The following is a 57,671-nucleotide window of genomic DNA, read 5'->3' as shown; positions in this document are numbered from 1 at the left end:
GATCGGGTCAATCTTGCTGTGGCGGGTCCTGTTTCGCTGGAATGCCCTGTCGGCTTTGTGAGTACTCATCCGGTCATCCCGACAGGTTGAAGTTGCCGGACTGTCCATAGACGGACAGCGAGATCATCAGGCACACGAACGCCGTGACGATCATCGACGAACGCACCGACCGACCGACCGCTTCCCCGACGCCCGCCGGACCGCCCGTAGCGGTGAAGCCGTAGTACGTGTGCACGACCATCACCCCGGCTGCCATGGTCAGCGCTGCCAGGAACGACCAGAACAGGTCGGTGGGGCGCAAAAAGGTGGCGAAGTAATGCTCGTAGACGCCTCGCGACTGCCCGTACACATAGATCGTGAGGAACTTCGCCGCGACGAACGACATCAGCACGGCGACGGCGTAGAGCGGGATGACGACCAGGATTCCGGCGATGATCCGGGTGGACGCCAGGTAGGTGACCGCGCGGATGCCCATGACTTCCAGCGCGTCGATCTCCTCGTTGATGCGCATCGCGCCCAGCTGTGCGGTCGCGCCCGCACCGATCGTGGCGGCCAACGCCAGACCGGCGGTGCAGGGTGCGATCATCCGGACGTTCAGAAACGCCGATAAAAACCCGGTCAGCGCTTCGACGCCGATGTTGGACAGCGTGTCGTAGCCCTGCACCGCGACGAGCGCTCCGGTGGTCAGCGTGAGAAAACCGATGATGCCCACCGTGCCGCCGATGACGGCCAATGCGCCTGTACCCATGCCCATCTCGGCGATCAGCCGCAGCAGTTCTCCGGGGTATCGCCGTATGGCGTCGACGGTGGCGGTCAGCGATTGCCCGTAGAACGCGGTCTGTTCACCCAGCTTGCGGGTGGAATCGGTGAGCCGGGGGCCCAGGGTGACGAACCACGACGGTTCGCGTGCGGCATCGGTCATTTGGCCGTCACCTTCACGCCGAGCGCGGTGGTCAGGATGTTGATGAAGAACAAGGCCATGAAGGAGAAGACCACGGTCTCGTTCACCGCGTTGCCGACGCCGGTCGGGCCACCGCCCACCGCCAAGCCCTTGTAGCAGGCGATCAGCCCGGCGGAGAGCCCGAACAGGGTCGCCTTGATAAGGGAGATCACCACCTGTGGCAGCCCGGTGACCAACGTCATGCCCGCGACGAACGCACCGGGCGTCACGTGCTGGACGAAGACCACGAAGATGTAGCTGCCGGTCAACCCGGTCACCGCCACCACCGAGTACAGCAGGACCGCGACGAAAGTGGCCGCGATGATACGCGGAACCACCAGTGCCTGAATAGGATTGACGCCGATCACCTTCATCGCGTCGATCTCCTCGCGGATGGTGCGGGCGCCGAGATCCGCGCACATGGCCGTCGAGCCGGCACCCGAGACGACCATCGCCGTGACAACCGGTCCGACCTGGGTCACCGAGGCCAATCCGGCACCGGCACCAGAGAGATCACCGGCGCCGATCTCGACGAGCAGGATGTTGAGAACGAACACGATCAGCACCGTGTAGGGAATCGACAACATGATGGTCGGAAAAATGGAAACCCGTGCGACAAACCAAATCTGTTCGAGAACTTCGCGCCACGCCCACGGCCCGCGCACCGCCGCGACCAATGCCTCGGCGCTGAGCAGAAAGAATTGGCCCAGCGCGTTCATGGGCTTCGCGAGGGTCGACGCGTTCACGCTGCTTGCCCAACTCACTGGCGGTCCTTGGTTCAACCCGACCCCCAATTCCGTAACAGCGTTTATGCGTTCGTAATTCGCTGCTCCAAAGCAAACGGCACCGTTTACCTGCGCCACGCTGTTTCAGCGCATAGATGAAGGAATGTACGGGCAAAGCGATGCCCGACGTCAGGTTTGCGATCAACAAGAAGAAATGTGGGTATTGCCCACGGAGGCACAGTTGATATTTCTATCGCCCACGGACATCCGGCAGACCACTGACCTGCCAGGTGCGTTGCGGCCGGGCAGACGACGCCGCCGCAGGGCGGCGGTGGGCCGACGGGCCGGCGCCCCCTTTTTTCGGTGGCGCACGCAGTCCGGGGCGCCGTCCGTCGGAAAGGTCCGAAACCGACACGGGCGCAGCACTTCTCAACGCGACACGGTATGCGTCGCTTGCGCGGGCTTCCGTCCGCTCCGAAACCAGATGAGCACCCACGGCCACCGTCCCGTTCGGCTGTCGTCGCCGAACGCCACAGTTCGGATTTGTCCGTTTTCATGCAAGGGTTTGCTTCAGCCTGACCGTAATCACGCTAGCCCGAATAAGAGATGACGGTTCTGGATACACTCTGCCGGTGACAAGTAGCCCGTCGTCATATCTGGTGTTGGCGTCACAGCGCAGCGGCAGCACGCTGCTGGTTGAGTCGCTGCGCGCCACCGGCGTGGCCGGGGAGCCGCAGGAGTTCTTCCAGTATCTCCCGTCCACCAGCCAGTCTCCGCAGCCACGGGAGTGGTTTGCCGGCGTCGAGGACGAGTCGATCCTGAGCCTGCTTGATCCGCTGGACGCCGGGACGCCGGACCTGGCGCCGCCGGAGATCTGGCGCGCCTACATCCGCACGGTCGGACGGACACCGAACGGGGTGTGGGGCGGCAAACTGATGTGGAACCAGACGCCGCTGCTGCTGGACCGCGCGAAGAACCTGCCGGATCGCAGCGGTGACGGCCTGCTGGCGGCGATCACCGACGTGGTGGGCGAGCAGCCGCTGCTGATTCACGTCTACCGGCCCGATGTGGTTTCCCAGGCGGTGTCGTTCTGGCGGGCGGTGCAGACGCGGGTCTGGCGGGGCAGGCCCGATCCGGCCCGCGACGCGCGCGCCACCTATCACGCCGGAGCAATCGCCCACGTCGTCACCATGTTGCGCGCGCAGGAAGAGGGCTGGCGAAACTGGTTCGCCGAAGAAGACATCAAGCCGATGGACATCTCGTATCCGGTGTTGTGGCGCAACCTGACTCAGGTGGTGGGATCCATTCTCGAGGCGTTGGGGCTGGACCCAAAACTGGCGCCCGACCCGGTCCTGGAACGCCAGGCCGACCAGCGCTCCGACGAGTGGGTGGACCGCTACCGCGCCGACGCCGAGAAGTACGGCCTGCCAACCTGATCGACCGCCAGACCTAAATTCAGCGCGAGCCAATCAGTTGGCTGTGACGCCCGATAACGCCACCATTCGGGTCGACGGGTGCGGCCGACAGTTGCCGCCACAGGCGCTTGAGGAGCGGTCATCGTGGGTGAAGGCGTGCCAACTGACGGAAAGGACCCGGACACTCCGTACGGGCCGGACTGGGCGGCCCGGCTCGGTTCGGTGTCGGTGGACTGGTGGGCGACCGCGGTGGCGGGTGTGATCGTCGCATTGGCCGTGGCTGACGTGCTCCCGAAGATTCCGTGGTGACCGGCGTGAGCACGGTGCGCGTGGAACCCGACGAAACGTCGGCCGAAGCCACCTTCATTAGCACCCGCCCGCTCGACTATGCGCCCGGCATCCTGCTCCTGGTCGGCGTGGGGGTGCTGGGCAAGTACGCCCAGATCTGGTGGAACACACTGGCCAAACACGAGCACTGGACCGTGCCCGACATCGAATATGTGTTGTGGGCGATCGTGATCGGGTTGCTCATCACCAACACCATCGGCCTGCATCCGATCTTTCGTCCCGGTGTGCTGACCTACGAATTCTGGCTCAAGGCCGGGATCGTGGCGCTTGGTTCGCGATTCGTGCTGGGCGATGTCGCCAAACTCGGCGGGATCAGCCTGGTGCAGATTCTGGTGGACATGACCATCGCCGGAACGATCATCATCGTGGTGGCACGGGCGTTCGGGTTATCGGGCAAGCTCGGTTCGCTGTTGGCGATAGGCACGTCCATCTGCGGGGTGTCGGCCATCGTGGCGGCCAAGGGCGCGATCCGGGCCCGCAACTCCGACGTCAGTTACGCGATCGCGGCGATCCTGGCGCTGGGAGCGGTGTCATTGTTCGTGTTGCCGCCACTAGGGCACGCGATAGGTCTCAGCGACCACGAATTCGGTTTGTGGGCAGGGCTTTCCGTGGACAACACCGCCGAGACCACCGCCACCGGATATCTGTACTCCGACCATGCCGGCAAGATCGCGGTGCTGGTGAAGTCGACCCGCAACGCGCTGATCGGGTTCGTGGTGCTGGGCTTCGCGCTGTTTTGGGCGGGACGGGGGGAAGCCGACGAAATCGCGCGGGGCGCCAGGGCGAAGGCCGCGTTCATCTGGAACAAATTCCCGAAATTCGTGCTCGGCTTCCTGGTGGTCTCGGCGATCGCCACCGCGGGCTGGCTGACCAAGGGTCAAACCGCGAACCTCGCCAACGTCTCGAAATGGGCGTTTCTGCTGACCTTCGCCGGGGTGGGACTCAACACCGATATCCGTCAGATCGCGCGCACCGGGTGGCGTCCGCTGGTGGTCGCGGTCATCGGGCTCACGGTCGTCGCCATCGTCTCGCTCGGCATCGTGCTGTTGACGTCACGCGTATTCGGTTGGGGCGCAGGGACCTAAGGGCTCAGCGCCCCCGACTTCCGCTCGCCACCCCGGCTCGCCGGTCACTCAGCCGACGTTGGCACCGCCCTCGGCGATGCGGCGCACCGCCTTCAGGAACACATCGATCTCCTCGATCGTGTTGTAGAAGGCGAACGACGGGCGAACCGTTGCTTCAAGGCCCAATCGCCGTAGGGCCGGCTGGGCGCAGTGGTGACCGGCGCGCACCGCGATGCCCTCGGCGTTGAGCGCCTTGCCCACCTCGAGCGGCTCGTGGCCGGCCAGCACGAACGACAGCACGCTGGCCTTCTCCTCGGCGGTCCCCACCAGGCGCACACCGGGAATGTCGGCCAGTCGCGGCGTCGCGTACTCGAGCAGGCTGCGCTCGTAGGCGGCGATCCGCTCGACGCCTAACCGTCGCACATAGCGCAGCGCTTCGGTCAGCCCGACCGCGTCGGCGATGTTGCCCGTGCCGGCCTCGAACTTGGTCGGCGGCCCCTGGTAGAGCGACCGGTCCAGCGTGACGTCGGCAATCATATGGCCGCCGCCCTGCCACGGTGGTGTCTCGGTCAGCGCCTCCTCGGTGCCGTAGAGTGCACCGATCCCGGTGGGGCCGTAGATCTTGTGTCCGGAGAACACGAAAAAGTCTGCGCCGAGTTCGGCGACGTTGATCGGTATGTGCTGAATCGACTGAGCGCCATCGATCAGCACCTTGGCGCCGTAGCGATGGCCCAGCTCGACGACCTGGTCCACCGGTACCACCGTGCCCAACGCATTGGACACCTGGCTCGCGGCGACCAGTTTGGTCCGCGGCCCCAGTAGGTCCTCGAACTCGTTCAGTAGCAGGTTGCCCGCGTCATCTATTGGAGCCACCTTCAGGATCGCGCCGGTCTTCTGCGAAATAAGCTGCCACGGAACGATATTGGCGTGGTGCTCCAGGTGGGTGATGACAATCTCGTCACCAGGCTGCAGATGCTTGCCACCCCAGGCATGAGCCACCAGGTTGATCGCCTCGGTGGTGCCACGCACAAACACGATGTTTTCCGAGCTTGGCGCGCCGATGAATTCGGCTACCGTGTCGCGGGCCTCCTCGTAGGCGTCGGTGGCCCGGGCCGCCAGCTCGTGCGCGGCGCGGTGGATATTGGAGTTCTCATGGGCGTAGAAGTGCGACAACCGATCGATCACAACTTGCGGCTTTTGCGTGGTCGCGGCGTTGTCGAACCAGATGAGCGGTTTTCCGTTGACGATCTCCTTCAGGATCGGGAAGTCCGCCCGGATCGCGTTGACGTCGAAAACCTCGTGCTCGTCTGAAAGCTGCGGACTGGTAGCGGCTTTGGTGAGGAAGTAGTAGTCCCCATCGTCACCGGCGGGTGCGTTCGGCACCGACGCGGGCGTGTCGGACCAGCCCAGGTCGGCCACGGTGGGGGCACCGGGCAGCCACGACGGCGTTCTAGCCGAACTGGGCAAGCCTGCGGGCACGCCCGGTGTCGTCCTGGCCAGCACACCGGGCACCGTGGGCACGATGCCGCTCGGCACCGCGAACGCACCGGGGTCTGCGCCGAACCAAGGCGCCGCAGCGGCAGTCGTCGTGTCGGGCGCTCCCCCACGCGGGCTCACCGGCACGGTCTGCGGTGGGGCTTCGGGTTCGGCGGAAGTCGGCGCCGGCAGGTAGATGTCGGAGACAGCGAGTCGCGGGACCGGCGACGGGTACAGGTCGGCAGCCCCCGCGGCCGCCTGGCCGGTTGACGTCGCCGCCGTGGTATCCGGCACGCCGCCTCGCGGAGCCACCGGCGCCGACTGTGGCGGAGTGTCGGGACCCGGCCTGATGCTGGCCGCATACAGCTGGGTGGCCAGCGCCGCCAGCTCCGCGGAGCTGATAGGCAGGTCGCTTTCGGCGTCTACCGCTCGGTACTCACTTGTACTCATGGAACTGGTCCACAGCGACGTCGTCGAGCACGGCGAGCGCGTCATCGGTGAGGACAGCCAGGGACGTGTACAGGGTGACCAGGTAAGTCGCGATCGCTGACTGGTTGATGCCGGTGAAGCGCACCGACAGTCCCGGCGCCTGCTCCCCGACCAGGCCCGGCTGGAACAGGCCGACGACACCCTGACGCTCCTCGCCGGTGCGCACCAGGATGAACTTGGTCTTGCCGTCCTCCACCGGCACCTTGTCCGACGGGATCAACGGAATGCCACGCCAGGTGATGAACTGCGCACCGAACAGGCTCACCACTGGCGGCGGGACGCCCCGATATGTGGCTTCCCGGCCGAATGCGGCGATGCCCAAGGGGTGGGTGAGGAAGAAACTGGGCGTCTTCCACACCTTGGTGATCAGCGCGTCGAGATCGTCGGGTGCCGGCGCACCGGCGAGCGTCTGGATGGTCTGCTCCGGCGTGACCTGCGCTAGCAAACCGTACTCGGGGCTGTTGACCAGCTCGAATTCTTGGCGTTCCTTGATCGTCTCGATGGTCAGCCGCAGCTGTTGGGCAATCTGGTCATGCGGGCTCGAGTACAGGTCGGAGACCCGGGTATGGATGTCGACCAGGGTCGAGATGCTCCGCAGCGTGTACTCGCGCGGACTGGTCTCGTAGTCGACATAGGTCTCCGGCAACGGTTCGTCGGTCCCGGCGCCCGCCTCGGCCTTGATCGCCACCTGCTCGGGGTTGACCACGCGGTTCACCCGGTAGATGCCCGCCTCCACCGGAACCCAGCCCAGCAGGTGCAGCAGCCAGCGCGGCGTGATCGTCGAGAGCTGGGGGACGGTCTTGGTCGCATTGGCTAGTTGTCTGGCAGCGAGATCGCCAAGTGTCTGAGACTCGTTTTGAGCCGACGTCATCGGGGTCCTTTCGTACTTGGTCGAATACAGCGGCCGGGGCCGAGCGGATCTATCGTCCCCCACCAGAAGCGGGTCCGCGCGCCGAGCCTAGGCAACACCACGACCCGGCCAGAAGGTTTACAGCCGGACTGAGCGAAACGAGCCGAGAAGCGCCGATGCCCTATAGTGGGGACATGCAACACCCCGCACAGCTGCGCTTTGTCCCGTCGCGCTGCGTCGTCGTGGACTGTTGTTGCTGTTGTTGTTGATTTCCGCAAGCCCTCTGACGCTGTAGAAATCCCCGCGCCAGCCCATTTCGGGGCGGTATCGCCGGGTCATTGCCCGGCGTGCAGACGCGGGCCCATGGCAAGCCCCTCAGGAAGATCAACAACCCATGACCATCTTGTCCGAGCCCAACCGTGCCCTGGCGCCGGTGGCGACCCGTCGGCGTTCGATGATCCGGCCGGTCACCGCAGTCAACCGCATGACGCGTTACCGGGGCGGCACGTATTCCCACACCGTCGACCGGATCGTGTTCACCGACGGTAGCTGGGCACGCACCGACCTGATCAGGCTCAACCCGAACGTGCACGCTTACTCGCTGGACTTCACCGGCGTCGCACCGCAGCACCCGTCGCGCTACCGCGTCGACACCTGGTCTGCGCTGCCGCACCTGCGCACCACTGGTCACGAAGCCAAGGTCGACTGGATCCTGCGGCACTCGTTTCCGATGCGCTCCACCGCCGAACTGAGCCATCAGGTGCGCGAGGCCGGCTATCCGCTGGGGTCGGCCAACATCAACGAACACGAGGCGATCGCCGCGACGCAGGCCGCGATCTGGTTCTTCACCAACGGCCTGACGCTGGACACCCGGCCGCTCAACGTGCCCATCGCGGTACACCGGTCAGCTGGTCCGGTGATCACGTTCGAGTTCGACGGCGCGCCTCAGCTCGGCGGTTACTCGGTATGGGCCGCCTCGAACGGGAGTGTCAATGTGCGGTTGCAGAAATCGGCCAATCGCGTTGACTGGCATGATGTTTCCGGTTCGGAGCTGAACGTGGGGCCCGGAACCGGCCGTCATCAACGCACGTTGGGCGAGGGCAGCACTCTGTCGTCTAGCAGCCACGGCCGCGGTGGGCGCGGATACCGTTACTACCGGTTGGTCGCACACTGCGAGGCGGGCACGCCCAGGATTGAGCACGTCAGTTTCCGGCTCACCGGTACCCGCCACTACCGCAACGCCGACAAGGTGGTGCATCTGTACAACTACCTGCTCGCGCAGGCCCAAAAGGCCGTCCACCCAGCCGACGAAGACCTACTGGTCGGTCACCACGCCACCGCGGACTCCGAACTGGTCGGACCCTTTCAGGTGCTGATCCCGCTGATACTCAGCGCCAAAACTGGGCAATTGGTCGACGCGGACGGCTTCTTGCTCAACGGCGCCATCGAACCCGGCACGGACTTCTACCTACGTCGGGCATCGAACACCTCGGGAATAACGCTTACCGCGAAAACGGTTGGCGATCTGCATGGACGCGTGCTCACCGGGGTGGCGCTGGATGAAGCGTCGCAACGCTTTACCCCGGTAGCGCTAGCCATCCCCACCGAGATGAACATAGAGTTCGATATTAGCTGGCAGGCCGAGGCCTGGTCCTACGTCGTCGGAGACAATAGGTAGATGAGCATCGCGGAGAACGTCACGCAGTTGATCGGTAACACCCCGCTGGTCCGGCTGAACCGGGTCACCGACGGTGCGGTCGCCGACGTCGTCGCCAAGCTGGAATTCTTCAACCCGGGCAACAGCGTCAAGGACCGGATCGGCGTCGCGATGATCGACGCGGCCGAGCAGGCGGGCCTGATCAAACCGGACACCATCATCCTCGAGCCGACGAGCGGGAACACCGGCATCGCCCTGGCGCTGGTGGCCGCCGCCCGCGGCTACCGCTGCGTGCTCACCATGCCGGAGACCATGAGCGTCGAGCGACGAATGTTGTTGCGGGCCTTGGGCGCTGAGATCGTTCTGACGCCGGGCTCCGAGGGCATGCCCGGCGCTATCGCGAAGGCCGAGGAACTGGCCAAAAGTGACCAACGGTATTTCGTGCCACAGCAATTCGAGAACAAGGCCAACCCCGCGATCCACCGCGCCACCACCGCCGAGGAGGTGTGGCGCGACACCGAAGGCAAAGTCGATATCTTCGTCGCCGGGGTGGGCACCGGCGGCACCATCACCGGTGTGGCTCAGGTGATCAAGGAACGCAAGCCCTCAGCGCAATTCATCGCCGTGGAGCCGGCCGCGTCGCCGGTGTTGTCCGGCGGACAGAAAGGGCCGCACCCCATCCAGGGTATCGGCGCCGGGTTCGTCCCGCCGGTGCTCGCGATGGATCTGGTCGACGAGGTCATCGCCGTCGGCAACGAGGAGTCCATCACCCTGGCCCGGCGGCTGGCCGCCGAAGAGGGACTGTTGGTCGGTATCTCCTCGGGGGCCGCGGTGGTCGCCGCGCTGCAGGTGGCCCGCCGGCCCGAGAATGCCGGAAAGCTCGTCGTCGTGGTGCTGCCCGACTTCGGCGAGCGCTACCTGAGCACGCCGTTGTTCGCCGACCTGGCCGATTAGCCATGCTCGAAGCCATCCGACGCGACATACGAGCGGCCAGGGAACGCGACCCGGCCGTTCCGACCACGCTGCAGGTGATCTTCGCCTACCCGGGCGTGCATGCCATCTGGGGCCACCGCATCAACCACTGGCTGTGGCAGCGCGGCGCACGGCTGGCCGCGCGCATCACCGCCGAGATCACCCGAATCCTGACCGGCGTCGAAATCCATCCCGGCGCGGTGCTGGGTCCCGGTCTTTTCATCGACCACGCGACCGGCGTGGTGATCGGAGAGACCGCCGAGGTGGGCGAGGACGTGACCCTCTACCACGGCGTCACCCTCGGCGGCAGCGGCCGGGACACCGGAAAGCGCCATCCCACCATCGGGGATCGGGTGACCATCGGCGCCGGGGCGAAGATCTTGGGCGCGATCAAAATCGGCGACGACAGCCGCATCGGCGCCAACGCGGTGGTGGTCAAAGAGGTCCCGTCGAGCTCGGTGGTCGTCGGGGTGCCCGGGCAGGTCATCAGCCGCAGCCGACCAGGCAGTCCGGACGACTCGATGATGCCCGACCTGGTTGGCGTCAGCCTGCAGTCGCTGCTGACCCGGGTGACCAAACTGGAGGCCCGCGCGGACGGTGCCCAGACCAATCACATCATCAGGCCGCCGGAAGCCGGTGTCTGGCACGGCGAGGACTTCTCCATCTGAGCGATGAAACATCGTGGCGCCCAGCTGAACACGCTCTGATCGCCGGGTATTCGCCACGCTGCATCGAACCGTGAATCGGCCGCCACCACCGCGATGAGCTCGGCGAACTAATACTCACGCTGAACTTAACCCGGCCCTGGAATGCATTGCCGCCCGCAGCGTTGCACAGTGGGTTATGACCACGACGCGCGACGGTGACACCCTCGAGGACCGCTGATGACCGAGCTGCATGTGGCCGTGGGTCTGGACGGCTACGGCTGGCACCCCCAGGCGTGGCGATACGCGTTCGCGCACAACGCGACCGGTGGCGGGCAACTCAGCGGTCGCTATTGGGCCGCGCTGGCGGCCATCGCAGAGCGCGGGCTGCTGGACTTCCTGACCGTCGACGACAGCCTGGACGCCCAGCCCGGGCGTCACGCCGAAATCTCCCCGCGGCGCCTGGCGGGACGTGCCGATGCCACGCTGGTGGCAGCCCGGATCGCGCCGGCCACCCGGCGCATCGGGCTGATTCCCGTTGCGACGGTCACACACACCGAGCCGTTCCACATCTCGAAAGCGATTGCGACGCTTGACCATATCTCGCATGGCCGGGCGGGCTGGCAGGTACGGGTGAGCCCGACCGCGCACGAATCGGCATTATTCGGCCGTCGGCCCGCCCCCGAAGGCGCCGAACTGTTCGATGAGGCCGCCGACGCCGTGGAGGTGGTGCGCCGCCTCTGGGACAGCTGGGAGGACGACGCCGTCATCCGCGATGTCGCAACCGGTCGCTACATCGACCGCGACAAGCTGCACTACATCGATTTCGTCGGCGACCACTTCTCGGTCAAGGGGCCCTCGATCACTCCGCGGCCACCCCAGGGCCAGCCGGTGGTAGCAGCGCTGGCACACGCGCCGCGGGCCTACGAATTCGCCGCCGCCAATGCCGACCTCGTGTTCATCACCCCGCACGATGAAGGTTCGCTGCGCGCGATCCTGCGCGACGTCGGCCAGGCGCAACGCACCGCGGCCCGGGAGATCCAAGTCTATGCGGACCTGGTGGTATCGCTGGCCGACGATCCCACGGCGCCGGCGGCGGACATCTCCTCCGATGCGCGGGTATTCATCGGCAGCGCAAGCGATTTGGCGGACCTGCTGCTCGCCTGGCAGGACGCCGGGGTAGACGGGGTACGGCTGCGGCCAGCGATCAACGCTATCGACCTGCCCGCCATCGTCGACGACCTGGTGCCGCGGCTGCAGCGCGCCGGCCGATTCCGCACCGGCTACCGCGACGGCGAGACCCTGCGCGGACGCCTGGGTCTGGCGTCCGCTCCCAACCGCTACGCGACGGCGCCGTCATGACCGTGACTCCGCTGTCGATCCTCGACCTCGCGCCGATCAGCGCCGGCAGCGACGCCGCGACGGCGTTGCGCAACACCATCGACCTGGCCCGGCACGCCGAGCACTGGGGATACAAGCGCTACTGGGTCGCCGAGCACCACTTCGTCGCGGTGGCCAGCTCGTCGCCGGTGACGCTGATCGGTCAAATCGCCGCGGCCACAGAACGAATCCATGTCGGGTCGGCCGCGGTGCAGGTCGGCCACACGACGGCGCTGGCCGTGGTGGAAAGCTTCGGCATCCTCGACGCGCTCTATCCGGGCCGCATTGACATGGGGCTGGGCCGATCCGGGCAGCGGCGCAAAGAGGCCGCCGCCTCGTCCCCGGCAGCTTCCGAACGCACCGCCACACCGTGGCGCGAGGTGGACGGGATCGTCATCCCCACGCCCTTCGACCAGACCCCGCTGATGAAAAGCGACCGTATCCGCGCTCAGGCGTCGGTGCTCGCCCAACCGGGCGCGCAGCCGCCGGACTTCGCCGAACAACTGGCCGACATCGAAGCGATGCTGGCCGGCACCTACACCGTCAATGGCCATGAGCTACATGCCGTTCCGGGCGAACACGCGCAGCTGACGCCGTGGATCTTCGGCAGCACCAAGGGCCAAAGCGCCGAAGTGGCCGGGGCCCGCGGGCTCCCGTTTGTCGCGAGTTACCACATCACCCCCGGTACGGCGCTGGACGCGATCACCGCCTACCGCAACGCGTTCCGGCCATCCGACCGGCTGGCCGCGCCGTATGTGGTGGTGTCGGCCGATGTCGTGGTCGCCGAGGACAGCGCGACCGCGCGACATCTCGCATCAGGGTACGGCCGCTGGGTGCGGTCCATCCGCAGCGGCGGCGGCGCGATTCCCTACCCGGATCCCGACTTCTGCGAGCCGTTGACCGAGGACCAGCAGGCACTGGTGGCCGACCGTACCGCAACGCAATTCGTGGGCAACCCGGACGAGGTCGCCGACCGGCTCGAGCTGCTGCGCCGGGTCACCGATGCCGACGAACTGGTGATCACCTCGGTGACGCACCGGCACGCCGACCGGCTCCGCTCGCATGAACTGATCGCCAAGCGATGGGGATTGACCGAATGAGCGTTCGAGAAGCCAACCGCCGCAAGCAGATACATCTGGGCGCACACTTCCCCGGGGTGAACAACACCACGGTGTGGTCCGATCCGACCGCTGGCAGTCAGATCGCGTTCGAATCGTTTGTGCACCTTGCCCGGACCGCCGAGCGGGGACTGTTCGACTTCTTCTTCCTGGCCGAAGGGCTGCGGTTGCGCGAGCATCTCGGCAAGATCCACGACCTCGACGTGGTCGGCAGGCCCGACACCTTCACCGTGCTGGCGGCGCTCGCCGCGGTCACCGACAGGCTCGGCCTCGTCGGCACCATCAACACGACTTTCAACGAACCTTACGAAGTGGCAAGGCAATTCGCCACCCTGGATCACCTGTCCGACGGTCGGTCGGGCTGGAACATGGTCACCTCCTCGGACGCGTTCACCGGAGAGAACTTCCGCCGCGGTGGATTTCTCGCCCACGCCGACCGCTACCGCCGGGCCGAGGAATTCATCACTGTGGCGCGGCGATTCTGGGACAGCTGGTCACCCGAGGCCGTGGTGGCCGACGTCGACGCCGGAATCTATGCCGATCCGACCCGAATCAGCATCGTCGAGCACGTCGGCCCGCAATTCAGCGTCCGCGGCGTCGCCTCGCTGCCCGCTGGGCCGCAAGGTCATCCCGTGCTACTGCAGGCCGGTGACTCCGACGACGGCCGCGACTTCGGCGCCAGGCACGCCGACGCCTTGTTCACGTTGCACGGTTCGCTCGAGGCAGGCCAGCGCTACTACGCCGACGTGAAGAGCCGCGCCGCCGCCTACGGGCGCGACCCCGATCAGCTCAAGGTGCTGCCCGGCGCGACGTTCGCGCTGGGTGATACACCCGCCGAGGCGCAGGACAACGCCCGCTATCTCCGCGAGCAGCAGGTCAGTGGCCCGACCGCGATCGCGTTCCTCGAACAGGTGTGGGGCGTGGACCTATCGGCCTACGACCCCGACGGGCCGCTGCCCGACGTCGACCCCGTCGAGAACCCGAACATCACCCGGGGACGGGTCCGGCACGGCGACCCCAAGACCGTCGCCCAAGCCTGGCGCGCCCGAGCGGAAGCCGAAAGCCTGTCGATCCGAGAGCTGATCATCGAAGTGACCAGCCGCCAGCAGTTCGTCGGGACTCCGGCGCAGGTCGCCGAAGAGATCGATCGCTACGTGCAGTCGGACGCCTGCGACGGGTTCATCCTGGTGCCGCACCTGACGCCGCACGGCCTCGATGAGTTCGTCGACAAGGTGGTGCCACTGCTGCAGGAACGCGGCAGCTTCCGCACCGAATACCGCGGCCACACCTTGCGCGAGCATCTGGGCTTGTCACCCACGCCGGGATGGGCGGGAAATCCGGCCGGCATAGCGATCGGCCAATGAGAGCCGGCAAAGCGGCGCAGTGAATTTTGCTCCCCCGCCTGGACTCGAACCAGGAACCCTTCGGTTAACAGCCGAATGCTCTGCCAATTGAGCTACAGGGGACTAACCCGATCGCGGGACGACTCTAGCGTACTGGCACGACCGCACCCAACTGCGGACCAGTGGCGATCGCCAGCGCGGCGTAGCCGGGCGCAGCGGGTCGCCGGGCGGTGAGGCAGGATGGAGCCATCGCTAGTCGGGAGGACCGTTTTGATCCGGTATGTCGTGGTGCTGGGACTGGGTTACGTGCTGGGCTCAAAGGCGGGGCGTCGCCGATACGAGCAGCTCGTCGGCACGTATCGCGCACTGACCAGCAGTCCGGTCGCCAAGTCGATGATCGAGGGGGGACGGCGCAAGGTCGCCAATCGGATCTCCCCCGACGCCGGTTTCGTCACGTTGACGGAGATCGACGGCCAGACGGCCATCATGGAGCGCGAGGTCGAGGGCTCGGCCGACGAGGCGCTGGCGCCGTCTAATCGTCGCCGCTAGCCTGCTCCAACAGGCTGCGCCGGTAGGACTCCATCGCCACCAGGTCGCCGAATAGGGCGTGATACTCGTCGCCCTGCTCGATCGGGGACATGCGCTGCAGCTTGGACTTCACCTCGGCGATCTGCCGACCCATCCACACCTCCTGCAGCCGGGCCAGCACGCCGCCGATGTAGCGGGGCAGCTTCTCCTCCTCGACCTGGATGGCCTCCACGCCCAGCTCGCTGGCCAGGCCGGCGGTCAGCGGCGAGGAGGCCTGATCACGCACCGCCTCGATCCACTGGGCGCCGGTGATCCCGCTCGACGTCCCCCCCGCGGTCTCGATGGCCGCGCGGATCGCCGCATACCCGGGATGGGTAAAGCTTTCGACCGTCAGCGTGTCAAACACCGGTCCCGCCAACGCCGGGTACTGCAGGGCCGCCTTGAGCGCCTCCCGCTGTGGCCACAGGGTGGGGTCGCGCGGGTCCGGACGGCTGGCGGCGGCCTGCGCCGCGGCCGGCGCATCGGCCGCGCCGCGACGGGAAGCCTTGGGCGTCGCACCGGCGCGGGCCTGGGTGTTGGAGCTCTTGGCCTGGCTACGCACCCGGTCGATGACCTGCGCGACGTCATCCCAGCCGACCCACCCGGCGAGTTGGCGGGCGTACTCGTCGCGCAGCGTCGGGTCTTTGATCTGACTCACCATCGGCACGCAGCGGCGCAGCGCGGCGACCCGGCCCTCGGCGCTATCCAGGTCAATCTCGGCGAGCGCCGAGCGGATGGCGAACTCGAACAGCGGCGTCCGCCGCGCCACCAGATCGCGTAGCGCGCCGTCGCCGGACTTCAGCCGCAGGTCGCAGGGATCCATACCGTCCGGCGCGACGGCCACGAACGACTGCCCCGCCAAGTTCTGCTCGCCGCCGAAGGCCTTGAGCGCGGCGGCCCGGCCGGCCGCGTCGCCGTCGAAGACGTAGATCAATTCGCCGCGAAAGAAACTGTCGTCCATCATCAGTCGGCGCAGCATCGACAGGTGCTCGTCGCCGAACGCGGTGCCGCACGACGCTACGGCGGTGGTGACCCCGCTCAGATGCATCGCCATCACGTCGGTGTAGCCCTCGACGACGACGGCCTGGTGCCCCTTGGCGATGTCGCGTTTGGCCAGGTCGATGCCAAACATCACGTTCGACTTCTTGTACAGCAGCGTCTCGGGCGTATTGATGTACTTGGCTTCCATCGGATCGTCGTCGAACAACCGCCGGGCGCCGAAACCGATCACCTCGCCGGCCGAACTCCGGATGGGCCAGAGCAATCGGCGGTGGAACCGGTCCATCGGTCCGCGCCGCCCCTGCCGGGACAGGCCGGCCGCTTCCAGCTCTTTGAACTCAAAACCCTTGCGCACCAGGTGCTTTGTCAGCGAGTCCCAGCCCGAGGGCGCGAAGCCGCAACCGAAACGACGGGCCGCCTCGGCATCGAAGTTCCGCTCGGTCAGATACTGGCGGGCCGGTGCGGCCTCGGCTGACTCGAGCGCCGCCGCGTAGAACTCCGCCGCGGCCGCGTTGGCCGCGACGAGCCGGCTGCGACTACCGCGGTCGCGCTGCACGCTGGTCGCCGGGCCCGAGTAGGTGATGGTGTGGCCGATCCGGTCGGCGAGCAGCTCGACCGCCTCGACGAAGCTGACGTGTTCGATCTTCTGGATGAACGCGTAGACGTCGCCGCCCTCACCACAGCCGAAGCAGTGAAAGTGGCCGTGGTTGGGGCGGACGTGAAACGACGGCGACTTCTCGTCGTGGAACGGGCACAGACCCTTGAGCGAATCGGCACCGGCACGCCGCAATTGGACGTAATCGCCGATGACTTCATCGATGCGCACCCGTTCGCGGATGGCCGCGATGTCGCGGTCGGGAATCCGGCCGCGACCCCGCGCACGGCCGTCGCCCTCCGCGCGTGAACCAGCCGGGCTTGACATCGGCTCAGTGTAAGGCGCGACGGCGAAAGCTAGCCGGTACCGATGACACCGCAGGCGACCCGATCCATCGCGTTCTCGGTGTCCTGCGCGCCGTGCAGCATCAGGGCGGTCTTGTTCCCGGCCAGCAGATCGTCCCGGTTGAACGAATCGGTGGTGGTGACCAGGTACGCCGAGCCGTCCTGACGGACCTCGAGCGATGTCAGGTCGCCGCTTTCCGGCTTGCCGGTGTGGCCGGGGGCCTGGTAGTGGCCGCCGGCGGACAGGAAGTTCCCGGGTGCACCTCCGGTGGGGGCCACCGAGTTCGGCTCGCACTTGCCGATCTCGTGCACGTGCAGGCCATGGATGCCTGGCGTCAGGATGCCGGGCGTCGTCGTCTTGACGGTGACGGTCGCATAGCCGCCGGTGAAGTCGAACGTGGCGGTGGCCACCGAGCGCCCATCGGGCGTCTTCAGATCCGCAGTGAGCGAGCCGGCGGCGGGTGCCGGCGTCGTCGTCTCACCGGAAGACGTCGGAGCGGCACTCTTCACCGGAGGGGTGGTGCCCGGCTGGGTGCTCGCGTGCTGCGGTGAACTGCAGGCAGTCATGGCGAGGACGGGAAGTCCCATCAAAAAGGAGGCCACAAGGGGCGAGCCGCTGAATTTCTTCATGTCGGGCAGCCTAACTCGCGGCGGGCCCGCCGATTCCCGGACCGGACGACTTCGCGCTCATCGGAGACTACGGACCGGCCTGGCGGACGTCGATCCGTTCCAGCCGGCCTTCGGTATACGAGGCGATCTGATCGACGATGACCCGCCACCGGGCGCCGTCGTCGGCCGCGGTGTTGAAGGCGGCAGCAAAGACCGGGTCGAGCGTTCGAGGCGCCCCGGCATACAGCCAGTGCGCTACCCGGTGGATGCGTTCACGCTGCCCGGCTTGGGTTTCCTGATGCCGCGGATCGGACATGATGAATTGCAGCGCCAGGATTTTCAGCAAGGCAACCTCGGCCCGCACCAGGTCGGGAACCTGCAACTCCGCCCGGTAGCGCACCAGCGGGCCGGGCCCGGCCGCCGCGCGGGTGGTGGCAATGGCGGCGGAGGCGAACCTGCCGACCAATTCACTGGTCAACCGCTTGAGCGCGACCGAAGCCGCGAGCGTGGCGTCGTACTTGCCGACAGCGGCGACCACCGGCAAGGCGGACAGCCGTCGCGCGGCCGCCATGAAGTCATCGGCGCGCACCCGGGAGAACTCGGTCTCGCCCAGCTTGGCCAGCGCGGCGGCCTCGTCATCATCGGCGAGCACCCGTAGGTCGATGCGTTGGGACACCACACCGTCCTCGACGTCGTGCACCGAATAGGCCACATCGTCGGCCCAGTCCATGACCTGCGCTTCCAGGCACATCCGGCCCTCCGGCGCGCCCGCCCGGACCCAGGTGGCCGACTCGCGGTCCTCGTCGTAAAACCCGAACTTGCGTCGCCCCTCACCGCGGGGCCACGGATACTTGGTCACCGCGTCCAGCGACGCGCGGGTCAAGTTCAGTCCCGCGCTGTTACCTTGTGCATCAAGGACTTTGGGCTCAAGGCTGGTCAGGATCCGGAAGTTCTGGGCATTGCCCTCGAAGCCGCCATAATCCGCAGCGACCTCGTCGAGCGCGCGTTCACCGTTGTGGCCGTAGGGCGGGTGACCGATGTCGTGGGCCAGTCCCGCCAGTTCGACCAAGTCGAGATCGCAGCCCAGCCCGATCGCCATCCCCCGCCCGATCTGGGCGACCTCGAGCGAGTGCGTCAGGCGGGTGCGCGGCGTATCGCCTTCGCGGGGCCCGACCACCTGCGTCTTGTCGGCCAATCGGCGCAGCGCGGCGCTGTGCAGCACCCGCGCGCGATCGCGGGCGAAGTCGCTGCGGTGCTGCCCCTCGGTGCCCGGCAGACCCGCAGTCTTCGGCGCTTCGGCCACCCGTCGCTGACGGTCGAAGTCGTCGTAAGGGTCGTGCTGATTCCTGGTCACCGACGCACAGTCTGCCAGGGAATGCCCGCCGAAGTCTGGCTCGACTCAGGCCTGCTGACGTGTGTCGCCGCCGGGACGGGCCCGCTCGCCCCGCTCCTCATCAGGCCCACTGGCCTGCAGCGTCGGGGGTCTAGATTGGCCCTATGCGTTGCGCCGCCCGCCTGATCGCCGTGATCGCGACGATTCTCACGGTCGGCTTCAGCGGCGGGTTGGTCCTGGCGCCGACCGCCGGCGCGCAACCACCATTCCGGTTGGCCGACTACATCACTGACAACACCGGAGCCCTGTCGGAGTCCGGTCGCAGCGCGGTCAGCGCGGCCCTTGACAAGCTCTACACCGACCGCCACATCCGGCTGTGGGTGGTCTACGTCGACAACTTTTCCGGGCAGAACGCGGCGGGATGGGCACAACGCACCGTGACCAACAGCGACCTGGGCGCCTACGACGCGCTGCTGGCCGTCGGCACCGCGAGCCGCGAGTATGCCTTCTTGGTGCCCTCCACGATCAAGAGCGTCAACGCGACTCAGGTCGACAAGTTGCGGCGCAACAGGATCGAGCCCGCCCTGCACAACGGAGATTGGAGCGGCGCCGCGGTGGCGGCCGCCAACGGGCTGGACGCCTCGCCCGGTTCGTCGGGCCGGGTGGCACTGCTGGCCGTATTGGCGGGCATTCTCTGCGCGTTGGCGATCCTGATGCTGGTCATGCGGTACCGCGGCCGGCGCCGTCGCGCCGCGGCGTTGGCCGCGGCACGCCGAGTAGATCCCACCGACGCCGACGCGCTGGCCGCCCTGTCGTCGCAGGCACTCGACGACCTGTCCCGCGCACTGGTGGTGGACGTCGACAACGCGTTACGCACCAGCGCCAATGAATTGGAGTTGGCGGTCTCTGAATTCGGCGAAGACCGCACCCGGCCCTTCACCGAGGCCGTGACCAAGGCCAAAGGTGCTCTAGCGCAGGCATTCACGATCCGGCAGCAACTCGATGACGACACTCCCGAGACACCGACGCAGCGGCGTGAACTGCTCACCCGGGTGATCGTCTCGGCGGCGCGTGCCGAACGCGAACTGGAGTCACAAACCGAGGCATTCGAGAAGTTGCGCGATCTGGTGATCAACGCCCCCACCCGGCTGGACTCATTGACCCAGCAGTATGTGGAGCTCACCGCCCGCATCGCGCCGGCCGAACAACGACTTGCCGCACTGCACAAGGACTTCAGCGCAGCCGCACTGACTCCGGTGTCCGGAAACGTCACGGCGGCCAAGGAGCGGCTGGCGTTCGCCGACCGCAACATCGGCACCGCCCGCGAGCTCGCCGACCACGCCGTCAGTGGACAGCAAACCGGTTTGGTCGATGCCGTCCGCGTCGCGGAGTCCGCGCTGGGCCAAGCGCGCGCATTGCTCGACGCGGTGGACAATGCGGCCGGCGACATTCAACACGCCATTGACCGGCTGCCGTCGGCCATGACCGACATCGAGGCCGACATCAAGCGCGCAGACGTACTGCTACAGAAGACACCGAACGCCAAAACCCCGCACGCCCGGGATCTGGTCGCAGCGCGCGACGCGGCGACCAGGGCCGTCGAGAGCGCACGAGCCGGCGCTTCCGACGACCCAATGGGCGAGTTCGGACAGTTGACCAAGGCCGACGCCGCCCTCAACGCGCGACTGGCCACGCTGGCCGAAGAGCAGGCCGCCGCCGAACAGTTGAACCGGTCGCTGGAGCAGGCGTTGTTCACCGCGCAGTCGCGGGTACGTGCGGTGTCGGACTACGTCGACACGCGCCGGGGCAGCATCGGTCCCGAAGCTCGCACCCGGCTGGCCGAAGCCAAACGGCATCTGCAAGCCGCCGAGGACAAACGATCGACACTCCCGACCGAGGCCATCGCCCACGCTCATGCGGCGTCGACGCTGGCCGCCACGGCGCAGTCCCTGGCCAACGACGACGTGCAAATGGCACAGCGCGCCTACATGGGCCGCGGCGGCAGTGACATGGGTGCGATGCTCGGCGGAATCATCATCGGCAACGTCCTCAGCGGAGGCATGCGGGGGGGATTCGGCGGCTGGAGCCCGACCTCGTTCGGCGGCAGCCCGGGGTCGTCCGGCGGCGGTTTCATGGGTGGCGGCGGCCGATTCTGAGCAGCGCTTAACGCCATGCGTCGCAGCGACTTTGAATAGTTCTCCGGTCTCAACCGGCTGCCGGGGAATGCGGTATCACGCCCGGCTTCCGCGGCACCGTGTCGCCTTCCCACCCGCTCCACACAGCGTCTGCAACCGCAGTCGGACGGGGAACGTCGGCCATCTCGTCGGGAGCTTCGGCGCTCACCTCTGACTTCGGTGCCCAGTGGTCATAGTCATCCGGCGGGACGACCACGCCCCACTTGAGCGGAACCGACAGGCCTCCGAGCATGCCGGACTCGCCTCGAACTGCCGACACCGTGTCATCCGGCAACGGCGAACCGAGAGGCAATAGCACCCCTGCCCCCTTCCACAGCCAGTGAAGCGTTCAGGCGCTGTGGCGAATCTAATTGCACCAACCGGTCACATCGTAAGACAAACTGAAGAAATTTGCCGGGAATTGCCAATGTCGGTTTTGATGTCGGTTTTCTGGGCACGTGCTCTGCGGCGCACGACCGGTCCAAAGGGTCCGCGGCGGCAGCCGCCGAAATGGCCCTCGGCATCGATAAGGCCGAGTGGTTCATGTCCCGGCGGCGCTCCGATGCGGCGGTTCGACGGCCGGTGAACTTCCTGCGGCACAACACTTTATCGCCGCCATGGTGACCGGTTCCGCCGCACCGAAACGGGTGCGAAAGTGGCGAGGTGCCCGGGTCGGTTGGGTGAACAAGTTGACCGGTGACTGTTTTTTACAAGACCCATCGGATGAATTGCGTGTCGCGATTCAGCGCTCGTCTGGGCATATGCCGCATGACCAAAAAGCATCGAATTGTTGCCGCTCAGCACAATATTCACGGCTGCAACAGCAGCACCGTCGCGCTATCCCGGCCGGTTGCGCGGCACTACCTTGGGACGAGACCTCACCACCTGCGCCCGGGTCCCGCGGTCCTCACCCTCGGGGTTCTTTTCACTTACCGGCATCGCCGCCATCGGCACGCCACTGCCCGACCCGGTTGCTGCGGTCGCGGCCGGGGCTCCGGAACCCACACCCGACATCGCCGGGGTGGCGATGTAAGCCGGCATCGACCCTTCCCACGCCGCGGGCACCGACATCGATCCGATGAACCGCGCGCTGCCCAGGCCGGCCGTCGCAACGCCCAAGGCGCCCAACCCTCCACCGGCCAAGGGCTGCAGGTCCGACAACGGGCTGCCCGCGCTGTGCGCCGCACTGAGGGGGGCGCTGGTGGCACCGACCAATGCCGGTGCCAGTGACGGCGGCGCGGACGCCGGTGCCGCGGCGGCGGGGCCCGCGCTCTGGGCAAGCGTCACCATGGGTGTCATCAGCGCAGTGGCCGGGTACATTCCCGCCTGCGCCACTGTCGTCAAGGTGGCCACCGGCGTCGATGACAGTAGCGAGACGGCCGGCGAGAGCGCCCCGAGCGCCGACTGCAGCTCGGAGGCGAACGTGGTGCCCAGGGAGGACAGGCCCTGGAAGAACTGCGACGCCAAGCTCAGGGGCGCTGTCACCAATCCGGCCAGACCCGCCAGGTCCGCGGAGGGTGCGCTACCCCCCAGCGCCGCGGGCGGCACGCTGACTTCCGGCAATGCCTGTGCCATCGATTGAGCCCCGGCGTGGTAGCCCAACATCGCGGCCACATCCTGCGCCCACATCTCGACGTACTCGAGCTCGGTCTGCGCGATCGCCGCCGTGTTGATGCCGAAAAAGTTCGTCGCGATCAAGACGAGCAGGCGGGCCCGATTCGCCAGCACCTCCGGCAGCGGCACCGTCGCCACCAGCGCCCCCTCGAAAGCCAGCGCCGCCATGCGGGCCTGCAAAGCCGCCACCTCCGCTTGCGCCGCGGCGATGACCAGCCATTCCACGTAGGGCGCCGCGGCCGCGGTCATCGACATCGACGACGGCCCCGTCCAGGCGCCACCGGCCAGATCGGACACCACGGTGTGAAAGGACGATGCCGAGGACGACAGTTCGACCGCAAGCCCGTCCCAGGCCGAGGCCGCCTCGAACAGAGGTGCGACTCCCGGGCCGCCGGATATCAAAGCCGAGTTGATCTCAGGAGGGAAGAACACAAACGCGGGAATCATTTGCAACCCCAACCGACCGAGTCAACGGCTCCTACCACGGACGGGCCAACATCCGTCCGCGGCCATTAGCTATCTACTTATGCCCCAGAGGGATCTTAAGGCACCCTCACCACGAAAGGCCCGACTTTTAACCAAACCTTATTTCGCAAAATCCGGTGTCAGTGCCCGCTCGTCGCCATCCGCGCGAGTAGCGCGATTAACAGCCCTTGAGGCGCACCGCCAGATAATCGGAGACGGCGTTCATCGCGACCCGCTCCTGGGACATGTCGTCACGTTGGCGCACCGTGACCGCGTTGTCCTCGAGGGAGTCGAAATCCACCGTCACGCAGAACGGCGTGCCAATCTCGTCCTGGCGCCGATAGCGTCGCCCGATGGCACCGGCGTCGTCGAAATCGATATTCCACGACTTGCGCAACTCCGCGGCCAGATCTCGCGCCTTGGGGCTCAAGTCGGCGTGGCGGGACAGCGGAAGCACGGCGGCCTTGACCGGAGACAGGCGCGGGTCCAGACGCAGCACGGTGCGTTTTTCCATCTTGCCCTTGGCGTTCGGGGCTTCGTCCTCCACGTAGGCGTCGATCAGAAACGCCATGAACGACCGCGTCAGGCCGGCGGCCGGCTCGATGACATACGGCGTGTACCGGGTGTCGGTGACCTGGTCGTAAAACGACAGGTCGACGCCCGAATGCTTTGCATGCGTAGACAAGTCGAAATCGGTACGGTTGGCCACACCTTCCAGCTCGCCCCACGGATTTCCGACGAAACCGAACTTGTACTCGATGTCGACGGTCCGATCGGAGTAGTGCGACAGCTTGTCGGCCGGGTGTTCAAATAACCGTAGGTTTCCCGGATCGATGCCTAGGTCGACATACCATTGCAGCCGGGTGTCGATCCAGTACTGATGCCATTCCTTCGCGGTCGAGGGCTCGACAAAGAATTCCATTTCCATTTGTTCGAACTCGCGGGTCCGGAAAATGAAGTTGCCTGGTGTGATCTCGTTGCGAAAACTCTTGCCGATCTGGCCGATACCGAAAGGCGGCTTCTTGCGGGCGGTCGTCACCACGTTGGCGAAGTTGACGAAGATGCCCTGCGCGGTCTCCGGGCGCAGATAGTGCAAGCCCTCCTCGGTCTCGATCGGACCCAGGTAGGTCTTGAGCATCATGTTGAACTCGCGCGGTTCGGTCCACTGGCCGGGCTCGCCGGTCTCCGGGTCGCGGATGTCGGCCAGCCCGTTGGGCGGCGGGTGTCCGTGCTTGGCTTCGTAGGCCTCGATGAGATGGTCGGCGCGATAGCGCTTGTGGGTGATCAGGGACTCGACCAGCGGGTCGTGGAACACCTCGACATGGCCGGAGGCCACCCACACCTGCCGGGGCAGGATGATCGACGAATCCAGTCCCACGACGTCGTCGCGACCGGTGACCACCGCACGCCACCACTGCCGTTTGATGTTCTCTTTGAACTCCACACCCAGCGGACCGTAATCCCACGCCGACCGGGTGCCGCCGTAGATCTCACCCGAGGGGAAGACGAAGCCGCGGCGTTTGGCCAGGTTCACTACGGTGTCGATGACGGACGCCACGGGGCGGTGCACTCCCTTTCAGGGTTTGGGCGGGCACGCGCGGCGGTCAACCGCGGTGCGCAGAGCATCAGTCATGGTAGCGATCGACGCCGCGGTCTTTGACATGCGTCATCATGCATGTGACAGTGGATGTCAGCCGACAACGGTTGTCAACGGTGGAACCTTTCCCACTACCTGGCCCTTCTCGAGGTGATGCTGCTCTTATGATGACGTCCCCGTCACCTTCTGCCTCGGTGCAGGCCGCCGACGACGGCGACCCGGAGTTGGCCGCGGTCACCCACGACCACGACGCGCTTGGCGCCGCCGGACCCCCCGGTGCGGCCACGTACCCCGTGCCGCCGCCGCGCGACATCCTCGACGCCGCGGGTGAGTTGCTGCGCGCGCTGGGCGCGCCCGTGCGGATCGCCATCGTGCTGCAGTTGCGGGAGTCGCACCGCTGCGTGCACGAGCTGGTGGATGCGCTTGGCGTGCCCCAGCCCCTGGTCAGCCAGCATCTGAAGATTCTCAAGGCGGCCGGGGTGGTCGCAGGGGAGCGATCCGGTCGCGAAGTGCTCTATCGGCTCGCCGATCACCACCTCGCGCACATCGTGGTGGACGCCGTCGCGCACGCCAGTGAGGAACCGCGCCAATGAGCGGAACCAGCGTCCGCTCCACCCGCCAGCGTGCGGCGATCTCCACCTTGCTGGAGACGCTCGACGAGTTCCGCTCGGCCCAAGAGCTGCATGACGAGCTGCGCCGCCGCGGCGAGAACATCGGCCTGACGACCGTCTACCGGACGTTGCAGTCGATGGCCGCGGCCGGCTTGATCGACACTCTGCGCACCGACACCGGTGAATCGGTCTACCGCAGGTGTTCCGAGCATCATCACCACCACCTGGTCTGCCGCAGCTGCGGCGCCACCATCGAGGTGGGCGATCACGAGGTCGAGCAATGGGCCGCGGAAGTGGCTGCCAAGCATGGCTTCTCCGATGTCAGCCACACCATCGAAATCTTCGGCACCTGTTCGGATTGCAACGGCCGGTAGCCGGTCACGCCGTCAGTGCCCGACGTATCCCGGCGCCGGTGTCCAGCACCAAGAGGATCAAGGTCCGCAAGGCATCGTCGGTCAGGCCGCCACCGGGAAAGTTGTAGCGCAACATCACGTCGGCGGTTTTCGACGCGCCCCTTCCCGAATTGCGTTGCACCGCCTTCTGATTGACCTTCTCGATCACGCTCACGCTGCCGAAATTGCTGGCCCGGGCCTCCTTGGCCACCTGCTCGCTGACCTTCTTGGTCAGCGGCAGATCCCAGGCCACGATCTGGGTGAGCGACACCAGGTCCAGGCCCTCGGCGATGTTGACCACCCGCAACGACGCGATAGTGCCGTCGTGGCGTACCGTCACCGCGCCGTCGGCCTCCGCCTCCACCGGAAGGACGTCGCCGAGGATCGAGGCGAGGCGCTCCTGCAGCGACGACACTATGCGCTCCCGAATCTGCGATTGCGCGAGGCGTATTCCTCACAGGCCGCCCATAAGTCGCGGCGGTCGTAGTCGGGCCACAGCTTGTCCTGAAAGACGTACTCGGCGTACGCCGCTTGCCACAACATGAAATTGCTGGACCGGTGCTCCCCCGAGGTCCGCAGGAACAGGTCTACGTCGGGGATGTCCGGCCGCTGCAGGTGATGCGCGACCGTCGACTCGGTGATTCGCTCCGGGTTCAGCCGACCGGCGGCGGCCAGGCGCGCGATTTCCTTTGTCGCCTCCGCGATTTCGGCGCGGCCACCATAGTTGACGCAGTAGTTGACGGTGATGACGTCGTTGTCCTTCGTCATGTCCTCCGCGATCGCCAATTCATTGATGACGCTGCGCCACAGTCGCGGCCGCGAACCCACCCATCGGATCTTGACCCCGATCGTGTTCAGGTTCACCCGGCGCATCCGGACCACGTCGCGGTTGAACCCCATCAGGAAGCGGACCTCTTCGGGGGAACGCTTCCAGTTTTCGGTGGAGAATGCGTACAGGCTGAGCCATTTGATGCCGATTTCGATTGCGCCACAGACGACGTCGATAACGACCGCCTCGCCCGCCTTGTGGCCGTCGGTACGGTTCAGCCCCCGCTGGGTGGCCCAGCGGCCGTTGCCGTCCATCACGATGGCCACATGATTGGGCAATCGATCGGCCTCGATTCTGGGTGGGGCCGCCTTGGAGATGTGCTGCGGTGGCCGGCGCGGCCCGCCGTCGGGCGACGGCGGCAGATCCGGAAAGACGACCGGCCAGGTCGACTTGTCGGGAAACACCGGATAGTCGTCGGGCGCGGGGGGCAGTTGCGGGAAATCGGCTGACGCCGTGGGTCTCTCGGCCTTTCGACCAGTGCCGCCGGCCCAGAGTTTAGCCACAGTCCCTATCCTGCCCGATCAGCGCCGCGCGCTGTTCGGCGATGGTGCGGTCGACGTGATACGTCCGTTCCACCAGCGGCAACGTCTTGAGCTGCCGCTCCAAATGCCACTGCAGGTGTGCGGCCACCAGACCGCTGACGTAGTTGCGGTGCGATTGCGGCGTCTTTTCGGCGAAGTCCCAATCGCCGTCGTGCAGCGCGGACATCAGGTCCAGCACCCCCGGCGGCGGCGTCGTCGAACCGGCCGGACGGCAGTGTGGGCAGACGCTGCCGCCGGCGCCGACGTGGAATGCCCGATGGGGACCGGGGGTGGCGCAACGGGCGCACTCACCCAGCGCCGGCGCCCATCCGGCGATGCCCATCGCGCGCAGCAGGTAGGCGTCCAGCAATAGGTCCCGGGACCGGCGCCCGTCGGCCACCGCCCGCAACGCGCTCACCGTGAGCCCGTGCAGGGCCGGGGCGGGGGCCCGCTCCTCGCCGGCGAGGCGTTCGGCGGTTTCCAACATGGCGCACCCGCAGGTGTAACGGCCGTAGTCGTTGACGATGTGGGTGGCGAACGCGTCAATGGAGACGACCTGGGTGACGATGTCGAGGTTGCGCCCGGGATGTAGTTGCGCGTCGATGTGCGCGAACGGCTCCAGCCGCGCACCGAATTTGCTGCGGGTGCGGCGCACGCCCTTGGCCACCGCGCGGACCAGTCCGTGCTCACGCGTCAGCAGGGTGACGATCCGGTCGGCTTCGCCGAGCTTGTGCTGGCGCAGCACAACAGCTCGATCTCGGTATAGCCGCATCACAATAGTTTTGCACCCCGCCGCGACATTACGGGTATCCGCGCCGTTAGTCTCGTACCCCGTGATTGGCGCTTCTGGGTCGGGTCCTGGGTCCATTTCCGGATCCAGCCACCGGCGCCTGCCCACACTGACTGACCTGCTCTATCAGCTGGCCAGCCGCGCAGTGACGTCAACCACGCTGGTGGGTCGCTCGCTGCACGCCATCCACGCCAGCCAGCCCACGCTGAACGCCTTCCGGGTGGTGCTCACCGAGTCGGCGCTGGCCGACGCGGCCGAGGCCGACCGGCGACGCGCCGCCGGGGACACCGCACCGCTGCTCGGGATCCCGATCGCCGTAAAAGACGATGTCGACGTTGCCGGCGTGCCGACCGCCTTCGGCACCGAGGGATACGTCCCCCCCGCCAGCCACGACGCCGAGGTGGTGCGCCGCCTCAAGGCGGCCGGCGCGGTGATCGTCGGCAAAACCAACACCTGCGAACTCGGGCAGTGGCCGTTCACCAGCGGGCCCGGTTTCGGGCACACCCGCAACCCCTGGTCGCGCCGGCACACCCCCGGCGGATCGTCGGGCGGCAGTGCCGCAGCGGTGGCGGCCGGACTGGTCACCGCCGCGATCGGCTCCGATGGCGCCGGCAGCATCCGCATCCCCGCGGCGTGGACGCACCTGGTGGGCATCAAGCCGCAGCGTGGACGCATCTCGACCTGGCCGCTGCCAGAGGCTTTCAACGGCATCACGGTCAACGGCGTGCTGGCCCGGACCGTGGCCGACGCGGCGCTGGTGCTCGACGCCGCATCCGGCAACGTCGACGGCGATCGGCACAAGCCGCCCCCGATCACGGCCTCCGACTACGTGGGCAAGGCGCCCGGCCCGCTGAACATCGCGCTGTCCACCCGGTTCCCGTACACCGGCTTCCGGCCGAAGCTGCACCCGGAGATCCTGGCCGCGACGAGAGCCGTCGGTAGACAACTCGAGTTGCTCGGCCACACCGTGGTGCCCGGCAACCCGGACTACGGCATGCGGCTGTCGTGGGACTTTCTCGCCCGGTCCACCGCGGGCCTGCGGGATTGGGAGGAGCGGCTGGGCGACGGCGTCGTGCTGGACCCCCGCACCCTGTCCAACCTGCGCCTGGGCGCCGTGCTCGGACAGGCGATCCTGCGCACCGCCCGCCGCCACGAAGCGGCCGAGCAGCGCCGGGTCGGTTCGATCTTCGACATTGTCGACGTGGTGTTGGCACCGACCACGGCGCAGCCGCCGCCGCTGGCGCGCGCCTTCGACCGGTTGAGCGGTTTCGGCACCGACCGCGCCATGATCGCGGCGTGCCCGCTGACGTTTCCGTGGAACGTCCTGGGTTGGCCGTCGATCAACGTCCCCGCGGGCTTCACCTCCGACGGCTTGCCGATCGGTGTGCAGCTGATGGGCCCGGCGAACAGCGAGGGGATGCTGATTTCGCTGGCCGCGGAGCTGGAGGCCGTCTGCGGATGGGCGAGCCGACAGCCCCAGTCATGGTGGGACCAGACCACGGATGCTCCCGGCGGGGCCGGAGGCAACGGCTGACGTCTCAGCCGCTGACACGCCGGGTACCCGTACGCCATGGATCAATCGACCGCTCCCCTGCTCGATGCGCTGGCCGATTACCGCGACAAGAACCGGTACGGGTTTACGCCGCCCGGCCATCGCCAGGGCCGTGGCACCGACGAGCGGGTCCTGGCCGTCTTGGGTCGCGAACCGTTCCTGGACGACGTGCTGGCCAGCGGCGGCCTGGATGACCGCAGAACCAGCAACGGCTACCTCAAGCGGGCCGAAGACCTGATGGCCGACGCCGTCGGCGCCGATATCGCGTGGTTCTCCACCTGCGGCAGCTCCCTGTCGGTTCGGGCGGCGATGATGGCCGTCGCCGGCGGAGACGGCAGCCTCCTGGTTGGCCGCGACAGCCACAAGTCGATCGTGGCGGGGCTGATCTTCTCTGGTGTGCAGCCGCGCTGGATCACTCCGCAATGGGACGCCGAGCACCACTTTTCTCACCCGCCCTCGCCGCAGCAGGTCGAGGAAGCCTGGGACAAGCACCCCGACGCCGCCGGCGCGCTCGTCGTGAGCCCCAGCCCCTACGGCACCTGCGCCGACATCGCCGGCATCGCCGAGGTGTGCCATCGGCGCGGAAAGCCGTTGATCATCGACGAGGCGTGGGGGGCGCACCTGCCGTTTCATCAGGACCTGCCGACCTGGGCGATGGACGCGGGTGCGGATGTCTGCGTGGTCAGCGTGCACAAGATGGGTGCCGGTTTCGAGCAGGGTTCGGTGTTCCACGTGCAGGGTGATTTGATCGATCAGGACCGCCTGTCCGGCTGCGCGGACCTGCTGATGACGACCAGCCCCAACGTCCTGCTGTATGCGGCCATGGACGGGTGGCGCCGGCAGATGGTCGAGGACGGTCACGAATTGCTCGGCAATGCACTGGATTTGGCACGGCAGGTGCGCGAGGAGATCGAAACGCTTCCCGGCGTCGAGGTGCTCGACGACGAGTTACTCGGGGCGCAGGCATCCCACGACCTGGACCGCCTACAGGTGCTGATGGACGTATCGGGCACGGGCACGTCCGGTTACCAGGCCGCCGACTGGCTCCGCGAGCACGCGCACGTCGATACGGGCATGAGCGATCACCGCCGCCTGCTTGCCACCTTGTCCTTCGCGGACGACAAGACCACCGCCAGCCGTCTCACCGATGCGCTGAGGGCGTGGCGCGAGGCGGCCGACGACTTCGAGCGCCCGCCGCAGATCGACCTGCCCTCCCCCGATGAGCTGCAGTTGGAGACCGTCTGCCTGCCCCGCGACGCGTTCTTCGGGCACGTGGAGGCGGTGCCCACCGATCAGGCCGCCGGCCGGGTCGCCGCCGAACAGATCACGCCCTATCCCCCCGGCATTCCGGCGGTGGTGCCCGGCGAGCGCCTCAATGATGCTGTGCTGAACTACTTGTGTTCCGGGGTGCGCGCCGGGATGAACACCCCGGATGCCGCCGATGCATCGATGAAAACGATCCGGGTGCTCGCCTGAACTGGCGGTTGGTCGGTTCAGCGGCCGAATGGTTTCGACATCACCCGGTTACCGACGGCTTTGAGCGTGTCCGGCAGCACCCGGTTGGCCGTGCCCATCACCTTCGACAATGCGGATCCCGCCACGACTTTCTGGTCACCGCGCATCAGCGCCTCGAATCCCTGCCGTGCGACTTGAGCGGGGTCGTCCTTAGGCATTCTGCCCATCAGGGAATCAACCATTTTGGCGCGCCCGAAGAAGCTGGTGTCAGTCGGTCCGGGCATCAGAGCCGTGACAGTGATTGCGGTGTCGCGCAATTCGTCATGAAGAGCCTGGGCGAAGGATTGAATGAACGACTTCGACGCGTTGTACACCGGCATATACGAACCCGGCATCTGGGACGCGATGGACGAGGTGAACAACACCTTGCCCGCATTGCGATTCGCCATGTCGCGCAGAACCAGCTTGGCCAGATGCACGGTGGAGCGCACGTTGAGATCGATGATGCTGAGGTCATCGGCGAGCTCGCTGCGGAGGAACATTTCGCCGCGGCCGATTCCGGCGTTGAGCGCCGCGGCCGCGAGCACCCGGTCACCTTCGATTGCGCTCTCGTACAAGTGCTCCACCCCGTCGGGGCCGCGCAGGTCCACCTGGACCGGCTGCACCGCGGCACTGAACTGCGAGAGCTTGTCGGGCACGCCGTGGATGGCGTCGTCTTCGGCGGCAACGACGAGGTCGTAGCCATGTTGGGCGAATTGCTTGGCCAGTTCGAATCCGATGCCGCTGGACGCGCCCGTCACCAGCGCGAGTAGAGGTTGCGTCATAGGCCGCGGCTACCCAGGACAAAGGTGACCAAACCGCTGATCCGACTCGCGAATCCGTCGGTGCAGATTCCGGTGCTGGCCTGGCTGCGTCTCACCACTCACATGCGCCACATGCGTAGCGTCTGCCTGGCCGCGCAGGACGCATGCGCCGGTCGGCTTCCGCTGCTAAAAACCCAGGCGGCCAAGCTGTTTGGGGTCGCTCTGCCAGTTTTTGGCGACCTTGACGCGCAGATCCAGGTAAACCTTGGTGCCCAGCAGCTTTTCGATCTGAGCGCGCGCGGCGGTGCCAACCTCCCGCAGCCGCGAACCACCCTTGCCGATGACGATCCCTTTCTGGCTGTCGCGTTCGACGTAGAGCAGGGCGTGCACGTCGATCAAATCGTCGCGATCCTCCCGCGGATTGACTTCGTCGATGACCACGGCCAGTGAATGCGGCAGCTCGTCGCGAACACCCTCGAGGGCCGCCTCCCGGATCAGCTCGGCCATCAGGACCTCTTCGGGTTCGTCGGTCAGCTCACCGTCGGGGTAATACGCCGGGCCGGGCGGCAGCGCGGCGGCCAGCACGTCGATCAAGATGTCGACCTGCGCCCCGGTCACCGCCGACACCGGCACGATTTCGGCTGAATCTCCGACCAACTCGCTGACCGCTACCAACTGCGCGGCCACCCGGTCTTTGGGAGTCTTGTCGATCTTGGTGACGATGGCGACCAGCGTCGTCTTCGGCGCGGTCGCGCGAATCTGTTCGACGATCCAGCGGTCTCCCGGACCGATCGCCTCGTCGGCCGGGATGCACAGTCCGATCACATCGACTTCGGAATAGGTGTCGCGCACAAGATCGTTCAGGCGCTTGCCCAGCAGGGTGCGCGGCCGGTGCAGGCCCGGCGTGTCGACCAGGATGATCTGGAAGTCCTCCCTGTGCACGATGCCGCGGATGGTGTGCCGCGTGGTCTGCGGCCGCATCGAGGTGATCGCGACCTTGGTCCCGACCAGCGCGTTCGTCAGGGTCGATTTGCCGGTGTTCGGACGGCCGACCAAACACACGAAACCGGAACGGAATTCAGTCATGCTGCGCGGGTTCCTCGCCATCGGATGAACCGTCGGATTCGACCGGGCTGAGCAGGACGGTGTTGATCCGTACCCGCCCGCGGTGATCGGTGCCACCTTCGGCCTGCAGCCGCAGACCGTGCGACACCACCTCGGCGCCCGGTAGCGGTACCCGACCCAATTCCAGGGCGAGCAGGCCGCCCACGGTGTCGACGTCGAGATCGTCGTCGAATTCCACGTCATACAGCTCGCCCAAGTCCTCGATCGCCAGCCGCGCCGAGACCCGGAAGTGCTTGTCGCCCAAGTCTTCAATCGGTGCCGTCTCCGCCTCGTCGTATTCGTCGGCGATCTCCCCGACGATTTCTTCCAGCACGTCTTCGATGGTGACCAGGCCGGCGATCGCGCCGTACTCGTCGACGAGAAGCGCCATGTGGTTGCGGTCGCGCTGCATCTCCCGCAGCAGCGAGTCCAGCGGCTTGGAGTCGGGCACGAAGACCGCCGGCCGCATGACCTGTGACACCGGAGGGGTCCGGCCGCCGTCGCCGGACAAAATGGTCTGCCGAACAAGGTCTTTCAAGTACACGACGCCGACGATGTCGTCGACGTTCTCGCCGATCACCGGGATGCGGGAATGCCCGCTGCGCACCGCCAAGTTGATGGCCTGGCTGGCGAACTTGTCGCTTTCGATCCAGATCATCTCGGTGCGCGGCACCATCACCTCGCGGGCCGGGGTGTCGCCGAGCTCGAAGACCGACTGGATCATCCGGCGCTCTTCCGCGGCGACCACGCCGCGCTGCTGGGCCAGGTCGACGACTTCGCGCAATTCGATCTCGGAGGCGAACGGCCCGTTCCGCAGGCCCCGACCCGGAGTCACCGCGTTACCCAGCACCACCAACAACCGGCTGATCGGCATCAGCAGCCACGAGATCGCTTGCAGCGGAAGCACTGTCGTCAGCGCGATGGAGTAGGCGTTCTGACGGCCGAGGGTACGCGGCCCCACTCCCATCACGACGAAACTGGTCACCACCATGATGGCCGCGGCACCGAACAGCCCCCAACGCAGCCCGAAGTTGTCGTAGAGGAACACCACCAGCAACACCGTCGCGGTGATCTCGCAGGTGATCCGCAGCAACACCACCAGGTTGATGTAGCGGGGCCGTTCCGACATCACCTTGGAGAGCGCCACCGCGCCGGGCCGCTCATCGCGCACCAACTCCTGAACCCGGGCCAGCGACACGGTGCTGATCGCCGCATCGATCGCCGCGAACAGCCCGCCCAACGCGATCAACGCTATTGCACCGAGCAGCTCAGACCAGCCGGTCAATTGTCGACATACCTTGACTTGGTCACTGACTTCCCCTATGGCTCTGACCTGCAGCTTAGCGGTTGACCGGCGCCGAGGACCGGCGACCGCTAGGCGTCAGCGTCCTGCTGCTCGGTTCGGCTTCGGCGAGCGAGCAGCCAGGCGATCAGGCCTACGACCACCGCAAATCCCCCGAAGCGCAACGCCAACGTCCAGCCGGATTGGTTGGGCTGGCCTGGCTCCTGGTGGTGGACGGCCAGCAGCACCAGGAAGCTGCCGTCGTCTGTCGGCCCGACCCCCGGCGTCGGCTGGGTCTTGATCACCCTGATCTGGGCGGGGGCACTGGTGGAGTTGTCGATCTGCCCCCAGGCCAGGGTGGAGTCGTCGAGCAGGAAGGTGTCCTGGCCGCCGGCGGGTTGGCTCGCGTCGTGCCCCACCACCGACACGTGGCCCACTTCGACGGTTTCGTTCTTGGCGGGCACGAACACCGTGACGTTCTCGTACAGCTTCGGCGGCGCCGGCGGCTTGTAATCCGGTGGCGGGGGTCCGTTGTACCCGTTCAACGGTATGGAACCCCCGCCGTAGAAGCTGCCCGCCGCCACATAGCTGTCGCCGACCGCGGTGAACGGGACGACACCGACGGTGGTGGCATCCAGCACCATCCGCGCCCCGCGCGGCAGGTACGCCTGCTGGTAGGCGCCGTTGTAGAAGTAGCGGAACGTGATCGGCTGATTGAGCGGGTTGTAGATGGTCGGGCGGCGATAGGCGTCGTCGTAGTCGAGGTAGTCCCAGTGCCGCGGCCGGACGAACTTCTGGTCGTCGATTTTCAGGATGTCGACGTTTTCCCGGTGCGAACTCACGACCTTCTGCACCTGCTGGTCGAAGTCCACCTGGGTCGGCGGCTTCGGTGGGTTGGCGGGGTCGACGCGAGTCGGAGGTGCGGCCTTGGCCGCCGCGATCGCCAGCGACGGCGCATCCAGCCCTCGCGGCGGCGCCACCACCGGGGCGTTACGCGGCGCGTCGGGGCCCGGCGGATTGATCTCCTGCACCGGAACGTTCTGACCGGAGTTGGGCGGCGGGAGGACCAGTGGGTTCTGCACCGGCGGCGGCATGGGGGGCGGCTCGTATACCGGAATGGGAACCGGTGGGACCGGTGTGGGTGCATTGCTCGGCGGCCCTTGAACGCCGCGGCGGTCTTCGTTGCAGACGTTCGCGGTGTGATAGGCGTTCACATAGAACATGCAGTGCTGGCAGGCGACGGGGTTGGATCCCGCGCCGGCACACGGGGCCGCCTGCGCCACCGAAGCGGTGGCGGTCACCAACACCGACAACGGCGCGAACGCGATGGCGGCTGCCGCCAGAATCTTAAGTGACCTCAATTGTCGAAATACCTTGACTTGTCGAGCAATCGGCGGTCCCGCTCCTCTTGGCGGTTCTGGTGGTAGGCCTCGACCTGATCGGCGACCCACTCTTCGAGCAGCCGGTCCTGAAGGGCGAACATCTCCTTCTCTTCGTCCGGCTCGCCGTGGTCGTAGCCGATCAGATGCAGCACCCCGTGAATGGTCAGCAGCGCCAGCTCGTGCCCCAGGCTGTGTCCCGCGGCGGCGGCCTGGCCGGCCGCGAACTCCGGGCACAGCACGATGTCGCCCAGCATCGAGGGCCCCGGCTCGGGGGCGTCCGGACGCCCACCCGGCTCGAGCTCGTCCATCGGAAAGCTCATCACGTCGGTCGGGCCGGGCAGATCCATCCAGCGCATGTGCAGGTCGGCCATCGCCGCGGTGTCGAGCAGCACCATCGACAGCTCGGCCGCGGGATTGACGTCCATCTTGGCGATGACGAACCGCGCGACACTGATCAACTCGGCCTCGGAGACGTCGATACCCGATTCGTTGGATACCTCAATACTCATGGGACCCGCTCACCGCACCATCATCGACGACCGCGTGAACCCGTCGCCCGCCGCCCCGCCCGGTTCATTGTCAGGCCGGGCTCTTCAAACTTCGCATAGGCGTCGACGATCTCCGAGACCAGCCGGTGGCGGACCACGTCCACGCTGGTCAGCTCCGCGACGTGGATGTCGTCCACGGCGTCCAGGATTTCCATCGCCGAACGCAGGCCCGACTTGGCGCCACCGGGAAGGTCGACCTGGGTGATGTCGCCGGTGACGACGATCTTCGATCCGAAGCCGAGCCGGGTGAGGAACATCTTCATCTGCTCGGCGGTGGTGTTCTGCGCCTCGTCGAGGACGATGAACGCGGAATTGAGGGTGCGTCCGCGCATGTACGCCAGCGGTGCCACCTCGATGACTCCGGCGGTCATCAGCTTGGGGATCAGCTCGGGATCCATCATGTCGTACAGCGCGTCATACAGCGGCCGCAGATAGGGATCGATCTTCTCGCTGAGCGTGCCGGGCAAAAAGCCAAGGCGCTCACCGGCTTCCACCGCCGGGCGGGTCAAGATGATGCGGCTGACCTGTTTGGTCTGCAGGGCGTTGACGGCCTTGGCCATCGCCAGATACGTCTTGCCGGTGCCGGCAGGGCCGACCCCGAAGACGATGGTGTTGTCGTCGATGGCGTCGACGTAGCGCTTCTGGTTGAGCGTCTTGGGCCGGATCGTCTTGCCGCGCCGCGACAGGATGTCCAGCGTCAGCACCTCGGCCGGTGACTCGTTGTCGGTGCCGGCCAGCATGGCGACGCTGTGCCGAACGACCTCCGGGGTCAGCGGCTGACCACCGGCAACGATGGCGACCAGCTCGGAGATCGCCCGCTCGGCCAGCGCGACATCGGCGGGCTCACCCGCGACGGTGACCGCGTTGCCGCGCACGTGCAGGTCGGCGTTCAGGCTGCGCTCCAGAGCCCGCAGGTTCTGGTCCGCCGAACCCAACAGGCCCATGACGACATCGGGCGGAACGTCGATGCTGCTGCGAACCTGAGCAGAGGCCGGGACGGCTCCGGCTGCGTCAGCAGCGCTGGTCTCGCGGGGCGTCACGTGGCTCTCGATGCCTGCTTTCTCGGTTTGTCGGTGGGTTGCTGGGCCGTCTCAGTCTACGCCCAGGGCCCGGATTGGTCAGTGTTCAGCAACGTACTCGACGACCGGCGGGTCTCGCGAACATGCAGCGTGGGGCCGTTTGCCGGGATGTCGCCGCGCGGGTCCCAGCGCGGGGTCAGCACGCCGAGCGCGCCCAAGGCCACCGCCGCGGCCGTCGACGTCCGCAGCACCTGGGGACCCAGCCGCACCGCCGCCGCACCCGCGGCGGCCAGCGCCGCCAGCTCGTCGTCGGCGATGCCGCCCTCGGGACCGACCAGCAGCAACAGCGATTTCGCCGGTGCCAGGTCGGTATCCGCGAGTCGGTCGGTGGCCGACTCGTGCAGGGCCAGCGCGGTGGCACCGGCGGCCACCTCGTCGCGGATCCGCTGCGCCAGCTCCGCCGTGGACAGCACGCCGTCGACCGGCGGGATGTGCGCGCGACGGGATTGCCGGGCCGCCGATCGGGCCACGGCGCGCCATCGGCGCAACCCCTTGTCTGCCCGGTTGCCCTGCCAGTTGGCCACGCAGCGCGCGGCCTGCCACGCCACGAACCTGTCGGCGCCGGCTTCGGTGGCCAGCTCGATGGCCAGCTCCGAGCGTTCCGACTTCGGTAGTGCCTGCACCACCGTCACCGGCGGGGACCCCGGTGCAACGCTCCAGCGTTCGAGCACCCGCGCGCGCAGCCCGTCGCGCCCGGCGTGCTCCACCTCGCAGTGGGCCAGGGCCCCGGCGCCGTCGCCGAGCACGAGTCGCTCACCGGGGCGGATCCGCCGCACGGTGGCGGCGTGAAAGCCCTCATCACCGCCCAGCACGGCGAGCGAGCCGGGCTCGGGCAGATCGTCGAGGTAGAACAGGGTCGCGACCATGTGCGCGCCTGCGAGGCTGCCGATCAGCGTCCGGTGAAGGTTTCGCGAAGCCGGCTGAACAATCCCCCGCCGGCATGGGTCGAGCGGATCTCGGGCACGTCGCGGCTGCGGCGAGTCTTGAACTCCCGCAGCAATTCGGTGTCGCGGTGGTCCAGCCGGGCGGGAACGACCACCTCGACGTGCACGTGCAGATCGCCCCGGGTGCCGGACCGCAGGTGCGGCATGCCGTGGCCGCGCAGCGTGATGACCGAAGCCGGTTGGGTGCCGGGCGGAATGGTGATCTCGCTGACGCCGTCCAAGATGGCGTCGACGGTGACGGTGGCGCCCAGCGCCGCGTCGACCATCGGCACCGAAACCGTGCAGTGCAGGTCGTCGCCTTCGCGGACGAAGACGTCGTGAGGCTGTTCGTGCACCTCGACGTACAGGTCGCCGGCCGGCCCGCCGCCGGGCCCGACCTCGCCCTGCGCGGCGAGCCGCACGCGCATGCCGTCGCCGACACCGGCGGGGATCTTGACGCTGATCTCGCGGCGGGCCCGCACCCGGCCGTCGCCCATGCACTGGTGGCACGGGTCCGGAATGACCACGCCGACGCCACGGCAGGTCGGGCACGGCCGTGACGTCATCACCTGCCCCAGCAGCGAGCGCTGCACCGTCTGAACCTCGCCGCGGCCACCGCAGGTATCGCACGGCACCGGCGCCGAATCGCCGTTGGTGCCCTTGCCCTGGCAGCGGTCACACAACACCGCGGTGTCGACGGTGACCTGCTTGGTCACGCCGGTCGCGCACTCTTCGAGGTCCAGTCGCATCCGCAGCAGCGAATCCGAGCCGGGCCGCACCCGCCCGATGGGGCCGCGCGAGGTCGCGCCGCCGCTGAAGCCGCCGCCGAAGAAGGCCTCGAACACGTCCCCCAGACCGCCGAACCCGCCGGCGAAGCCGCCGCCCGCCGCCGCGGCGTTCTCCATCGGGTCCCCGCCCAGGTCGACGACCCGCCGCTTCTCGGGATCGCTCAGCACCTCGTAGGCGACGCTGATCTCCTTGAACTTCGCCTGCGCGGCCTCGTCGGGGTTGACGTCGGGATGCAGTTCGCGCGCCAGCTTGCGATACGCGCGCTTGATCTCCGCGTCGCTGGCGTTTCTGCTCACGCCGAGCAGCCGGTAGTAATCGCGTGCCACGCTTGACTCTCCTATACCTGGTCTTTTCCCGCGCCTACCCACTCTGCGGGTGCGCGTTCATCGAGCACCCAGGACTTCGCCGATATATAAGGCAACCGCAGCAACGCTGGCGATAGTTCCCGGATAGTCCATCCGGGTGGGCCCCAGCACACCCATTCCCCCGTAAACGGTGTCGGAGGTGCCGTAGGCGGTGGTCACCACGGAGGTGCCCAGTATTTGCTCGGCGGCCGTCTCATGGCCGATGCGCACCGTCACTTTACCGGCCTCCTGCTGGGCGGCCAGCAACCGCAGCACCACCACCTGCTCCTCCAGCGCTTCCAGGATGGAGCGCAATGAGCCGCCGAAATCGGCCGCATTCCGGGTCAGGTTGGCGGTACCGCCCAACAGCAAACGCTCTTCGGTGTGTTCGACGAGCGATTCCAGCAACACCGTCGCCGACCGGCCCACGGCATCGCCCAGGCCGTCCGGACTGCGCAGCTGCCCCGCGAGGTCCGCCACCGCGACCGAGGCGGCCGACAGCTTCTTGCCCACCAGCGCCTGGCCGAGCATCTCCCGCAGCTGAGACAGTTCGTGCTCGTCGATGACGTCACCGAGCTCGACGACCCGCTGGTCGACCCGGCCGGAGTCGGTGATGACGACCATCAGCAGCCGCGCCGGCGTCAGGGCTATCACTTCGAGGTGGCGCACGGTGGACGACGACAGCGTGGGGTACTGCACCACCGCCACCTGCCGGGTCAGCTGGGCCAGCAGCCGGACCGCCCTGCGCAGGACGTCATCGAGGTCGACCCCGGATTCGAGGAAGCTTTGGATCGCGCGCCGTTCGGCCGAGGAAAGGGGCTTGACGTCGTCGAGTCGGTCGACGAATTCGCGGTAGCCCTTCTCGGTGGGCACCCGTCCGGAACTGGTGTGCGGCTGGGTGATGTAACCCTCGGCCTCGAGCACCGCCATGTCGTTGCGGACGGTGGCGGGCGAGACGCCCAGGTTGTGGCGCTCCACCAATGCCTTGGAACCGATCGGTTCCTTGGTGGCGACGAAGTCGGCGACGATTGCCCGCAGCACCTCAAACCGACGATCATCGGCACTTCCCACCGGCCGCCACCTCCTTCGATACCGCGTTGACCGGATTCATTTTACGGGCTCTGGCGGTGCCGACCGTTAGCAGCGGCGGTTCGGCGGGGCCGGTGGCCGCGCGGATCACCGACCGTTATCGGGACGGGCTGCCGGACGATTTTCTTCGAACGCATCGGTGCTGACGAACATCGGTCGGACTAGCCTGTCCAGAATGAACCGGTCGGGCCACAGCAGTGAGTCGGTGCGTCGATGATTTTCAAGGGCGTACGCGACGGCAAGCCGTATCCCGAGCACAACCTGTCCTACCGGGATTGGTCCCAGATTCCGCCGCAGCAGATCCGGCTCGACGAATTGGTCACCACCACCACGGTGCTCGCGCTGGACCGCCTGCTCTCCGAGGACTCCACCTTCTACGGCGATCTCTTCCCGCACGCGGTGCGGTGGAAGGGCATCACCTATCTGGAAGACGGACTGCATCGCGCGGTCCGCGCCGCGCTGCGGAACCGCACCGTGCTGCACGCCCGCGTGTACAACATGGACATGCCGCTGGGCGCGCCCGGGTAAGCGTCACGTTCGGGCCTCGCCGCGTGTCGACTTGGTAAGGACGTTGGTTTCCCGCCACCACTTGCCAGGAGGACCGCCATGCCACGGCTGCAAGGAGTCTCCGACCGCGACGCCGGCCTCGGCGCCAAGATCGCCTTCTTTTTCACCAAGCGCAAGCTCGCACACATGACCGGGTTGGAAACCGCGGGGATGCTGGAACCGCTGCGGATGTATGCCTATATCCCGCGACTGCTCAACGCCTACGGCAGGTTGGAGCAGGCCGAGTCGAAGCTGGACGTCCTCAGTCCCCGCCAGCGGGCGCTGGCCGAGCTGAAGGCGGCGACGGTGGTGCGCTGCGAGTACTGCATCGATCTGGGCTCACAGATCGCCCGCCGCTGGGGCATCACCGACGAAGAGCTGTTGGCCCTGGCCGATTACCGGAACGCGCCGTGCTTCTCCGACGCCGACAGGCTGATCCTGCGGTACGCCACCGCGATCAGCCGCACCCCGGTCGAGGTGAGCGACGAACTCTTCGATGCGCTGCGTGCGCACTTCGATGCCGCCCAACTGGTCGGCCTGACGCATGCGATCACGCTGGGCAACCTGCGGGCCCGGTTCAACATCGCGCTCGACATCGGCTCGTCGGGCTTTTCCGGTAACCGGGTGTGCGCCTTGCCCGAAACCGATCGGCCGTGACGGCGGACACCTCATTGGCGGCCCGCTTCGAGGCGGCCCGACCACAGCTGAGCGCCGTCGCCTATCGCATGCTGGGCTCGATCGACGACGCTCAGGATGCGGTGCAGGAGGCGTGGCTGCGACTGAGCCGCACCGCTGAATCGGACGGCGGGGACGGCATCGCCAACCTGGGAGCCTGGCTGACCACCGTGGTGGCGCGCATCTGCCTGAACATGCTGCGCGATCGCCGGACTCACGGCGGCGAGGAGCTCGTCGGCCACCTGCCGGATCCGATCGTGGAGGCGGAGGGTGAGTTCGACCCCGAGCACCGCGCGATGCTGGCCGACGCGGTGGGACTGGCGTTGTTTGTGGTGCTCGATACCTTGCCGCCGGCCGAGCGGCTGGCGTTCGTGCTGCACGACGTCTTCACCGTGCCCTTCGACCAGATCGCGGCCATCGTCGACGCGACACCGGAATCCGCCCGTAAGTTGGCCAGCCGGGCCCGCCGGCGGATCGAGCAGGCCGATGCGGCTCCGGACGGCCCCCTGGCCGCGCAACGCGAGGTGGTCGACGCCTTCTTCGCCGCTGGGCGCAGCGGCGACTTCGACCGCCTGGTCGCGGTGCTTCATCCCGACGTGGTGTTGCGCGGTGACTTCGGCGCCGCCGCGGCCGTCTTCCGCGCCCAGGGCGCGGCCGTGGTGGCCGAGCTGGCCCGCGGTTACGCCGGGCCGGAGCGTGAAGTGTGTGCCGCGACCGTGAACGGTGCCGCCGGCGCGGTGATCTTCGTCGCCGGCCTGGCGGCATCCGTCATGGGATTCGTGGTGCGCGACGGCCGGATCCGCGCGATCGACGTGCTGGCGGACTCGGCGCGCATCGCCAAACTAGACCTGCGCGGGTTGCGCGCGGGTCACTGACCGGCGGCTTGCAGCAACGCCATCGCCGACGTCCGCGACAGCACCCAGCCGCCGCCCTGATTGACGAAGGTGACGTTCTGCGTGACCGGCGACGGCAGCTTGGGGCCGGAGACCGCGACGTCGGCGGACGCCGAACCGGCCGCGGTCGGCTGGATGTTCGTGACATCGAAGGACAACGGCAGGTCGCCGTTCTTCGCCGCCTTCTGCAGCTTCTTGTCGGCGACGTGCGCCTCCATTCCGCCGATGCCACCCTGCACCAGATTGCCCTTGCTGCTGAACGACACGTTCGGGTCGGCAAGAGTGGTGAGCACGCCGGTCAGCTGGTCGGCGGTGGGCACGTCGGCACCCGCGACCGGTTGCGCCGGCGGCGGGTCCTGCGGAAGCGGCGCGCCAACGGTGGCGAGCCGCACCCCGGCGGCCGGCGCGCTCGGTGTGGCGACGGAGGCCACGCCGGCGGCGGCGCCCCCGACGATGGCCAGCGCTGCCACCCCGGCGGCAACAGTCTTCACGGTTCTCATGGTTCCCCCTTCGGTGGGCACGAACGTCGACGCAGTCGGCGATCCGCGTGCCCGTTGCGTCTGTTACGTCGTGTCTCGGCACCGATACGTTACGGCGAGCCGATGTGGAAGGAACATGAGCACACTGTGCGCCTGCTGTGCGGAGCGCCTGCCTGCCCGACGGTAGACCTGTCACCGCCGCCCGCAAACGGCAGACCCCATGCGCCCCCGTTCCGGGGCACATGGGGTCTGCTTGACGTCGGCTTGCCCGGCGCGTCCGGGCTAGTTCGTCGCGCTCGATGCCTGAATCAGTGCAATCGCCGCGTCGTGCTGCAACACCCAGTTACCGCCCTGGTTGACGAACACCAGATGCTTGTTGACCGGTCCGGCGAACTTCGGGCCGGAGATGGCGACGTCGGCCTGGGCCATATTCGGACCCGCCGGCGCGATGTTCGTCACGTTGAACTGCTCGGGGAAGTTCCCGTTCCGGTAGGCCTTGCGCAGGTCGTGGTCGGCGACCATCCCCTCGTTTTGCGGGACGCCGTTTTCAATGAGGTTGGCCTTGTCCCGGTAGTTGACGCCGGGGTCGGTCACCTGGTTGCAGAGGTTGGCCAATTGGTCAGCCGTCGGCAACTGCCCCGGCGCGCCCGGCGGCGGGGGCGGAGGCGGCGGCGGGTCCTGCGGCAGTGGCGCGCCGACCGCCGCCAGTTGCACCTGATCCGTGCCGATCGGTGCTGCGATGGAAGCCACGCCGGCGGCTGCGCCGCCAATGGCGGTCAGGGCCGCCACGCCCGTGGCAATGGACTTCACGGATTTCACAGGTCCCCCTTCGATACACATGGACCGTGGCGGAATCCTACGGATCGCCGCACGCGGTCCCACGTCTCCATGGTTGAAGCTGGTGTAAGTGTGCCCTGTGACTCCGGAATTTGTGTCTCGGGTCGGTCACGTTACGACGACGCTACGGTCGCGACGTGGGAAAACACGTTAATTGTGCTGTGCCGCAAGTGCGTAACGGCGAATTCTCGCGCACACATACCCGCTGTTACTCGGCGGCGAGCGCCTCGATCAGGCTCTTGGGCCGGATGTCCGACCAGTTCTGTTCCACGTACTGCAGGCAATCCGCGCGGCTGGCTTCACCGAACGCCACCCGCCAGCCGGCCGGCGTGTCGGCGAAGGTCGGCCACAGGCTGTGCTGGTTCTCGTCGTTGACCAGCACCACAAAGTTCGCGTCGTCGTCATCAAAGGGATTGGCGCTCATCGTGTCTCCTTTTCGCGGGATACCTGGACGGGCTGACGGTGGATCCCAGAACCCGGTCGGATAGCAGCCCAAGGCAGCTCAGGTTGGGAAACCCGGGCCCCTGGGTGAGTCCTGACAAGTTCGGCAGGAACAACTTGGGTGCCACGCCTGTGACGGCCAGGTCATAACCTATCGCCTCCTGCAGCCGCTCCGAAGTCAGGGGCCCACCGAGACCGAGTTCTAGCAGATCAAGCGCGTCTTGACCGAACAGCGCTGCGAACCAGAGCGGGTCAGCGCCGGATCCGTCGATGACGAGATCGAACCCGTGTACGGTCTCCAGATTCTCGCTGCCGCGATTGGTGGACAGCGTCAGTCGGATCTGCCCCTCCTTACCCACCGCGTGGGCGACGCGGCCACGCAGGTGGTGGATGCGATCGTCGGCCAGCAACGCTTCCTGCACGTTGGACGAGAACACCCCACGGTCGGTGCGGGCCAACGCGTCGCGGCGCTCGGCAAGGGTAAGGGCCGGCCAGTCGGTCGGATCGGAAAACAGCGAGTTCTCGAAAAACCCCTCGCCGCGGGTGAACAACGTGGCTTGTGGAGAGATCACGGTGATGCTGGAAATCCGGTGCCGGAACAACTCGTAGAGCATCGTCGCGGCCGTCTCGCCACCGCCGATCACCGCCACCCGCTCCGCCTTGATCCGGTCGTGGTTGGCGGCGCGATCCCAAAACTGGGCAATCGACAGCATGCGCGGATTGCCGGGGAGCAAAGATCTTTCGGCCTGGCCGGGGCCGGTGATCATCAACGCGTCGGCGTGCACGGTGGTCTCGTGCGTCTGCAGCGCCCAGCGGTCCCCGGTGATCGCCAACCGTTCGACCTCACCGTGCACCAGCGTCATGCCAACGTGTTCGGCGACCCAACTCAGGTACTGGCTCCACCGGCGATGCGTCGGGGCCGGCCGGCCGCGGTCGATCCACTCGGCGAACGACGCCGTCGCGACCAGATAGGACTGCCAGCTGAACCGGGTCATCCGCTCGTCGAGTTCGGCGTTACGCCGCGGCACCAGCGCCGAGCGGTAGGGAAACCCGACGTCTTTTTCCGGGCTGGTGCCTAGGCGGTGCGCGCCATCGGTCCAGCCGCCGCTGGCCTGCCAGTTCGCCGCGACGCCGATCCGCTCCACCGCGAACACGTCGGGAACGTCGACGCCCATTTCGCGCAGCGCGAAGGCCTTGGCCGCCACAGCCACCGCCTTGGCGCCGGCCCCCACGATCGCAAGTGTGCTCATTTCACCATCTCCCGCAGCGAATCAATCCAAAGTCCTTGCAGCGCACTGATATCCGCGACATCGAGAATGTCGGGCAGGGCGCGCCACTGCGCGGCCAGCACCCGCTGCCCGTCATAGGTCAGGACCAGCGCGGCGATGGTGAGCTCGTGGCGCACCGCCAGTTCCGGCTCCGGCACCGGCGACGATCCGGCGAGTAGCTCGCGCTGCAGCCGCAGCCCGGTGCCGCCGTCGGCGTGGGCGGCGCCGAGATAATTCAGCAGCAGCTGCGGTGGTGAATAACCGGCGAGCCGCGCGGCGGTGTCGTCCCGCAGGTAGCGCAGCAACCCGTAGTCGAGTCCGTCGCCGGGGAGCGCCGCCAATGTCTTGCCCACCTCGCGCGGATCCGCCGAGTCCAGTCGCACCGGATAGATGGAGCTGAGCAACCCGACCGTGTCGCCGGTGTCGATGGTGGGTGCGCCCGGCTCCTGCACCAAACTGTCGGCGCGGCCGTGCGTTTCGAGCGCCAGCAGGGGAGGCGGTGTGGCCTGACCGCGTAGCTGGCGCCACCGCGTCACCGTCGCCGCGGTAGCGGCGACCAGCAGCGTGGGCAGCGGCAGGTCCGAATCCAGCAGGCGACGGGTGACGTCGGCGTCGGTGACGGCGTTGCGGACGATCAGGTCGCGGGCCCGATCGCGGCTCGGATCGAGCCGGCGGGCGCCGAGGTCGGGGTCGTCGCCGTCCAGTTGGGACGCCCAGAATTGCACCGTGTCCAACCGGTGTGCCCGCGCGGTGAGTGCGTCGGCCCAGCGCCGATAACTGGTGTGCTCGCGGATGGGTGCCGGCTGGCGGCCGGTGGCCGCGGCCGTCAGGGCGGCACCGAGTTCCCCGAGGATCACCCGCCACGACGCCGGATCCAGCGCGACGACGTGCGCGGCCAGCAACAGAACGCTCTCCCCCGCCGGCGGTCGCAACCACACGGCGGACAGCAGCTTACCCCGTTCGGGGTCCAGTCGGTTGACGGCCTCGGCGACGCGAGCGGGTACCGCCGCGGCCAGATCACCAACGGCTGCAACCTCTTTGACCACATCGGCGATGTCGGCGGCAGGCACCGGCACCAGCGTCAGCGTGGCACGGTCCACCCGGGTGCGCAACACTTCGTGACCCTCGATGATGCCCGCCAGGGCCGCATCCAACTCCTCGCGGCGCAGCGTCGCGGGCAATCGGATGGCTTCGGTCTGCGCGAGCCGGCGCGGGTCACCGAATTCGTAGAGCCATCGGCCGTTGGGCAGTAACGGCATCGGCCCGGATCCGGTGTCCACCTGCTCGGCGGCGGCCGTGGTTTCCGAGTCGATCGCCTCGGCCAGTTCGCGGACATTGCTGCACTCGAGAATGAGCCTGGCGCGCAGCGCAATTCCGCGGGCTCGGGCGGCTTGCACCACGGACAACGCCATGATGCTGTCCAGGCCCAGCCGCAGGAAGTCGGCGGTGACGTCGATGCGCGGTTGACCGAGCAGCTCGCCGAGCAGCTCGGCCAGCGCGGATTCGGTGGCGGTCTCGGGCATCGCCGCGCCGACCTCGAACTCGGACCGATCGAATGCGGCCAATGCCTTATCGTCCAGCTTTCCGTTGGGCGTCAACGGGATTTCGTCGACCAGGACGATGCGCTGCGGAATCATGTAGCGCGGCAGCCGGGTGCTGAGCACGCCGCGCAGCTCGGAGGTGGAGGGTCGATCGGTGGCCGTTTCGGTGGCCACGTACGCGGTGAGCCGCGCGATGCCCTGGCGCTGCTGCACCAGCACCCCCGCGTGCCGCACGGCCGGGTGTGATTCGAGGGCGGCCGCTATTTCGCCGGGTTCGACGCGGTGGCCGCGGATCTTCACCTGGGCGTCGGCGCGTCCTACGTATTGCAGTGAGCCATCGGGCAATCGGCGCACCAGGTCGCCGGTCCGATACATCCGGTCGGCCGCCGTAAACGGGTCGGCGACGAACCGCGCCGCGGTCTCCGCTGCGCGGCCCAGGTAGCCACGGGCCAGCTGGGCACCGCTCAGATACAGTTCGCCCGTGGCTCCGTACGGCACCGGGTGCAACGCGGAATCCAGCACGTAGCCGCGGGTGTGCCGGGTCGGTCGCCCGATGGACGGCTCGTCGTGTTCGGCGATGGCGGCGACCACCGCCTCGACCGTGGTTTCGGTGGGCCCGTAGCAGTTGTGGGCGGTCATCGACGACGTGCTGCAGGTGTTGCGGATCCGGGTCCAGGCCGCGCCGCCGACCGCCTCGCCGCCCAGTGCCAACACGGTCAGCGGTGCGTCGGTGAGTAAGCCGAAAGCCTGCAGTTGGGCGAACATCGACGGGGTGGTGTCGATCATGTCGATGCCGTGCCCGGCGATCAGCGCGACCAGCGCCTCGGCGTCGGTCTGAGTCTTCTCGTCGACGACGTACACGCCGTGTCCGTCGAGCAGGCCGACCAACGGCTGCCACGCGGCGTCGAAGGCGAACGACCACGCGTGGGCGATGCGCAGCGGCCGGCCCAATTTGTCCGCGGCGGGCCGCAACACCCGGTCCAGGTGGTCATCGGCGTAGGCGCCCAGGGCGCCGTGAGTTCCGATGACGCCCTTGGGTTCTCCCGTCGTCCCGGAGGTGAACACGACATATGCGGCCTGCGCGGGCAGAACGTCGGCGGTGCTGAAGTCGGCGTCTTGCGGTTCGCTGGCGTTCAGCAGCTTCTCGGTCAGGTCTTCGTTGAGAACGATCGCGGCGCCGGATTGACGCAGGATCGAGTTAACCCGTTCGGGCGGCATGCCCGGTTCCATCGGAACGCACATGCCGCCGGCTTTGAGCACGGCGAGTATCGCGATGATGTAGTGCGGGCCGCGGGAGAGCCTGACGCCCACCGGTGCTTCGGCCTTGACGCCCGCGTGCGCGAGTCGCGCCGCCAGCCGGGTGGCATGAAGATCCAGCTCGCGGTAGCTCAGCGTGCCACCCGCCCAGCTGACCGCCGGGTTGTCCGGTGTACGGGCTGCGACGGCGGCGAACCGGGCGTGAATGCTCAACGGTGACAACGGTGTTGGCGCGCCGGCGGCCCGCAGCGGGTCGGCTTCGTCGTCCAGCAGGACACTGACGTCGCACAGCCGGCGCTCCCAGCCCTGCAGCAGCCGCTCAGCGGTGGTGAGCACCCGCTGCCCCAATGTGGCGGCGGGTGTGGCGCCCAGCGCTCCGTCGACCGCTTCGATCAGCACCACCAGCTCGCCGGCTTCCATGTGGGCGGCGACGGCGATGGGGAAATGCGACAGGGTTTGCAGGGCGACCGGCCGGAATGTCGCACCGCCTGCGGTCAGTTCGCCGCCCGCGGTCAGCCCGTCCATCGGGAAGTTCTCGTAGACCAGCAGGGTGTCGAACATTTCGCCGACGCCGCCGAGAGCGCGGAGTTGGGCGTGCCCGAGATAACTGTGCTCGCGTAACAATGCCGCGTCGCGCTGCACGGCGCGGCACTGCTCACCGGCGGGCGCGGTCGGGTCCAGCCGCACCCGCAGCGGCACGGTGTTGATGAACAGCCCGACCATGGTCTCGACGCCGGTCAGTTCGGGCGGCCGACCGGAAACCGTGACCCCGAAAACCACGTCGCGGGTGTCGGTAAGCCGCGACAACACCAGCGCCCACGCCGTCTGCATCAGGGTGTTCACGGTGATGCCCCGCGATCGGGTGTCTTCGACCAACCGCGCGGTGGTTTCGGCAGGGAGTCGCAGCTTGGTGGTGCGCGGCAGCGCCGGCTGCCGGCCCTCGGCCGCCTCCGTGGACCCCAGCGAAGCGGCGAGCAGCGTGGGGCCCGGCATACCCGCCAGGTGCTCGCGCCACACCCGTTGGCTGGTGTCCGGATCGCGGCTCGCCAGCCAGCCGATGTAGTCGCGGTAGGGCCGCGGCGGCGCGGGCAGCGCCGAGAGGTCGCCGCCGGCCTGATAGAGCACCATCATCTCGTTGACGAACACCGGCAACGACCATCCGTCGATCACGATGTGATGGGCGGTAATCACCAAACGCCAACGTGCGCCGGGCAATTCGATCAACAGGAAGCGGATGGCCGGTCCGCGTTCCAGGTCGAACGGTCGGCGGCGTTCGCCGGTTTCCAGCGCCGGCACGTCCTCGGGTGCGGCGGCGGCCAGCCGCCAGGGCAGCTCGACGCGGGACGGCACGATCTGTACCGGTCGCGGGATTCCGCGGCTGAAGAAGCTGGCTCGCAGATTAGGGTGCCGCACCAACATCTGCTCGGCGCACTCACGCAGCAGTACGACATCCAGTTCTCCGGAGATGTCCGCCGCGATCCCGATGACGTACGGGTCGTCCGCCTCTGGATCGTCGGCGAATTCGGCGAGCGTGGTCAGCGAATACAAGCCCTCCTGCAAGGGGCTCAGCGCCATCACATCCTCGATCTGGGGCGCGACATCCGTTTTGGCAGATGTCATCTCGTGCCTTCGCGGGACGCCGAGAAGAGCTGCGTCACGGCAGCGAGCTCCGACGGTGACAATCCGGACGTGCTCATCGGCGCGAAGCGGGTGTCGGTCGGCTGCTCGTGCTGTGCGGTGACGGCCGCTTCGTCGCCCAGGGCATCGAGGGCGGCGGCCAACTGCTGCACCGTCGGGTTCTCAAAGATCATCCGCGGGCTCACGGCCAGGCCGGCCGCCCGGGCTCGCGCGGCGAGCTGCACGGATAGGATGCTGTCGCCACCGAGGGCGAAGAAGTCGTCGAAGCGCCCGACGTTCGGGGTGGACAGCAGTTCCGCGAACACCTCGGCCAGCGCCCGTTCGGTGTCGGTGCGTGTCGGTTCGGTCTGGCCGCCGGTGCTGACCTCCGGCCGCGGCAACCCCGGCCGGTTCAGCTTGCCCGACTCGGTTCTCGGCAGCACGTCGAGCACGGTCAGCGACGACGGCAGCATGTAGCCCGGCAGCGTCGTGACGATCGCCGCGCGCACCTGGGCCGCGAATGTCGCCTTCGCGGCGTCATCGGTGATCGGCCGTTGCGGCACAACATATCCGGCCAACGAGGTGCCGCCGTGCACCTCCCACGTGCGGGCCGCCGCCCCGGCAACACCCTCGGCGCCCGCCAGGGCCGCCTCGACCTCGGCCAACTCGACCCGGAAACCGCGGACCTGCACCTGGTGGTCGGACCGTCCGACGAATTCCAGTCGGCCGTCCTCGGTCCATCGGGCCAGATCGCCACTGCGATACAGCCGCGAACCCGGCTCGGCGCCATAGGGGTTGGCGATAAATCGCGTCGCGGTCAGGCCCGGACGCTTCCAATACCCTCGGGCCAGCTGGTCACCGGCGTAGTACAGCTCACCCACCACGCCGGCCGGCACGAGACGCAGGACGTCGTCGAGCAGGTAGGCCGCCGCACCCGGGACCGGCCTTCCGACAAGCGGATTCGGCAGACTCAGCGGCCCGCGGGACACGGCGCCCGAGGTCTCGGTGGAACCGATGTTGTTCAGCAGCTCGGTGCCGGCGCCATCCTCGGCGGCGCACACCGACACCAGCCGTTGCAGCAGCGCGGTACTCACCGGTTCGCCGCCGCACACCAGCCGCGACAGCGAGCGCACGGCGTCGGGCCGGCTGTCCACCAGCGCCGAGACCAGGCTGGGCACCGCGGTCAGCTGGGCGACCGAATACCGGCTCATCAAGTCCCCGAGGGATTCCGGGTCACGGTGCTCGGCGTCGTCGGCCAGGATCATCGTCGCGCCGGCCGCCAGGCCGGCCAGCATCTCCATGCCACCTTCGAGGAAGGTGATCGAGGCCTGCGCCAGCCGAACGTCGTCGGTTCGCGGCGGGTAGTGCCGCAGCTGCCAGTCGAGCCGGGCGGCCATCGAGCGATGTGTTCCCACCGCACCTTTCGGTTTGCCGGTAGACCCCGAGGTGAACACCAGGTACATCGGATCATCGGGGTGCGGCGGTCGCACATCCTTGCACCGCGGATCCGCGTCGTCGCCGTCGACCAGTGCGCGTACCTGTGGATCGTCCAGCGAGATCAGTTCGACCCCCGGAACCGGCGGCATGGCGTCCACCGCCTCGACGGTCGCGAGCACGACTGGCGGCTGCACGTCGTCGAGCATGAATTGCTTTCGCGCCAAGGGATATCCGGGATCGATCGGAAAGTAGCCGGCGCCCGCCTTCATGATGGCCACCAGCGCCACCGCCAGGTCGATGCTGCGCCGGGTCGACAGCCCGACCAGCGATCCCGGGCCTACTCCGTTCTTGACCAGCAGCGCGGCGAGGTTGTCCGAACGACGGTGCAGCGCAGGGTAATCGATGCTCTGCTCGCCGCAGCGCACCGCGATGCGACCGGCGCCAAACCTCCGGCTGGGCTCCAACAGTTCCGGGATGGTGCGCGGCCGGTCGTGCGGCGGCTGCTCACCACGGCTCCAGTCCTGCAGGATGCGGTGTTGTTCGGAGGCATCGATCAGCTGGACGTCTCGCAGGGTCTGATCGATGTCGTCGGCGAACCCGGCAATTGCGCGAGCCAGCCATTCGGCCAGCCGCTCGATGGTGGACCGGGCGTAAAGCTCGGTGCGGTAGATGAGATTGCAGTTGTAGCCGATGTCGCCGGAGCCGTCGGTGCCGAAGAAGTTGACGCTCAGATCGGCGTGCGCCATGTCGAAGACGGGGTCCAACGAGGTGCATACGGTGTCCTGCTCGCCGCTGCCCGGGGCTGCAGTCTCGATGACACGGTTGGCGGACAGGTGATCCCGGACGTGCACGACGACCTGGAACAGCGGGTTGCGTGACAGCGAGCGCACCGGGCTGACGCTGTCGACGACGCGGTCGAACGGCAGGTCCTGGTGGGCGTAGGCGGCCAGCGCGGTCTCCCGGGCCCGCTTGAGCAGTTCGCGCAGCGTCGGGTTGCCGTTCAGGTCATTGCGCAATACCAGGATGTTGACGAAGAACCCGATCAGCTGGTCCAATTCGGCCTCGGTGCGGCCCGCCACAGGGGTGCCCAGCGGAATGTCGGTTCCGCCACCGGCTTTGTGCAAGACCACGGCGACGGCCGTTTGCAGCAGCATGAACTCGGTGATGCCCAGCTCGCGGCACAGCTCGCCGAGCTTGGTGCGAGTGGCGGAGTCGATGTGGAAGTCGACCGACTCCCCTTCGCCGGTGGGCACCGGCTGGCGCGGGAAGTCCGGGCGCAGCCCGGTGTCCTCCGGCATCCCGGCCAGCTGCCGGGTCCAGTACTCGCGCTGGCCGCGGGCGATGGCGGATTCCCGACCGCTCGCTTCGGAATCCAGGCCCAGGAACGTGCGCTGCCACGCTGCATAGTCGGCGTACTGCACCCGCAGCGGGGCCCAGGACGGCACCTCTCCGCCGCGCCGGGCCCGGTAGGCCGTCATCACATCGGAGAACAGCACGCCCGCCGACCAATGGTCGGAGGCGATGTGATGCACGACCAGCGACAGCACGTGCTCCGCAGTGTTCTCGATGCGCAGCACCGCGACCCGAATCGGCAGTTCAGCGTCGAGTTCGAAGCAGTGGCACCGCTCGACGTCGAGCTGCTGTTGCAGCCAGGCCTCGTCGGGTCCTTCCTCGCGGCGCAGCGGAACCTCGACGCCGGCCCGTTCAACCACCTGATAGGGCAAGCCGTCCAACTCGACGTAGCTGGTGCGCAAAATTTCGTGCCGGGCAACGACGTCCCCGACGGCGGCGATCAACGCATCGATGTCCCATGGTCCGGTCAGCTTCGCGGCGAAGGGAATGTTGTTGACCCGGCTGGGCCCGTCCACGCGGTAGGCGAACCAGCTGCGCAGCTGCGACGCCGAGAGTGGCATCGGTTCGTCGTGCGCGGTGCTGATCAGCCGGGGACGCGACTGCGTCAGTTCGCCCGAACTCAGTTGGTCGATCCGCTCGGCCAGCGCCCCGACGGTCGCGAGCTCGAACACGTCGCGGATGCCGATTTCCACGCCGCATTGCGCGCGGATCGCGGTGACGAGTTTGGTGGCGACCAGCGAGTGACCGCCCAGATCGAAGAATGAGTCGTCGACGCCCACCCGCTCGTGGCCGAGCAACGCGGAAAACAGTTGCGCGATGCGCTGTTCCGTGGGTGTCGTCGGGCCCCGGTATTCGGCGGCCGCGGCGATCTGTGGTTGCGGCAAGGCGGCGCGGTCGATCTTCTGGTGCGCGGTGATCGGGATCTCGTCGAGCACCACATAGCCGGCCGGGGTCATGTAGTCCGGCAGGACGGCCGCCACCCGGGCCCGGATGCGTTCGACCTCCACCGTTTCCGTGCCGGCGCCCTGTGCCGGTGTCACGTATCCGACCAGGCTCTTGCCCAGCTGAGGCAGGTCCATGGCCAGCACGACCGCCTGCCCGACGCTAGGGTCGACCGAGATCGCCGCCGCGATTTCGCCCAGCTCGACGCGGAAACCTCGGATCTTCACCTGCTCGTCGGCGCGGCCGACGAACTCGATGTCGCCGTTGGCGTTACGGCGGGCGAGGTCGCCGGAGCGATACATCCGCCCGCCGGACGCGAACGGGTCGGCGACGAACCGCTCGGCGGTCAACTGGGGCCTGCGGTGATATCCGTGTGCGACATGTGTTCCGGCGATATAGATCTCACCGATCGCGCCGACGGGAACCGGCTGCAGCGCGTTATCGAGCAGATACACCTGCGTGTTGATCTTGGGCCGGCCGATCGGCACCACCCGGGTGCCCTGAGTGCCTTCGACCGGGTAGCTGGTGCAGTTCACCACCGTCTCGGTCGGTCCGTAGAAGTTGTGCAGCGACGCGTCGAAGGTGGCGTGGAACTTGTCGGCGATCTCGCCGGGCAGAGCCTCACCGCCGATGGGCACGCGCCGCAGGGTCCGCCACTGGCTGACGCCGGGCAACGACAGGAAAAGTCCCAGTAGCGACGGCACGAAGTGCATCGACGTGATGCCCTCGCGGGCCAGCAGGTCGGTCAGGTAGCCGATGTCGCGCAGCCCGTCGGGCCGCGGAATCACCAGGCGGGCACCCATGATCAGCGTGCCGAAGATCTCACCCATCGACACATCGAAGCTGGGCGAGGCGACCTGCAGCAGCCGATCGGTGCCATCGATCCGGTATTCGTCGCCGAACCACACGAAGTACTCGGCGATGGGCGCGTGCGGCACCGGAACACCCTTGGGTAGCCCGGTGGACCCGGAGGTGTAAATCAGGTAGGCGGTGTTGTGCGGGCTCAGCGGTCGGATCAGCTCGGCAGGCGCGGTGACTGGATAGCCCCCGGCGTCGGTAACCGGTTCGCGCAGCACCAGTTTCGCGTCCGCATCCTCGAGAATGAAGCTCAGCCGGTCTTCCGGGTAGGTGGGATCCACCGGCAGATACACCCCGCCCGCTTTGAGCACCCCCAGCGCGGTGATCACCAGTTCGGGAGACTTGTCCAGCAATACCGCGACGCGATCCTCGGTACCGATTCCCTGCTCGATGAGCCAGTGCGCCAGCCGGTTCGATTCTTCGTCGATTTCTCGGTAGCAGTAGGCGCGCCCCTCGTAGACCACGGCGACGGCATCGGGTGTCAGAGCCGCCCGCCGGCTGACCAGCTCGGGCAAGGTGCTGGCCGGGGTGACGAATTCTTCGCCGGTCGAGACCGCGCGCAGCCACTCGGCGTCTTCGCCGCTCATCAACGCGCACCCGGACAGCTTCGCGTCGGGATCGGCCAGCAGGCCGTCCAGCAAGACGGCGTAGTGGCGCAGTAATTGCTCGACCAACTGCTGATCCAGCACCTCGACCAGATACTCGGCCTCGACCATGCCGCCGCCCGAACCGTCCGGGGCTCGGTCCAGCTCGACCATCAGACTCAACGGCAATTGGTTGAACTGGCCGCGCAATTCGCCGCGCTCGCAGCGCACACCCGGCGGGCAGAAGCCGGCGCCATCGGGCTCCCGTTGGCCGAAGCTGGCCCGGGTCATCCGATCCGCGCCATGCCGGCGGTCGGGATTCGACTCGCGCACCAGCCAGTCCAGGTCGGCCCGGGAATGCGCGAAGGCGCCCACGGCGTCCTCACGGGTTTGAGCCAGCAGCTTGCGGAACGTCTGGTGTGATCGCGGCCGCAGCCGAATCACCACCGTGTTGCCGTAGTAGCCGATGACATCCTCGGTTCCCACGCCGCGGTTGAGCACCGGGACCGCCACCAAGAAGTCGGTCGACTGCGTGTACCGGTGCACGAGCGCGGCGAACGCGGCCATCAACACCATGAACGGGGTGGCGCCCGTCTCCCGGGCCAGAGCGGCCGCTCGCTCGACGGTGTCCGGCGACAACCGCGCGAACGCGCGCTCTGCGCGCCAGGTGGTGGGCACCACCGAACCGTTGGCCCCGGGCAGCTCGAGAGGCTCGGGGAGGTTGGCCATCCGCGGCCGCCAGTAGTCCAGATCCGCCTGGCGAATGGCGGTCGAATCCCCGGACGGGTCCGGCAGCACCCGCCCGTCGTCGAAGCCGTCCGGGTCGGTGTAGGCGCGAGTCAGATCGGCGAAGAACGGTGCCCACGAGCCGTCGTCCCAGGCGATGTGGTGCGCGGTGATCAGCAGCATCAGTTCGTCATCGGCCAACCGCGCCGCAGTGACTCGCAGCGGTGAATCTTTGCTCAGGTCGAATGGCCGGCGAAAGTCTCGCTGCGCCAGCACATCCAGCCGTAGCCGCCGCGCCTGGCCGGTCAAACCGGTCAGGTCGTGTTCGGCCCATTCGGGCCGCAGGTCCTCGCGGAGCACCGGGTGTGGGTCGCCCTCGGCGTCGGTGGCGTAGGTGGTGTGCAGCACCGGGTGTCGCGCGGCGACGGCGTCGACGGCATGGCGCAACCGCGCGGTGTCGACGGTGCCGGACAGGCGGTAGGAGACGCAGATGTTCAGCAGCGCGCTGCCGGGATCGACGGACTGCACGAACCACATCCGGTGTTGGCCGACCGACATGCGCGGCTGGTCGTCGGTCGCGACGGGCGCCGCCGCCGTCGTCTTCGTCAAGCCGCGTTCGGCAAGCTTGCGGCGCAGTAATTCCAGCCGCTGATCGTCGAGATGGGTGTCGACGCCGGTGGTGTCTGCCACGCTAAGAGTCCAACCTTTCTAGCATCACGCGCGTTGTGTGGTGCGCACCGTTGGCGGCTCCGGCGCGCTCGAATGACGGCGGTGCCGTGGTCGCGCCGCTTGAGCCGGCACGCAACGAGTCGACCAGCTCGCTCACCGTGATGCCGCCGAGCATGCGGGACACCGGAACCGAGTTGCCCACCGTGCGGCGCAGCCGCTTACGTAGGTCGAGTGCGAGCAGCGAGTCGACGCCGAGGTCGGCGAGCGACGCGCTTGGATCGATCGATAGCGAATCACCCAGGTGCAATGTCGCGGCCAGTTCGGCCCGCACGATGTCGGCGACTGGCCGCTCCGCCGAGACCTCGCGGTCCTCGTCCCCGTCGGCGCACGGGATGGCGAACGGCATTGGCATTCCCTGGCTTTCGAAGAACACCTGGAGCCGCTCAAAGTCCGCTTCGAAAATCAGCGGATCGCCCTCGTAGCGGTACAGGCTGGATTCGATCGCCCGCTCCGGCTCCATCGCCACCAAGCCGGAACGCTCGGTGCGGGTGATCTCGTGGCCCACCACCACCCCGGCGTCCTGCCACAGGCCCCATCGGATCGCCGTGCAGTCGCGGCCGGTGGCACGCAACTGGGCGGCCAGCACGTCGAGCATCCGGTTGGACGCCGCGTAGGCAGCGTGGGTGTGGCCGCCCCAGACTCCGAATACCGAGGAGCAGGCCAGGATCCGGCAGTCCGGCCGCAGTGGCCAGACGTCGGCCAGCGTCGCCAGTCCGCGGACCTTGGCCGCGCAGACCGCCGCCACATCCGAGCCGATGAGCTCCGCTTGCGAGCGCACCCGCGCGATGCCGGCGGTGTGGATCAACAGTGATGCGCCCGAACCCGCATGGTCGGCGGCGACGGCGGCCAGCGCGGCGCGGTCGGTGATATCGCATCGCGGCGCATGCACTTCGGCGTCGTACCGGTCGACGAGCTCATGCAGTGCCGTCGGGTCGACGCCGTTGCGGCTCAACAGGGTGACAGTCCGGGCACCGCGGTCCAGGCAATACCGGGCGTACCGCAGTCCGATGGCTCCGTTGCCACCGGTGATCACCACGTCCTGCAGTGCGGCGGCATCGAGTGGCCGCGGGGCCGCCGGTTCGCGGCAGGGGCGGAACCTCCGGACGTGCCGACGGGGGGATTCGGCGCCCCGCAACGCGACCTCGGCCGCCTCGCCGAGCAGCACCTCGACGACGGCTTGTGCCGTCGCCGCGTCGACGTCGCGGTGCTCGAGGTCGAGGTGCCCGAACGCCTGGTCGGGAAATTCGAAGCCGACGCTGCGGTGCATGCCCGCCAAA

General features: G+C 67.5%; 48 protein-coding genes, 1 tRNA gene and 1 pseudogene (2 of these 50 running past the window's edge). 19 read left to right on the top strand and 31 right to left on the bottom strand.

Annotated features, from left to right (window positions below; genetic code table 11):
* The 3 genes in view from ACIUM1_RS24235 to ACIUM1_RS24225 are tightly spaced (at most 4 nt apart) and all read right to left on the bottom strand, a layout consistent with a single transcriptional unit that may run on beyond the window.
* On the bottom strand, window positions 1–69 hold the beginning of the coding sequence (locus tag ACIUM1_RS24235; protein WP_406815020.1) for an MCE family protein. The gene continues 1,200 nt to the left of window position 1, outside the view; 69 of the gene's 1,269 nt are visible here — the first part of the coding sequence; the start codon lies at window positions 67–69; its stop codon lies beyond the left edge, outside the window.
* A gap of 4 nt (window positions 70–73) precedes the next feature.
* Complete coding sequence (locus ACIUM1_RS24230) at window positions 74–922, bottom strand: ABC transporter permease (protein WP_406815018.1); 849 nt, start codon at window positions 920–922, stop codon at window positions 74–76.
* On the bottom strand, window positions 919–1,686 hold the full coding sequence (locus tag ACIUM1_RS24225; RefSeq protein ID WP_406817842.1) for an MlaE family ABC transporter permease: 768 nt from the start codon (window positions 1,684–1,686) through the stop codon (window positions 919–921). Before ACIUM1_RS24225 ends, ACIUM1_RS24230 begins: the two co-directional genes overlap by 4 nt.
* A 611-nt stretch (window positions 1,687–2,297) precedes the next feature.
* On the opposite strand from ACIUM1_RS24225, the gene stf0 reads away from it, so the two are divergent.
* From stf0 to ACIUM1_RS24210, 3 genes are all read left to right on the top strand, one after another.
* Entirely contained in the window at window positions 2,298–3,101 is an 804-nt protein-coding gene (gene stf0 / locus ACIUM1_RS24220; RefSeq protein WP_406815017.1) for a trehalose 2-sulfotransferase, read from the top strand.
* Window positions 3,102–3,236: 135 nt separating this feature from the next.
* Window positions 3,237–3,389, top strand: a complete 153-nt coding sequence (locus ACIUM1_RS24215) for a hypothetical protein (RefSeq protein WP_406817904.1) — start codon at window positions 3,237–3,239, stop codon at window positions 3,387–3,389.
* Entirely contained in the window at window positions 3,383–4,513 is a 1,131-nt protein-coding gene (locus tag ACIUM1_RS24210) for a YeiH family protein (protein ID WP_406815016.1), read from the top strand. The genes ACIUM1_RS24215 and ACIUM1_RS24210 overlap by 7 nt, the downstream gene beginning before the upstream one ends.
* 48 nt (window positions 4,514–4,561) lie before the next feature.
* On the opposite strand, the gene ACIUM1_RS24205 is transcribed toward ACIUM1_RS24210, so the two are convergent.
* Both ACIUM1_RS24205 and ACIUM1_RS24200 read right to left on the bottom strand, forming a co-directional pair.
* Window positions 4,562–6,418, bottom strand: a complete 1,857-nt coding sequence (locus tag ACIUM1_RS24205) for a family 2A encapsulin nanocompartment cargo protein cysteine desulfurase (protein WP_406815015.1) — start codon at window positions 6,416–6,418, stop codon at window positions 4,562–4,564.
* The gene (locus tag ACIUM1_RS24200; protein WP_406815014.1) at window positions 6,405–7,328 is read right to left on the bottom strand and encodes a family 2A encapsulin nanocompartment shell protein; all 924 of its coding nucleotides are present in this window, start codon (window positions 7,326–7,328) and stop codon (window positions 6,405–6,407) included. The genes ACIUM1_RS24205 and ACIUM1_RS24200 overlap by 14 nt, the downstream gene beginning before the upstream one ends.
* A gap of 373 nt (window positions 7,329–7,701) precedes the next feature.
* Between ACIUM1_RS24200 and ACIUM1_RS24195 the strand changes: the two genes are divergently transcribed.
* The 6 genes from ACIUM1_RS24195 (at window position 7,702) to ACIUM1_RS24170 (ending at window position 14,442) form a co-directional block, all read left to right on the top strand.
* Window positions 7,702–8,985, top strand: a complete 1,284-nt coding sequence (locus tag ACIUM1_RS24195) for a thioester domain-containing protein (RefSeq protein ID WP_406815013.1) — start codon at window positions 7,702–7,704, stop codon at window positions 8,983–8,985.
* Complete coding sequence (gene cysK, locus ACIUM1_RS24190; RefSeq protein ID WP_406815012.1) at window positions 8,986–9,918, top strand: cysteine synthase A; 933 nt, start codon at window positions 8,986–8,988, stop codon at window positions 9,916–9,918.
* Between the two features lie 2 nt (window positions 9,919–9,920).
* A complete protein-coding gene (gene cysE / locus ACIUM1_RS24185; RefSeq protein ID WP_406815011.1) occupies window positions 9,921–10,604 on the top strand; it encodes a serine O-acetyltransferase in 684 nt (227 codons plus the stop codon).
* A 216-nt stretch (window positions 10,605–10,820) separates the two neighbouring features.
* Window positions 10,821–11,942, top strand: coding sequence for an LLM class flavin-dependent oxidoreductase (locus ACIUM1_RS24180; RefSeq protein WP_406815010.1), 1,122 nt, complete (start codon window positions 10,821–10,823; stop codon window positions 11,940–11,942).
* Window positions 11,939–13,060, top strand: a complete 1,122-nt coding sequence (locus ACIUM1_RS24175) for an LLM class flavin-dependent oxidoreductase (protein ID WP_406815009.1) — start codon at window positions 11,939–11,941, stop codon at window positions 13,058–13,060. Before ACIUM1_RS24180 ends, ACIUM1_RS24175 begins: the two co-directional genes overlap by 4 nt.
* On the top strand, window positions 13,057–14,442 hold the full coding sequence (locus ACIUM1_RS24170) for an NtaA/DmoA family FMN-dependent monooxygenase (protein WP_406815008.1): 1,386 nt from the start codon (window positions 13,057–13,059) through the stop codon (window positions 14,440–14,442). The genes ACIUM1_RS24175 and ACIUM1_RS24170 overlap by 4 nt, the downstream gene beginning before the upstream one ends.
* Before the next feature lie 29 nt (window positions 14,443–14,471).
* Here ACIUM1_RS24170 and ACIUM1_RS24165 read toward each other — a convergent pair.
* Window positions 14,472–14,544 (bottom strand) — tRNA-Asn (locus ACIUM1_RS24165).
* A gap of 147 nt (window positions 14,545–14,691) precedes the next feature.
* Between ACIUM1_RS24165 and ACIUM1_RS24160 the strand changes: the two genes are divergently transcribed.
* Complete coding sequence (locus tag ACIUM1_RS24160) at window positions 14,692–14,970, top strand: hypothetical protein (protein ID WP_406815007.1); 279 nt, start codon at window positions 14,692–14,694, stop codon at window positions 14,968–14,970.
* Here the strand turns inward: ACIUM1_RS24160 and dnaG are convergent.
* The 3 genes from dnaG to ACIUM1_RS24145 form a co-directional block, all read right to left on the bottom strand.
* Window positions 14,954–16,909 carry a DNA primase gene (dnaG, locus tag ACIUM1_RS24155; protein WP_406815006.1) on the bottom strand — a complete coding sequence of 652 codons (1,956 nt, stop codon included), beginning with the start codon at window positions 16,907–16,909 and terminating at the stop codon, window positions 14,954–14,956. The two genes, ACIUM1_RS24160 and dnaG, sit on opposite strands and share 17 nt — an antisense overlap.
* Window positions 16,910–16,938: 29 nt before the next feature.
* Window positions 16,939–17,556 (bottom strand): superoxide dismutase[Cu-Zn], encoded by a 618-nt coding sequence (gene sodC / locus ACIUM1_RS24150; RefSeq protein ID WP_406815005.1) that lies wholly within the window; start codon window positions 17,554–17,556, stop codon window positions 16,939–16,941.
* A 67-nt stretch (window positions 17,557–17,623) separates the two neighbouring features.
* The gene (locus ACIUM1_RS24145; protein WP_406815004.1) at window positions 17,624–18,889 is read right to left on the bottom strand and encodes a deoxyguanosinetriphosphate triphosphohydrolase; all 1,266 of its coding nucleotides are present in this window, start codon (window positions 18,887–18,889) and stop codon (window positions 17,624–17,626) included.
* A gap of 143 nt (window positions 18,890–19,032) precedes the next feature.
* On the opposite strand from ACIUM1_RS24145, the gene ACIUM1_RS24140 reads away from it, so the two are divergent.
* Window positions 19,033–21,024: a TPM domain-containing protein gene (locus ACIUM1_RS24140; RefSeq protein WP_406815003.1), complete on the top strand. Its 1,992-nt coding sequence runs from the start codon at window positions 19,033–19,035 to the stop codon at window positions 21,022–21,024.
* A 186-nt stretch (window positions 21,025–21,210) separates the two neighbouring features.
* On the opposite strand, the pseudogene ACIUM1_RS24135 reads toward ACIUM1_RS24140, so the two are convergent.
* Window positions 21,211–21,361 (bottom strand): annotated as a pseudogene (locus tag ACIUM1_RS24135) (hypothetical protein); the annotation flags it as partial.
* Window positions 21,362–21,453: 92 nt separating this feature from the next.
* On the opposite strand from ACIUM1_RS24135, the gene ACIUM1_RS24130 reads away from it, so the two are divergent.
* Window positions 21,454–21,666 carry a hypothetical protein gene (locus ACIUM1_RS24130; RefSeq protein WP_406815002.1) on the top strand — a complete coding sequence of 71 codons (213 nt, stop codon included), beginning with the start codon at window positions 21,454–21,456 and terminating at the stop codon, window positions 21,664–21,666.
* Window positions 21,667–21,879: 213 nt separating this feature from the next.
* Here ACIUM1_RS24130 and ACIUM1_RS24125 read toward each other — a convergent pair whose 3' ends face one another.
* Both ACIUM1_RS24125 and ACIUM1_RS24120 read right to left on the bottom strand, forming a co-directional pair.
* On the bottom strand, window positions 21,880–23,103 hold the full coding sequence (locus ACIUM1_RS24125) for a PPE family protein (RefSeq protein ID WP_406815001.1): 1,224 nt from the start codon (window positions 23,101–23,103) through the stop codon (window positions 21,880–21,882).
* Window positions 23,104–23,299: 196 nt separating this feature from the next.
* Window positions 23,300–24,691 carry a glycine--tRNA ligase gene (locus tag ACIUM1_RS24120; RefSeq protein WP_406815000.1) on the bottom strand — a complete coding sequence of 464 codons (1,392 nt, stop codon included), beginning with the start codon at window positions 24,689–24,691 and terminating at the stop codon, window positions 23,300–23,302.
* A 191-nt stretch (window positions 24,692–24,882) separates the two neighbouring features.
* On the opposite strand from ACIUM1_RS24120, the gene ACIUM1_RS24115 reads away from it, so the two are divergent.
* Together ACIUM1_RS24115 and ACIUM1_RS24110 are read left to right on the top strand one after the other, a co-directional pair.
* Window positions 24,883–25,311: an ArsR/SmtB family transcription factor gene (locus tag ACIUM1_RS24115; RefSeq protein WP_406814999.1), complete on the top strand. Its 429-nt coding sequence runs from the start codon at window positions 24,883–24,885 to the stop codon at window positions 25,309–25,311.
* Window positions 25,308–25,703, top strand: a complete 396-nt coding sequence (locus tag ACIUM1_RS24110) for a Fur family transcriptional regulator (RefSeq protein WP_406814998.1) — start codon at window positions 25,308–25,310, stop codon at window positions 25,701–25,703. Before ACIUM1_RS24115 ends, ACIUM1_RS24110 begins: the two co-directional genes overlap by 4 nt.
* Window positions 25,704–25,707: 4 nt before the next feature.
* Here ACIUM1_RS24110 and ACIUM1_RS24105 read toward each other — a convergent pair whose 3' ends face one another.
* The 3 genes from ACIUM1_RS24105 to recO are packed head-to-tail and all read right to left on the bottom strand — an operon-like array spanning window position 25,708 to window position 27,843.
* The gene (locus ACIUM1_RS24105; RefSeq protein WP_406814997.1) at window positions 25,708–26,136 is read right to left on the bottom strand and encodes a hypothetical protein; all 429 of its coding nucleotides are present in this window, start codon (window positions 26,134–26,136) and stop codon (window positions 25,708–25,710) included.
* A complete protein-coding gene (locus tag ACIUM1_RS24100) occupies window positions 26,136–27,053 on the bottom strand; it encodes a decaprenyl diphosphate synthase (RefSeq protein ID WP_406814996.1) in 918 nt (305 codons plus the stop codon). Before ACIUM1_RS24100 ends, ACIUM1_RS24105 begins: the two co-directional genes overlap by 1 nt.
* Window positions 27,046–27,843 carry a DNA repair protein RecO gene (recO, locus tag ACIUM1_RS24095; protein ID WP_406814995.1) on the bottom strand — a complete coding sequence of 266 codons (798 nt, stop codon included), beginning with the start codon at window positions 27,841–27,843 and terminating at the stop codon, window positions 27,046–27,048. The genes ACIUM1_RS24100 and recO overlap by 8 nt, the downstream gene beginning before the upstream one ends.
* Before the next feature lie 61 nt (window positions 27,844–27,904).
* Here recO and ACIUM1_RS24090 point away from each other — a divergent pair, with 61 nt between their 5' ends.
* Both ACIUM1_RS24090 and ACIUM1_RS24085 read left to right on the top strand, forming a co-directional pair.
* Window positions 27,905–29,395, top strand: a complete 1,491-nt coding sequence (locus tag ACIUM1_RS24090) for an amidase (RefSeq protein WP_406814994.1) — start codon at window positions 27,905–27,907, stop codon at window positions 29,393–29,395.
* Between the two features lie 36 nt (window positions 29,396–29,431).
* Window positions 29,432–30,889, top strand: a complete 1,458-nt coding sequence (locus ACIUM1_RS24085) for an aminotransferase class I/II-fold pyridoxal phosphate-dependent enzyme (protein WP_406814993.1) — start codon at window positions 29,432–29,434, stop codon at window positions 30,887–30,889.
* A 17-nt stretch (window positions 30,890–30,906) separates the two neighbouring features.
* Here ACIUM1_RS24085 and ACIUM1_RS24080 read toward each other — a convergent pair whose 3' ends face one another.
* The 9 genes from ACIUM1_RS24080 to hrcA all read right to left on the bottom strand — a co-directional run bounded on the left by ACIUM1_RS24080 (window position 30,907) and on the right by hrcA (window position 40,193).
* A complete protein-coding gene (locus tag ACIUM1_RS24080) occupies window positions 30,907–31,692 on the bottom strand; it encodes an SDR family NAD(P)-dependent oxidoreductase (protein WP_406814992.1) in 786 nt (261 codons plus the stop codon).
* Window positions 31,693–31,857: 165 nt separating this feature from the next.
* Complete coding sequence (gene era, locus ACIUM1_RS24075; RefSeq protein ID WP_406814991.1) at window positions 31,858–32,757, bottom strand: GTPase Era; 900 nt, start codon at window positions 32,755–32,757, stop codon at window positions 31,858–31,860.
* Window positions 32,750–34,060 carry a hemolysin family protein gene (locus ACIUM1_RS24070; protein ID WP_406814990.1) on the bottom strand — a complete coding sequence of 437 codons (1,311 nt, stop codon included), beginning with the start codon at window positions 34,058–34,060 and terminating at the stop codon, window positions 32,750–32,752. The genes era and ACIUM1_RS24070 overlap by 8 nt, the downstream gene beginning before the upstream one ends.
* 89 nt (window positions 34,061–34,149) lie before the next feature.
* On the bottom strand, window positions 34,150–35,418 hold the full coding sequence (locus ACIUM1_RS24065) for a hypothetical protein (RefSeq protein WP_406814989.1): 1,269 nt from the start codon (window positions 35,416–35,418) through the stop codon (window positions 34,150–34,152).
* Window positions 35,415–35,948 (bottom strand): rRNA maturation RNase YbeY, encoded by a 534-nt coding sequence (gene ybeY, locus ACIUM1_RS24060; protein ID WP_406814988.1) that lies wholly within the window; start codon window positions 35,946–35,948, stop codon window positions 35,415–35,417. Before ybeY ends, ACIUM1_RS24065 begins: the two co-directional genes overlap by 4 nt.
* A 20-nt stretch (window positions 35,949–35,968) precedes the next feature.
* A complete protein-coding gene (locus ACIUM1_RS24055; RefSeq protein WP_406814987.1) occupies window positions 35,969–37,027 on the bottom strand; it encodes a PhoH family protein in 1,059 nt (352 codons plus the stop codon).
* Between the two features lie 56 nt (window positions 37,028–37,083).
* A complete protein-coding gene (locus ACIUM1_RS24050; protein ID WP_406814986.1) occupies window positions 37,084–37,932 on the bottom strand; it encodes a 16S rRNA (uracil(1498)-N(3))-methyltransferase in 849 nt (282 codons plus the stop codon).
* A gap of 23 nt (window positions 37,933–37,955) precedes the next feature.
* Window positions 37,956–39,104 carry a molecular chaperone DnaJ gene (gene dnaJ, locus ACIUM1_RS24045; RefSeq protein ID WP_406814985.1) on the bottom strand — a complete coding sequence of 383 codons (1,149 nt, stop codon included), beginning with the start codon at window positions 39,102–39,104 and terminating at the stop codon, window positions 37,956–37,958.
* Between the two features lie 57 nt (window positions 39,105–39,161).
* A complete protein-coding gene (gene hrcA / locus ACIUM1_RS24040; RefSeq protein WP_406814984.1) occupies window positions 39,162–40,193 on the bottom strand; it encodes a heat-inducible transcriptional repressor HrcA in 1,032 nt (343 codons plus the stop codon).
* A 231-nt stretch (window positions 40,194–40,424) separates the two neighbouring features.
* Between hrcA and ACIUM1_RS24035 the strand changes: the two genes are divergently transcribed.
* The 3 genes from ACIUM1_RS24035 (at window position 40,425) to ACIUM1_RS24025 (ending at window position 42,307) form a co-directional block, all read left to right on the top strand.
* Complete coding sequence (locus tag ACIUM1_RS24035) at window positions 40,425–40,739, top strand: type II toxin-antitoxin system VapB family antitoxin (protein WP_406814983.1); 315 nt, start codon at window positions 40,425–40,427, stop codon at window positions 40,737–40,739.
* Window positions 40,740–40,817: 78 nt separating this feature from the next.
* A complete protein-coding gene (locus ACIUM1_RS24030) occupies window positions 40,818–41,414 on the top strand; it encodes a carboxymuconolactone decarboxylase family protein (RefSeq protein ID WP_406814982.1) in 597 nt (198 codons plus the stop codon).
* Window positions 41,411–42,307: a sigma-70 family RNA polymerase sigma factor gene (locus tag ACIUM1_RS24025; RefSeq protein ID WP_406814981.1), complete on the top strand. Its 897-nt coding sequence runs from the start codon at window positions 41,411–41,413 to the stop codon at window positions 42,305–42,307. The genes ACIUM1_RS24030 and ACIUM1_RS24025 overlap by 4 nt, the downstream gene beginning before the upstream one ends.
* Here ACIUM1_RS24025 and ACIUM1_RS24020 read toward each other — a convergent pair.
* The 7 genes from ACIUM1_RS24020 to mbtD form a co-directional block, all read right to left on the bottom strand.
* On the bottom strand, window positions 42,301–42,825 hold the full coding sequence (locus tag ACIUM1_RS24020; protein ID WP_406814980.1) for a hypothetical protein: 525 nt from the start codon (window positions 42,823–42,825) through the stop codon (window positions 42,301–42,303). The two genes, ACIUM1_RS24025 and ACIUM1_RS24020, sit on opposite strands and share 7 nt — an antisense overlap.
* Before the next feature lie 261 nt (window positions 42,826–43,086).
* Window positions 43,087–43,623, bottom strand: a complete 537-nt coding sequence (locus ACIUM1_RS24015; protein WP_406814979.1) for a hypothetical protein — start codon at window positions 43,621–43,623, stop codon at window positions 43,087–43,089.
* Between the two features lie 226 nt (window positions 43,624–43,849).
* On the bottom strand, window positions 43,850–44,065 hold the full coding sequence (locus ACIUM1_RS24010) for an MbtH family protein (protein ID WP_406814978.1): 216 nt from the start codon (window positions 44,063–44,065) through the stop codon (window positions 43,850–43,852).
* Window positions 44,046–45,332: an NADPH-dependent L-lysine N(6)-monooxygenase MbtG gene (mbtG, locus tag ACIUM1_RS24005; protein WP_406814977.1), complete on the bottom strand. Its 1,287-nt coding sequence runs from the start codon at window positions 45,330–45,332 to the stop codon at window positions 44,046–44,048. Before mbtG ends, ACIUM1_RS24010 begins: the two co-directional genes overlap by 20 nt.
* On the bottom strand, window positions 45,329–49,768 hold the full coding sequence (locus ACIUM1_RS24000; protein ID WP_406814976.1) for an amino acid adenylation domain-containing protein: 4,440 nt from the start codon (window positions 49,766–49,768) through the stop codon (window positions 45,329–45,331). The genes mbtG and ACIUM1_RS24000 overlap by 4 nt, the downstream gene beginning before the upstream one ends.
* The gene (locus ACIUM1_RS23995) at window positions 49,765–56,355 is read right to left on the bottom strand and encodes an amino acid adenylation domain-containing protein (RefSeq protein ID WP_406814975.1); all 6,591 of its coding nucleotides are present in this window, start codon (window positions 56,353–56,355) and stop codon (window positions 49,765–49,767) included. Before ACIUM1_RS23995 ends, ACIUM1_RS24000 begins: the two co-directional genes overlap by 4 nt.
* Window position 56,356: 1 nt before the next feature.
* Window positions 56,357–57,671: the 3' portion of a mycobactin polyketide synthase MbtD gene (gene mbtD / locus ACIUM1_RS23990; RefSeq protein WP_406817841.1), read on the bottom strand. Its footprint extends 1,730 nt past the window's final position; the window shows 1,315 of its 3,045 coding nt (coding positions 1,731–3,045); its start codon lies beyond the right edge, outside the window; it ends in the stop codon at window positions 56,357–56,359.

This window comes from Mycobacterium sp. M23085 (genome assembly GCF_045343915.1).
Classification (GTDB): domain Bacteria; phylum Actinomycetota; class Actinomycetes; order Mycobacteriales; family Mycobacteriaceae; genus Mycobacterium.
This window is presented reverse-complemented; position numbering and strand designations above follow the sequence as displayed.

What these genes read in the sequence shown, in the direction of transcription:
- ACIUM1_RS24230 (WP_406815018.1), bottom strand. Translation starts at nt 922, where the DNA reads ATGACCGATGCCGCACGCGAACCGTCGTGGTTCGTCACCCTGGGCCCC.
- ACIUM1_RS24205 (WP_406815015.1), bottom strand. Translation starts at nt 6,418, where the DNA reads ATGAGTACAAGTGAGTACCGAGCGGTAGACGCCGAAAGCGACCTGCCT.
- ACIUM1_RS24200 (WP_406815014.1), bottom strand. Translation starts at nt 7,328, where the DNA reads ATGACGTCGGCTCAAAACGAGTCTCAGACACTTGGCGATCTCGCTGCC.
- ACIUM1_RS24195 (WP_406815013.1), top strand. Translation starts at nt 7,702, where the DNA reads ATGACCATCTTGTCCGAGCCCAACCGTGCCCTGGCGCCGGTGGCGACC.
- cysK (WP_406815012.1), top strand. Translation starts at nt 8,986, where the DNA reads ATGAGCATCGCGGAGAACGTCACGCAGTTGATCGGTAACACCCCGCTG.
- cysE (WP_406815011.1), top strand. Translation starts at nt 9,921, where the DNA reads ATGCTCGAAGCCATCCGACGCGACATACGAGCGGCCAGGGAACGCGAC.
- ACIUM1_RS24180 (WP_406815010.1), top strand. Translation starts at nt 10,821, where the DNA reads ATGACCGAGCTGCATGTGGCCGTGGGTCTGGACGGCTACGGCTGGCAC.
- ACIUM1_RS24175 (WP_406815009.1), top strand. Translation starts at nt 11,939, where the DNA reads ATGACCGTGACTCCGCTGTCGATCCTCGACCTCGCGCCGATCAGCGCC.
- ACIUM1_RS24170 (WP_406815008.1), top strand. Translation starts at nt 13,057, where the DNA reads ATGAGCGTTCGAGAAGCCAACCGCCGCAAGCAGATACATCTGGGCGCA.
- dnaG (WP_406815006.1), bottom strand. Translation starts at nt 16,909, where the DNA reads ATGTCAAGCCCGGCTGGTTCACGCGCGGAGGGCGACGGCCGTGCGCGG.
- sodC (WP_406815005.1), bottom strand. Translation starts at nt 17,556, where the DNA reads ATGAAGAAATTCAGCGGCTCGCCCCTTGTGGCCTCCTTTTTGATGGGA.
- ACIUM1_RS24140 (WP_406815003.1), top strand. Translation starts at nt 19,033, where the DNA reads ATGCGTTGCGCCGCCCGCCTGATCGCCGTGATCGCGACGATTCTCACG.
- ACIUM1_RS24125 (WP_406815001.1), bottom strand. Translation starts at nt 23,103, where the DNA reads ATGATTCCCGCGTTTGTGTTCTTCCCTCCTGAGATCAACTCGGCTTTG.
- ACIUM1_RS24115 (WP_406814999.1), top strand. Translation starts at nt 24,883, where the DNA reads ATGATGACGTCCCCGTCACCTTCTGCCTCGGTGCAGGCCGCCGACGAC.
- ACIUM1_RS24110 (WP_406814998.1), top strand. Translation starts at nt 25,308, where the DNA reads ATGAGCGGAACCAGCGTCCGCTCCACCCGCCAGCGTGCGGCGATCTCC.
- recO (WP_406814995.1), bottom strand. Translation starts at nt 27,843, where the DNA reads ATGCGGCTATACCGAGATCGAGCTGTTGTGCTGCGCCAGCACAAGCTC.
- ACIUM1_RS24085 (WP_406814993.1), top strand. Translation starts at nt 29,432, where the DNA reads ATGGATCAATCGACCGCTCCCCTGCTCGATGCGCTGGCCGATTACCGC.
- ACIUM1_RS24080 (WP_406814992.1), bottom strand. Translation starts at nt 31,692, where the DNA reads ATGACGCAACCTCTACTCGCGCTGGTGACGGGCGCGTCCAGCGGCATC.
- era (WP_406814991.1), bottom strand. Translation starts at nt 32,757, where the DNA reads ATGACTGAATTCCGTTCCGGTTTCGTGTGTTTGGTCGGCCGTCCGAAC.
- ybeY (WP_406814988.1), bottom strand. Translation starts at nt 35,948, where the DNA reads ATGAGTATTGAGGTATCCAACGAATCGGGTATCGACGTCTCCGAGGCC.
- ACIUM1_RS24050 (WP_406814986.1), bottom strand. Translation starts at nt 37,932, where the DNA reads ATGGTCGCGACCCTGTTCTACCTCGACGATCTGCCCGAGCCCGGCTCG.
- ACIUM1_RS24035 (WP_406814983.1), top strand. Translation starts at nt 40,425, where the DNA reads ATGATTTTCAAGGGCGTACGCGACGGCAAGCCGTATCCCGAGCACAAC.
- ACIUM1_RS24030 (WP_406814982.1), top strand. Translation starts at nt 40,818, where the DNA reads ATGCCACGGCTGCAAGGAGTCTCCGACCGCGACGCCGGCCTCGGCGCC.
- ACIUM1_RS24020 (WP_406814980.1), bottom strand. Translation starts at nt 42,825, where the DNA reads ATGAGAACCGTGAAGACTGTTGCCGCCGGGGTGGCAGCGCTGGCCATC.
- ACIUM1_RS24010 (WP_406814978.1), bottom strand. Translation starts at nt 44,065, where the DNA reads ATGAGCGCCAATCCCTTTGATGACGACGACGCGAACTTTGTGGTGCTG.
- mbtG (WP_406814977.1), bottom strand. Translation starts at nt 45,332, where the DNA reads ATGAGCACACTTGCGATCGTGGGGGCCGGCGCCAAGGCGGTGGCTGTG.
- ACIUM1_RS24000 (WP_406814976.1), bottom strand. Translation starts at nt 49,768, where the DNA reads ATGACATCTGCCAAAACGGATGTCGCGCCCCAGATCGAGGATGTGATG.